Here is a 56,783-nt window from a genome sequence, read left to right as displayed (position 1 = left end):
GGCCGTCCGGCCACTCCCCCTGCCATGGACCGACGCCGGCCGTCGGGCTCTCGGCCTGATCGGGGCCGGCGACCGGGTCGTCCGGGTGGAGCGGGGTCTCTGGCACCAGCCAACCCTACCCGCGCCGTGCCACACTGGAGGTCCGGGCCCGACGCCGCGCCACCCCCGCGGCGCAGCGCTCGCGCAGCCCGCACGGAGCACCTGGAGGAACGCATGTCACGACGCGACGAGGTCGAATGCTGGCTCACCGACATGGACGGCGTGCTCGTCCATGAGAACCACGCCCTCCCGGGTGCCGCCGCGCTCCTGCAGCAGTGGCAGGACCAGCGGACGCACTTCCTGGTGCTCACCAACAACTCGATCTTCACCCCGCGCGACCTGAGCGCCCGACTGCGCGCGTCCGGGCTCGACGTGCCCGAGGAGTTCATCTGGACCTCCGCGCTCGCGACGGCCGCCTTCCTGGCCGAGCAGGAGCCGGGCGGCTCGGCGTTCGTCATCGGGGAGGCCGGGATCACCACGGCCATCCACGAGGCCGGCTTCACCATGACGGAGACGAACCCCGACTACGTGGTCGTCGGCGAGACCCGCAACTACTCGTTCGAGGCCATCACCAAGGCGATCCGCCTCATCGCCGGCGGCGCGCGCTTCATCGTGACGAACCCGGACGCGACCGGACCGAGCAAGGACGGTCCGCTTCCGGCGACCGGTGCCATCGCGGCGCTCATCACGAAGGCCACCGGCATGGAGCCCTACGTCGTCGGCAAGCCGAACCCGATGATGTTCCGATCGGCGCTCAACAAGATCGGCGCGCACTCGGAGAACACCGGCATGATCGGCGACCGCATGGACACCGACATCGTCGCGGGCATCGAGGCCGGTCTCCACACCATCCTCGTGCTCACGGGCATCAGTGACGAGGCCGAGATCAACCGCTACCCGTTCCGTCCGAACGAGATCCTGAGCGGCGTCATCGACCTCGTGACGGAGCCCGTCGAGGTCGAGATCTAGGCCGTTCGGCCACCACCAGTCCACCGTTCCGTTCCCGCCCCGCCACGCACCGAGGACTTCCATGCGCGCCGTCGTCTACGACCAGTTCACCGCCGAGCCCGAGGTCCGCGACGTGCCGGATCCGGTGCCGTCCGACGCCGGCGTCGTCGTGCGCGTGGAGACCACGGGTCTCTGCCGGAGCGATGCGCACGGCTGGCTCGGGCACGACGACGGCATCGCCCTCCCCCACGTGCCCGGCCACGAACTCGTCGGGCGCATCCATGCGGTCGGCCCCGCCGTCGAGCGGTTCCGCGTGGGCGACCGCGTCACGGTGCCCTTCGTGTGCGCGTGCGGACGCTGCGCCCAGTGCCTCGCCGGGAACGGGCAGGTCTGCCCGAACCAGACGCAGCCAGGCTTCACCCACTGGGGTTCCTACGCCGAGCTCGTCGCCCTGCACGACGCGGACGTGAACCTCATCCCGGTGCCGGAGTCCCTCGACGCCGGTGCCGCCGCCCTCCTCGGGTGCCGGTTCGCGACGGCCTTCCGCGGGCTCGTCCACCGTGCCGGGCTCCGCAGCGGGGAGCGCCTGCTCGTCGTCGGCTGCGGCGGCGTGGGGCTGAGTGCGGCCATGATCGGCGTCGCGCTCGGTGCCGAGGTCATCGCCGTCGACATCGACGCCTCGGCCCTGGCGCGCGCGGCGTCGATCGGCGTCACGCACACGATCGACTCGAGCGGTCTCGACGAGGCCGCCGTCCTCGCGCGCATCGCCGAAGCCGCACCCATGGGCGTGCAGGTGTCGGTCGAAGCCCTCGGACGTGAGTCCACGATGCGCCTCAGCCTCCTCGCGCTGGCTCCGATGGGCCGTCAGGTGCAGATCGGCCTGTTCTCGAGCGAACCGACACTCCCGCTGCCGCGCATCATCTCGCAGGAGCTGTCACTGCACGGCAGTCACGGCATGCCGGCTTCCGACTACTCGGAACTGCTCGACCTCGTCTCGAGCGGTGCGCTGCGTCCGCAGGATCTCATCGAACACCGCATCGGCCTCGACGAGGCGCCGGCAGCACTCGTCGCCCTGGCGTCCGGCGATCGCTCGACGGGTGTGACCGTCATCGACGTCGCCTGACCCGCCGCTGACGACAGCGCCCAGTTCTACTGACTAACGAACGGCTGAGCCTCCTCTGGAGGGAGCGATCTGCCGCGTCCCCCAAAGCACGGACAGCAAAAAAACATTTCACATATTAGATTTTCTCTCTGAGCACTAAACCTTGTTGACCGCCCGGCCGACAAGGAGATCGATCGGAGGGTGAAATGATGAGACGGCGAAATGTACTCAGCATGTGGACGATTGTGGCGCTGGCCGTAACGACAGCAGCGTCGCCCGCATCGGCCGCGGTGGCCTCGAAGCCGCATGACCCACCGTCCACCGACAGCACCACGACGTACTCCACAGCATCCGGACTGGCATTTGACCTCAACGAGGCACTACAAGGAGTCGTCTTTCTACACGGGCCCGTCGCAGAGGCTCTCGAGATCAGTAAACCCTATTCCGACTCCATCACGGCGGACGAGATCGGCACTGTCATCGCAGTGGAGAGTCGGCTCATCGAATCCATGACTGCAGCCGACTCTCCTGAACTCGACGCCGCCGTGCACCAGATCATGTCTGGTGATCCGTATGTCGTCGAAGAAGGGTTGGGCGTCATCGCCAAGTCCTTCACGGCGGCGCTCGACAGAGAGTACCCGGGTGTCAGCGCCACACCCATCCGGTCGATCCAGTGCGGCGCAGTGGCAGTATGCGCGGCGGTTTCTGTCGCGGCCATTGCACTTGGTGCAGCAATCGCGGTCGTCATGTTTAATGTCGCAGGCAATGTCAACATGGTTTACAACCAGAATGGCCTTTGGGACCAGAATGGAGTCTTCAACGGCAAAGTGGCCCCTCGCGCATCAGACCCGACTCAAATCGTTCAGGACTACCCATCGCTTGCGGCGAGTGAGCAAGTTCGCAGGACCACGCTCGGGCTTCGCAGCTGGTGAGCCGTAGTAGATCTGCCACCAGTGCAGTCATGTACTTCGTCGTGTCCACTTTGTGCATGAGCACACTCGCTGTCACGTCCATTATCGGCAACAAGCTCCCGTCGAACGTTCTTACACCGTCTGGCCCCGAGGGACCGGTCAAACTCATATCGAACCTCTTCACCCAGGGATGGGGTTTCTTTACGCGGGACGCTCGGGAGGATCAAGTGAAAATTGCCGTTTTGCCACCAACGAGCGACCGATGGACCGTGATTGATCAAGATGGAATCATGCAAGCAAAGTATGCGTTTGGGCTCTCTCGGATGTCCCGCGCCGAATCGATCGATATCAATATCCTCTTCGGGGCAACCGATGAAAATACACCATGGACCGAATGTCCACCGGCAACTCTCTCGAGCTGTCTCGAAGCCCTCTCCCCGGAGACCAAGGTGCGTGTGTCACCTGTAATCTACGAGCCCATTTGCTCCAGCGAAGTCGTCTTGATCCGAGAAACACCGATACCGTTCGCCTACCGCGATCTCACCCGATCAAAGCAGACCTTCGCAACAATGCTTGCTGTGCAGTGTCCCGGTGAACATGAAAACTGAGACGTTCGGCAACTGGGTGCTCCGTCGGTTTGGTCGAGACCCGTTCGGTATTCAGCTGCAGCTCGGTCGGTCCGCGCTTGCGCTGGGGACGTTCATCACGCTCCTTGCCAACCCTGCTCATGTACTCTTCCATTCAGGCGAGTATGGAGGGGCACTCAGCGTGAACTGCGAGGGCCTTAGCGCGATTGGTGCGTTCTGCCGCCTGGATGTTGACGCAGATGTCATTCGCCTCGCACTCGCGGTCATGTGCCTTCCTGCCATGGTCGGACTCTTGCCGGCATTCTGCGGTTGGCTCCATGCATACGCGGCGTTTAGTTTGTCGAACAACGCCATCGGCATCGAAGGCGGAGACCAGCTCACCGTGACTCTCGCTATATTGCTCGCATTAGCCAGCGCGACGGACCGCCGGTGGTCAGGCTTCGCCGAGGCGCGTCGTGGGGTCGAACGAGCCTCCTTAATCCCTTCAAACGTTCTGCTCGCCGCGATTGTCGTTCAAGTGGCGTATGTATACGTTGAGGCCGCACTGGTGAAGCTGGGACACCCGATCTGGGCTGAAGGTTCGGCGCTGTGGTACTGGGTGCAGAACTCTGGATTTGGCGTCGCTCCAGCGACCGAGCGAGTTCTTCTTGATCTCCTGGCGAATCCACTCGTGAGCGCAAGCGTGTCTTGGGGCACAATCGTACTTGAACTACTCCTTGCCGCCGGTCTGCTGCTGGCCGGCCGCAGTCCTCGAGTCAGATTCATTGTACTTCTCGTCGGTATTGGCTTCCACGTCTTAATAGCGGCAGTAATGGGGCTGGTGACCTTTGCGATTGCAATGACTGGCGCACTACTTTTGTCCAGTTGGCGGGCGCGAGATGGCTATCCGCTGTGGTTGTTTCGATGGTGTCGAAATGTCGGCCGCCGGAGTCCACGGCGATCCTCACAAACATTGAACGGGCCTGCCTATGGAAACTAGGTTGATGCTAGCTCTCCTCACTTCCGCGATCCCGGTGATCACCTACGCAGGCACCCTCATAGCACTACAGCTTGGACCAAACCCGTTCATCGGGTTCCGGATATCGAAGGAGCTCGATGACCCAGCGCGTTGGCGCGATCTCCACACCGCGCTGCTCCCGCTGCTCCGCCGCCAACTCTGGCTCTGCCTATCCTTGATCCCGCTCACGACTGCGGTTCTGTTGCCGCCGGGAGTGTACGCGACCACACTGCTTATCTGCATAGGAGTAATGCTGGCAGCCGTAGCGAACTCGATTCGCTACGGCTTCGACATGCTCCGACGTCAATGAGTGGGCACGCCGTGGCGGTCCGGAGGACAGCCGCCATTACCGCCCTGGCGACTCCGATCGCATCGGTCCTGGGATCCGCGCTCGTCTGGCATGGAGAACTCCCGCAGGTAATTGGTACGCACTGGTCACAGCCGGGGCCGGCGGACCGCTCGACTCCGACTGCCGCGTTCTTCGCGACCTGGTGCTCCGTGAGCGCCGGCGCCACCGTCCTCGGGGCGACCCTCGCCCTGGTCCTCCGGAAGACAGTATCAGCGGCGTCGACCGCGCTACTCGTCTCAGGCGGAGTCTCAGCTTCATCGGCGGCGCAGTGGCTCATCTCGACCGGACTCACGCTGCAGGCCGGTGACGCTCGGCGCGCGGTGTTGGGGGCGTGGATACTGGTTCATCTCGCGGCATGGTCATACGGCGTCATCCCGATGCTGATCTGGCCACGCCCGCAGCGAGACGGGTGACGCCGGGGCACGCTCCCCACGACTTCAGACGGTGTGCGTCGTTCCAGCCGACGACCAGCTGGCCGACGTGTTCGGCTGCACCGGGTCTCCGGCCGCGCCAGCCGCGTTCGCGGCACCGACGAGCGTTCCGAAGTAGAACGCGAGCAGGAGCAGGACCGCGGCCCCCAGGCCGACGACCGCCCAGAGCAGCGCCTTCGGGATGCCCTGATCCGCGTGCTCTCCGCGGTATTCAGGGAGATCGCGGTCGGGCGCGGACTGCGTGGCCTGCGGTGGCAAGGTGGCGCCGACGATACCCGCAGCCGCGGCCGGGGTCGTGAGCGCGCTCGCGCCGTCGAGTTCCGGGAACGCGACCGTCTCGCCCGGGAGCGCGGCCGGCGCCGTCTGCGGCACGTTCGCGATCGGCCCCTGCGACGGGACTGCCGCGGCGTGTGCGCCGAAGACGGACACCGAGGCGGGGGTCACTGGTGTGGGCGCGGTGTCCGAGGCGACATCCGGCTCAGCCGTCGGGGAGGTGTGTGAAGCGCTGTCGTCGTCTCCGGCGGCGTGGGCCCCGTTCCGCCGGGACCCGCCGGTGTCGTCGTCGGGATCCGTGCCGTCGACATCGGTGCCGTCGGCGGCGACGAGGCCCGGGATGGGGGCGAGCGGGAGATCGGGGTCGGCGATCGCGTCGGCCTGGAGCGACCAGCCACCCTCGGCGGCGAAGGCGTCGGCGAGCGACCGTGCTGAGGCCGCCTCCGCCGTGGCGGCGGTGGTGGCGTCGGGCTGATCGGACGGATCGGCAGGGGCGACCGTGGCAGAGTCCTCGGCCTGCTCGGTGTCGGCGAGCGGCGTGGCAGCCGGCTCACCGTCGGTCGCGGCGCCTTCGACCGAGGCGACCTGGACCGCATCCGTCTCCGGTCCGAGGTCGAACAGCGACTCGAGCCGCAGCTCCTCGCTGACCGGCTCGGGCTCGCCGACCGGCTCAGGGTCGATCGAGTCTTGGTCAGCGATTGGGGCATCCGACGCGGCGGCACCCGTGGTGGGATCGGTCGCACCGCCGGCGACGGCCCCGTCCGGCACGAACGACGGAAGCGGCGTGACGCCCGCCGCAGGAAGTGGGACGGCGTCGAACTCGACGATCTCCTCGTCAAACTCGTCGTCGAGCTCCTCCGGGTCGACGGCGAACGCCGGGGTCTCGGAAGCTGGGGTCCCGGTGACCGGGGTCGGCGCCGTCTCGCGAGCGGAATCGGCGTCGGCCGAGGTCTCCGTGGCGTCGGTGTCGTCGCCCGAGCCGAGGCCGGAAGCGGCACCGGCAGCGGTTGCGGCCCCTGCGGCGGCGAGGCCACCGGCCGCCACTGCTGCGTCGAACCCACCGAGCGACAGCGTCGGGAAGAGGTCCACCGTGTCGTTCGCGGCGGGGACGATCGGTGCGGCATCCGGCGCGGAGCTGTCGGTCTCGGTCGCGTCGTCGGTCCAGCTGGCGAACTCGTCACCGGGTCCGTCGACGAGCGGGCGACCGAGCGTGACGGCGGCGAGGCCCGGAGCGAAGGGCTGGACGTCGCCGGCGATGAACGCGGCATCGGGCACCTCGCCCTCGAGCGCGAGCTCCGACGGGGACTCCGCGCTCACGGCTGACGACTCGGCGCCCTCCCACTCCACCGGCGGGACCGGGATGGGCTGGGTCGTGGGAGCCGCGTGCACGAGCGGGTCGAGGGCGTCGTTCGGAGCGAGGTCCCACACGAACGGTGCGGTGCCGAAGGGGCTGACCGTGGGCTCGGGTTGCACGCCGTCGAGGGAGATGAGCTCCGTGATGGAACGCTCGGCCTTCGGGGTCGGCGGGCCGAAGGCCGGAGGGACGTCGGCGGTGTCCGTCGCGTCGTCGTCGACCGGCGCATCGTCACGGCCGGACTCGGCATCGGTGTCGGTATCGGGTGTCGGCACCGAGGCAGCGGCTGCTGCCGCGGCTGCCGCGCCCGCGAGGGCCGAGAAGCCCGGACCTCCGAGGCTGTCGAACGGCCGCGTCTCATCGAGCGGTTCGGCGTCGACGTCGGGGACCGTCTCGGGCCACGGGACCTCGGCGGGCGAGGTCGGCTCCGCAGCACTCGTCGGCGACGCCGCTGCGACCGTGTCCCAGCGGAACGGTGCCGCGGGGGTGATCGGCTCGGAGGCGACGATGCCGTCGGACGCGGGCTCGGGATCCGAATCGGCGGTCGGCTGGACCGACTCGCTCGAGGACGGGGACGTCGTCCCCTCGGTGATGGTGCCGACGACGGACTCGTCTGCGGTGTCGAGTGGCTGGGGCGCTTCGTCGACCGGTTCCGCCTGTGCTTCCTCGGACGGCTGCTCGTCCGGTGCCGCGGGCGCGGCGCCGAACGTCTCACCGAACGGTTCCGTCAACCAGGCCAAAGGGTCCGTCCGAGGTGTGGAAGCCTCGGCAGGCGCCGGCTCGGCTGTCCAGACGTCGTCGGCAGCTGGTCCATCGGCCGGGGCCTCGTCGGGGCGTGCGGCGACGGGCGCCGAAGCGTCGATCGTCGTGTCACGGACCTCGACGGTCTCTCCGCCGAGGACGTCGTCGCCGAACGTCTCGGAGAGGCTCCAAGAGCCCTCCGGCAGATCGTCGTCCTGCACCTCGGCGTCGGGTGTCGTTACGGAGCCGGACGGCACATCGCGGTCTGCGGCGGTCGGCGTCGGCGTCGCCGGCGGGGCGGCGGGCGGCAGCGGTGCGGCGGGAGTGCCACCGTCGGGCGTCGAGGTGGCGGTGGTCGCGCCGATCTCCTCCGCCTCGACCGCGGCCCAGGCCGCCGGGTCGTCGGCCGCGAGTGCTCGGGCCGTGGGCAGGACGGCCGTCGAGACGTCCTCGGGGGCTGCTGGGGCGGCATCGGTGTCGATGTCGTCGCTGCCGCCGAGGCTCCAGGGCTCGTCGGCGACGGGTGGCAGGACGACCGGGTTCGTCGGCGCGGGCCGGAAGGTGCCGGCGGGCGCGTGCTGGAGGACGGAGTCGGTGTCGACCGTCAGCTCGTTGCGAGCGGGCGGGACCGGCGATGCCGGGGCAGGGGTCGGCGGGACGACCGGGAGCTCGAGGGCGTTCGGGTGACGCAGACCCTCCGATCGGACGGCAGCTTCCTCGGGCATGGCGCCGGCCGGGGCTGCAGGCGTGGCGGGTGCGGCGGGCTCCGCGCTGGTTGCATCCGGCGCCGGCGGTGCGGGGGCCGGTGTCGTGTCGTCGGCCGGGTTCGGCACCTGGTTCTGCCACCAGGCGAGGAGTTCGGCCTCGCTCGCGAACGCACCTGGAGCGGTGGCCGGGGCGGCGGAGGTCGGCTCGGCGGCAGCGGTCGTCTGCTCGACGGGAGCGGGCGACGGTTCGACCGGAGCAGGCGTCGGTTCAGCGTGCGTCTGAGCCGCCGGCGCATCCGGCACGGAGGGCGCGGACCACTGGAGCTCGGCCGGGACCGGCGCAGCCACCGACGAAGCAGCGGCCTGGGCATCGGTGTCGCCGACGACCGGCAGGACTCGGGTCCGGTCGTCGTCAGCGGGCGCCGGAGCGACGGCTGCCGAGGGGTGCTCGTCGACCGCGTCGGTGTCGGGCTGCGTCTCGATCGCCTCCGTGTCGTCGGCGTCGAGCTGCGAGAGCAGCCAGTCGGTTCCGTCCGCGGGTTCCTCCGGCAGCCCGGCCCCGCCGCGTCCGGTTCCGTCGCCGGACATCAGACGAGTCCCAGGTCTTCCAGGCCGATCGCGGCCAGGTACTGGTAGCCCGCGGCCTCGATGATCTCGCGGGCGCCGGTCGCGCGGTCGACGACGACGGCGACGGCGACCACCTCGGCTCCGACCTTCTCGAGCGCTTCGGCCGCCTTGAGCGGTGATCCACCGGTGGTCGAGGTGTCCTCGAGCACGATCACGCGCTTGCCCTGGAGGTCGGGGCCCTCGACCTGCTTGCCGCGGCCGTGGTCCTTCGGCTCCTTGCGGACGACGAAGGCGTCGTAGGTGAGTCCGCGCGCGGCACCCTGGTGCAGGATCGCGGCGGCGACGGGGTCGGCACCCATGGTGAGGCCACCGACCGCGAAGACGTCGGGGACGTCGGCGATGAGGTCGATCATGACCTGCCCGATGAGGGGCGCGACGCGGTGATCGAGGCTCACCTTGCGGAGGTCGACGTAGTACGTCGCTTTCTTGCCGCTCGTCAGGGTGAAGTCACCGTGGAACACGGCTTCCGCCGAGATGTGGTCAATGAGCTGAGCTCGTGCGTCCGTCACGTCGGAGAGTCTACAAGCTGTGACCCCCATCGCCGCAGTCGCCCGGATGGGGGCGGTCCGCATCCCCGACGCGCGAGAGCCCCGGCGTGTCGGTACGACTCGCCGGGGCTCGAGGACGCCACGCCGCCACCGTCCTGCGTCGGGGCGGCTGCGTCCGGGGGTCAACGCGCCGTGCCGGAACCCGGGTCCTCGGGGCGGTCGACTGCGAGCAGTTCCGCCTCGGTCGCTCCGCCGTAGCCCTCGGTCTCCGGGTCGCCGTGCAGGCCGCCCGAGACCGCGTACTCCTCCTCCGGTGACATGACGAGCCGGTGGCGACCCCAGACCGCGAAGGCGACCAGCATGACGACATAGACGACGACGATCGCGATGATCGCCGGGAGGAACGTCGGGTTGAGCAGGAAGCCCACGAAGATGAGCGCGGCGATGACGGCCGCGATGACCGCCCCCGGGACACCCCACGGGCTCAGGTAGGGCCGCTTGGCGTTCGGGAACTTCTTGCGCAGCAGCAGGAACGCGATCATCTGCATGAGGTACGCGAGCACCGCGCCCCAGACCGCGATGTTGAGCACGATCGCCCCGGCGACACCGCCCGATCCGCCGGCCGCGTCGACGATGAGCAACGCGACGAACCCGATGATCGCCCCGGCCACAAGGGCCACCCACGGCGTCTGCCGCTTGCCGGTGAGGGAGAGGAACCGCGGGTAGTACCCGGCGCGGGACAGCGAGTACATGTTGCGACCGTAGGCGAACATGATGCCCTGCAGCGAGGCGAGGAGCCCGATGAGGGCGAAGAGCGCGAGGACCGCCGCCGCACCGTCACCGACGATGGCTCGGAAGCCGTCGAGCAAGGGCTCCCCTGCCGTCCCGGTCGCCTCGGCACCGATGACGCCGGTGTTGAGGAAGAGGACGAGGAGGCCGGTCACGATGAGCGTGCCACGAGCCCAGAACCCGGCCTTCGGGATGTCGCGCACCGGGTTGTGGGACTCCTCCGCCGCGAGCGGCAGCTCCTCGATGCCGAGGAAGAACCACATCGCGAAGGGCAGGGCGAACAGGATCGGGAGGACGCCGTGCGGCAGGAACTCGGTCTGGCCCGCGTCGGGAGCGATGTCGAACAGGTTGGCCCAGGCGAACTGGCCGGAGAAGACCGCCATCGCGGAGAAGACGAGCAGGATGCCGATGGAGATGATCGAGACGACGATGGCGAAGCGGAAGGAGATGCTCGCACCGGCGGAGTTCAGTGCGATGAACGCGACGTACAGGATCGCCCACCACACGGGCGACGGCATGGAGAAGCCGAGCAGCTCGCTCGTGATGGCGTCGGCGTAGGAGGCCGAGAAGTACACGATCACGGCCGTGGTCGCGACGTACTCGATGGTCTCCGCGAGGCCGGTCACGAACCCGCCCAGCGGTCCCATCGCCGCTCTCGCGAAGGAGTAGGCCCCGCCGGTGTGCGGCATCGCTGCGGCCATCTCCCCGATCGAGAAGATCATGCCGTAGTACATCGCGACGAGGATGACGAAGGCGATGAGCATGCCGCCGAACCCGGCGAAGTCGATGCCGAAGTTCCAGCCGGAGAAGTCGCCGGAGATGACCGCCGCGACGGCGAGGCCCCAGAGTCCCCACACCCCGGCCGACCGCTTCAGGCTGCGTTTCTCGAAGTACCCCTCGCCGGCCGCGGTGTAGGTCACCCCGGAGATCTTGCGCGTGTCGTCAGCCATCGATGCGTCCTGTCGCTCGGGTTGCGCGCTCGTCGGGCTCGCACAACGTCCTCAGATTCGGTTGGCCTGACTCTAGGGCCCGCAATGGTCGCATGTACATACCTTTGTGAGGAAATCCCTCTCGCAAATGCATCGATCCGCTGGAGGCGTTGTGATGTAATGGTCGGGTTCGCGACCTTTCAGTTCTCCATCGAGGTAGAACGCCGACGACGGGTCCCCCGATCAACGAGGAGCTGCCATGCACCCACGCTCAGGAAACCTGACGCTCGAGGAGCTCACGACGGCCGTCGCCGCGCGCGAGATCGACACCGTGATCCTCGCGTTCACCGACATGCAGGGCCGACTCGTCGGCAAGCGCGTCTCGGCACGCCTCTTCGTCGAGGACGTCGCCGAGCACGGGGCGGAGTGTTGCAACTACCTGCTCGCGGTCGACGTCGAGATGAACACGGTCGACGGCTACGCGATGTCGAGTTGGGAACGCGGCTACGGCGACATGGCGATGATCCCCGACTTCTCGACCCTCCGCCGCGCGCCCTGGCTGCCGGGCACGGCCCTCGTCACCGCCGACCTCCAGTGGCTCGACGACGCCCCGGTGGTCGCTTCACCCCGTCAGATCCTCATCGCCCAGCTCGAACGGCTCGCGGAACGCGGCCTCGTCCCGTTCGTCGGCACGGAGCTCGAGTTCCTCGTCTTCGACGACACCTTCCGGGAGGCCTGGGCGAAGGACTACACGAAGCTGACCCCCGCCACCGACTACAACATCGACTACGCGATCCTCGCCTCGACCCGCATGGAGCCGTTGCTGCGCGACATCCGCAACGCCATGGACGGCGCCGGCATGTACTGCGAGGGCGTGAAGGGCGAATGCAACCTCGGGCAGCAGGAGATCGCGTTCCGCTACGACCACGCCCTCGTCACCTGCGACAACCACTCGATCTACAAGAACGGGGCGAAGGAGATCGCCGACGCCCACGGCAAGAGCCTCACGTTCATGGCGAAGTTCGACGAGCGCGAAGGCAACAGCTGCCACATCCACATCAGCCTCCGCGGCGAAGACGGTTCGGCCGTGTTCGCGGACCCCGACGCGCCCGACGGCATGTCGAAGCTCTTCCGGCACTTCCTGGCCGGGCAGCTCGCCGCGATGCGCGAGCTGACGATGTTCTTCGCGCCGAACATCAACTCCTACAAGCGCTACGTCGACGGCAGCTTCGCCCCGACGGCCGTCGCCTGGGGACACGACAACCGCACCTGCTCGCTCCGGGTCGTCGGCCGGGCGCTCGGCATGCGCGTCGAGAACCGGGTGCCGGGTGGCGACGTGAACCAGTATCTCGCCGTCGCCGCCCTCATCGCCGCCGGACTGCACGGCATCGAGAACGAACTGGAACTGGAGGACCCGACCGGCGGCAACGCCTACACGGGCGGTGCGCCCCGCGTCCCGACCTCGCTCCGGGAGGCGGCCGAGCTCTTCTCGCGGTCGACGATCGCCCGCGAGGCCTTCGGCGACGAGGTCGTCGACCACTACCTGAACTTCGCGAAGGTGGAACTCGCCGCCTTCGACGCCGCGGTGACGGACTGGGAGCGGGTGCGCGGCTTTGAACGCCTCTGACCCGGACGTCCCAGCGACCGACCCGCCCGTCTCGAGCGCTCCGCTCATCGGTGTCACGACCTACCTCGAACAGGCCCAGACCGGTGTGTGGGACGTCCCGGCGTCCTTCCTGCCGAAGGTGTACCTCGACGCCGTGACGGATGCGGGTGGGATCGCGGTCCTCCTCCCACCCCAGCCGGTCACCCGTGCCGTGGCCGCGTCCGTGCTGGCGCGGCTCGACGGCCTCATCGTCTCGGGTGGCGCCGACGTCGACCCCGGCCTGTACGGGCAGGCCGCCCACCCGCGCACGGGTCGACCACGGACCGACCGGGACGCCTGGGAGGAGGCGCTGCTCACGGCGGCGATCGACGCCGAGCTGCCGTTCCTCGGCATCTGTCGTGGCGCACAACTGTTGAACGTCGCGCTCGGCGGGACGCTGATCCAACACCTCCCCGACCTCGTCGGCGACGACTCCTTCCAGCCCGGCGAGGGCGTCTTCGGGCCGAAGACCGTCGCGATCGAAGCCGACTCGCGGCTGGCCGCGCTGCTCCGGCAGGACGACGACGAGCTCGACGTGCACGTCTACCACCACCAGTCGATCGACCGCGTCGCCGACGGACTCGTCGTCACCGCCCGCACCGAGGAGGGCGTCATCGAGGCGGTCGAGCTGCCGACGGTCCCCTTCGGTCTCGCCGTGCAGTGGCACCCCGAGGAGGAGACGGCCGACCGGCGTCTCTTCGCCGGGCTCGTGGACGCCGCGCGTCGACACCGCGACGCCGGGACCACCGCAGGACTCAGCACCAGCACCACACCCGGCACCGAGAGCAGGAGCACCACACCGTGAGCTACACGATCCTCAATCCGGCGAACGAGCACGTCGTCACGACGGTCGAGCACCTCGACCTCGCCGAGACGGACGCCGCCATCGCCCGCGCCGCCGTCGCCCAGCGGTCCTGGGCGGCCGTCAGCCCCGCCGACCGCGCCCAGGCGCTCCGCCGGTTCGCCGCATCGGTCGACGCCGACCGCGAGCACCTCGCGAGCCTCGAGGTCGTCAACTCCGGCCACCCCATCACCCAGGCGCGGTGGGAGGCCGGTCACGTCCGCGACGTGCTCGAGTACTACTCGGCGTCACCCGAACGGCTCTTCGGTCAGCAGATCCCCGTCGCCGGCGGCATCGACCTCACCTTCCACGAACCGCTCGGCGTCGTCGGCATCATCACCCCGTGGAACTTCCCGATGACGATCGCTGCCTGGGGGTTCGCACCGGCGCTCGCGGCGGGGAACGCGGTGGTCCTGAAGCCCGCGGAATGGACGCCACTGACGAGCATCCGCCTCGGTGAACTCGCCCTCGAGTCCGGTCTGCCCGAGGGCCTGTTCCAGGTGTTGCCGGGCCGCGGGTCGGTCGTCGGCGAGCGCTTCGTCACGAACGAGACCGTCCGGAAGGTCGTCTTCACCGGGTCGACCGCCGTCGGCAAGCGCATCATGGCCGGCGCGGCGGAGCAGGTGAAGCGCGTCACCCTCGAACTCGGCGGCAAGAGCGCCAACATCGTGTTCGCGGACGCCGACCTCGAACGCGCGGCCGCGGCCGCCCCCTACGGCGTCTTCGAGAACGCGGGCCAGGACTGCTGCGCCCGGAGCCGGATCCTCGTCCAACGGAGCGTCTACGAGCGGTTCATGGAGCTGCTGGAGCCGGCCGTGCAGGGTGTGGTCGTCGGCGATCCGAACGACGAGGCCACCGAGATGGGACCGCTCGTCTCCGCTCCGCATCTGGCCGCCGTGCGCTCGTACGTGCCCGAGGGTGCGCCGATCGCCTTCACCGGGAGCGCCCCGGACGGCCCGGGGTACTGGTTCGCGCCGACCGTCCTGACGCCCGGCCGCGACGACCGCACCGTCCGGGAGGAGATCTTCGGTCCCGTCGTCGCCGTCCTGCCCTTCGAGGACGAGGCCGACGCTCTCACCCTCGCGAACGACACGGAGTACGGCCTCTCCGGCTCGATCTGGACCCGCGACGTCGGTCGCGCGATACGGGCCGCTCGAGCGGTGGAGTCGGGCAACCTGTCCGTCAACTCCCACTCCTCCGTCCGCTACTCCACCCCCTTCGGCGGGTTCAAGCAGTCGGGTCTCGGGCGCGAGCTCGGTCCCGACGCCCCGCTCGCCTTCACGGAGACGAAGAACGTCTTCCTCGCCGTCGACTGAACGACCCGCACCACCCGGCCCCTGAGCACCATCCCCGGTCCCTGAGCCTGTCGAAGGGCGGGGCAGAGAGAAAGAGCACCACATGACCATCACCCCCATCGACCTCACCCAGCGGCTCGCCGGAAAGGTCGCCGTGATCACCGGCGGCGCGAGCGGCATCGGCCTCGCCACGGCGAAGCGCTTCGCCGCGGAGGGCGCCACCGTCGTCATCGGCGACCTCGACCCGACGACCGGCCAGGCGGCGGCCGAGCTCGTCGGTGGGCTCTTCGTCCAGGTGGACGTGACCGACCAGGCGCAGGTCGACCACCTGTTCGACACGGCGGCCGAGACCTACGGCTCGGTCGACATCGCCTTCAACAACGCCGGCATCTCCCCGCCCGACGACGACTCGATCGAGACGACCGAACTCCCGGCCTGGGAGCGCGTGCAGGACGTGAACCTCAAGTCGGTCTACCTGTGCTCGCGCGCCGCCATCCGTCACATGGTGCGGCAGGGGAAGGGCTCGATCATCAACACGGCGTCGTTCGTCGCCGTCCTGGGTTCGGCCACCTCGCAGATCTCGTACACGGCGTCCAAGGGCGGAGTGCTCGCGATGAGCCGCGAGCTCGGCGTGCAGTTCGCCCGGCAGGGCATCCGCGTCAACGCCCTGTGTCCCGGTCCCGTCAACACCGCGCTGCTGCAGGAGCTCTTCGCGAAGGACCCGGTACGCGCGCAGCGGCGACTCGTGCACATCCCCCTCGGTCGGTTCGCGGAGCCTGAAGAGTTGGCCGCGTCCGTCGCCTTCCTCGCGAGCGACGACTCCTCCTTCATCACCGGGTCGACGTTCCTCGTCGACGGCGGCATCTCCTCCGCCTACGTGACGCCGGAATGAGCTGACGACATGCCCGGGCGGGGGACGCGACCCCGGCGAAATAGACTGATCCGATGAGCGAGACGCGGAAGGGCGACGAGGCGACCGAGGTGCTCAGCGCCGAGCTCCTCCTGCGTCCGGGCCGCGCCGGGAACGCGTTCGAGGAGACCGTCCAGCGGCTCCTGCAGTCCATCCGTCTCGGGCTCATCGAGCCGGGCGGTCGCCTGCCGGCCGAGCGCGAACTCGCGACGATGCAGGGGGTCAGCCGGGACACCGTGCGGGATGCCATCGCCGCGCTCACCGAGGCCGGTTACCTGACCTCGCGGCGAGGACGCTACGGCGGGACGTTCGTCATGGACGAGCTGCCCGACGACGAGGCGATCACCGGGGCCCACTCCCCCGAGGCCGGCCGGGTCTCGATCTCGGCGGCGGAGATCGAGGACACGCTCACGCTCCGCAGCATCCTCGAGGTCGGTGCTGCGCGCGAGGCGGCGCAGTGCAAGCTGTCCGGCGCCGACCGCGAACGCCTGTGGCAGGCGCTCGGAGACTGCCGGGATGCGGCGCCCGCCGACTACCGCCGCCACGACTCCCGCCTCCACCTGCTCATCGCGGAGCTCGTGGGAGCGCCCAGCCTGCTGCCGCTCGTCGCCGAGTCGCGCATGCGGGTCAACGAACTCCTCAACGGCATCCCACTGCTGGCGGTGAACATCGCCCACTCCGACGAGCAGCACGAGCGCATCGTCAAGGCGATCCTGCGCGGTCACCCCGAGGAGGCGGCGCAGGCGATGGCCGAGCACGTCGCCGGCTCCGAGGCGCTCCTGCGAGGCTTCCTCGCCTGAGCGCCTGTCGCGGCGCGGACATGGAACGACCTCCCGGCGACGAGTCGCGAGGAGGTCGGATGCGCCGGTCGTGCCGGCGGGTGCGAGGTCCTAGAAGGACTTCGGGTAGGTGCGGGCCGGGATGGCACGGTAGCCGTCGCGCTTGACGACGACGACCGATCCAACGGCCGCACTCGCAGCGAGGAGGGCGATGATGCCGAGATAGATGGTCATAGTTCTATAAAACGCCTGTCTGGCATGAAGGACAAGCGAACAATACTGACGCTATTCGGTAGCATCGCTACATGGACGTCCGCCGACTCGACCTGCTCCGCGAACTCGCCGAGCGCGGCACCGTGCACGCCGTCGCCGAGGCCACACACCGCACCCCGTCCGCGGTCTCCCAACAGCTCAAGGTCCTCGAGCGCGAGGCCGGCCTGCCGCTCACCGAACGGCGTGGTCGCGGCCTCGTCCTCACCGACGCCGGCCGGGCACTCGCGGCCAGCGCCACAGACGTCGCCGTCGCGATCGAGCGGGCGACGAGCGTGTGGGACGAGTACCGCAACCGTCCGATCGGCACCGTCACGGTCGCGACCTTCCCCACCTTCGGGCAGATGGTCGTCCCCGCCGTGCTCCGCAGCCTCGAGGCGGTACCCGGCCTGCGGGTCGTCGTGAGCGACCGCGACCCCGACCTCGAGGACTTCCCCGATCTGGCGGCCGACTTCGACATCGTCATCGCGCAGGCGATCAGCGGCGAGCGCAACTGGGTCCGTCGCGGTCTCCGCATCACGCAGCTGCTCTCCGAGCCGCTCGACGTCGTACTGCCGGTCGGGCATCGCTTGAGCGGCCAGACCGTCCTGACCCCGGCGGACCTCGCGGACGAGTCCTGGATCGGCGTGCCGGTCGGCTATCCGCTCGACCGCCTGCTCCGCAGCATCGAGGCCGAATCGGGCGGCGAGCTCCGAGTGGTGCAGCGGGTGAGCGACAACCGCATCGCGGAGGCGATGGTCGCGGCGGGCCTCGGCATCGGGCTCCTCCCGCGGTACACGGCGAGCGGCCCGGAGCGCGGCATCGTCCTCCGTCCGCTCGCGGGGCTCGACGCGACCCGTCGGATCGTCGCACTGTCGCGTCCCGACCGCGCCGAACGCCTGGCGGTGCGGACCGTCCTCGACGCGATCCGTGTGGAGGCACAGTCGGTCGCCGCCTCGCACACCGCGCCGGAGCCCGAGGAACTCACCACGCCCCGCTGGGTGTGAGCTGGACCGTTCTCAGGAGTCCGTCGGTGCGCCGGTGGCGGCGACCGCGGATACCCCGCTCGAGTCCTGAGAACGGTCCCGGCGATGACGGTCAGCCCTCGGCCCGACCGACGCCGCTGCGCTCCCGGCGGTACCGCTGCACGCCGCGCCAGACCGCGACGCCGACGGCGATCACGACGCCCGCGATGACCACCTTCTGAAGGATGCCCGCGTACTCCTCGACGATGTGCCACTGCTCGCCGAGGAAGAAGCCGGCGAGGACGAAGATGGTGTTCCAGATGGCACTGCCCGCGAAGGTGAGCAGGGTGAACCGCAGGACCGGCATCCGTTCCACGCCGGCGGGGACGGAGATGAGACTCCGGAAGATCGGCAGCATCCGACCGAAGAACACCGCCTTCGAACCGTGCTTCTGGAACCAGGCCTCCACGCGGTCGACGTCCTCGACGTGCACGAGCGGCACGCGATCGGCGAGCCGTCGCATCCGGTCGCGTCCGAGCACCGCCCCGATCGCGTAGAGGGCCAGCGCACCGATCACGGAACCGGCCGTCGTCCAGATGAGGACCTCGACGAGACCGAGCTTGCCCTGACTGGCGGCGAATCCGGCGAGCGGCAGGATGATCTCGCTCGGCAACGGCGGGAAGAGGTTCTCGAGGGCGATGGCGAGGCCGGCTCCCGGACCACCCAACGTCTCCATGAGGTCGACCGCCCAGTCGGCGACCCCTCCGAGGGCGCTGTCCCCTCCGGTCGAGGCGGCGGACAGGCTGGACGTGGCGGCGGTGGACGTCGTCATACCCTCGACGCTACGCGACACCCGCTCGCCATCCCTGGGAACCTCCGCTCAATCCCCCACCCGTCGGTTCCACCGAACCGGCCCGTTCTCAGGACCGCTTCGGCGTGGCGAGCCTCACTCGGGGCGACACGCCGGAGGTCTCCTGAGAACGGAAACCGATAGCGTTGGGGCATGCGCATCGCCACCTGGAACGTCAACTCGATCCGTACCCGCGTCGGCCGCGTGGTCGACTGGCTCGTCCGTGAGGACGTCGACGTCCTCGCCATGCAGGAGCTCAAGTGCAAGCCCGAGCAGTTCCCGATGGAGGCCTTCACGAAGGCCGGCTACCAGGTGGAGCTCCACGGTCTCAGCCAGTGGAACGGCGTCGGCATCGCCAGCCGCCTCCCGATAGAGGACGTGCAGATCGGCTTCCCCGACATGCCGGGCTTCGGCAAGCCGCCGGCGAGCCTCGCGCTGGACGGTCCCGGATTCGACGCCGACGGCCTGCCGCTCGAAGCACGAGCCATCGGCGCGACGGTCGACGGCGTCCGCCTCTGGAGCCTGTACGTCCCGAACGGCCGCGCCGTCGGCGACCCGCACTACGACTACAAGCTCCGCTGGCTCGCCGCGCTCGAGGCAGACACCCGCTCCTGGCTCGCCGAGAACCCCGAACTGCCGCTCGCGCTCATGGGCGACTGGAACGTCGCCCCGCTCGACTCCGACGTCGGCGACCCGAGCTTCGGCCCTGGCTCGACCCACATCTCCGCGCCGGAGCGCGCCGCCCTCGCCGCCTTCGTCGACGCGGGACTGCAGGACACCGTCCGCCCGTTCGTCCCCGAGGGCTACACCTTCTGGGACTACAAGCAGCTCCGGTTCCCCCGCAACGAGGGCCTCCGCATCGACTTCATCTACGGCTCGCAGGCGTTCGCGGACCACGTCGTCGAGGCGTCGATCCACCGCAACGAGCGCAAAGGCGACAGTCCGAGCGACCACGTTCCCGTCGTCGTCGACCTCGACTTCACCCTGTCGGACGAAGAGGACGACGACTCACCGATGATCTTCGGCTGACACCGCTCCGCACCGCCCACAACTCCTGCTGTCGGAGCACGCCAGCGCTCAGCTGGGACCCCAGGCGCCAAGAACGAGCACTCAGCAGGAGTTGTGAACACGGCAGACGGCCTCGCCCGCGGACAGGCACCCGCTGGCCCCGCCTCACCCAACCGTCCGGCGCTCGACCGCCCGACCGTCCGAACCGTGTTCACAACTCCTGCAGGTCATGCCTCGGCGGCCCTGTCCGAGACCGGAGGCGGTAGCCGCCCCGATCGAGCAGGAGTTGTGAACGTCCCCCGATCAGGACGCGGGCGAGGAGACCCGGCGGCGGGAGAGGACCAGCGCGAGGGCACCGAGGGCGATCGCGCCACCACCCAGCCATGCGGGAGCGAGCGACGAGACGCCGGTGTCGGGCAGCCTGGCCGCAGCACCGGCCACCGGTTCGGCCATGACGACGCCGTCGGCACCGACGGTCACCTGACGCTGCAGGCTGTTCACACCGGTCTCCGCGTCCCAGGTGCCGACGTTCGCCGTCTGGACGGCGTAAAGCGGATTCGTCGCGACCGACTCGTGCGTGGCGGGCAGCGACAGCGCGGTGTCGTAACGACCGGCCGGGACGTCGGCGAGTGACGCCTGGAGCGTGACGGTCTCCCCCGCGCCCCAGGTGCGGGCGTCCGAGCCGAACGGGACGAGCACCGTGCGCTCGGCGTTCGACAGGACCAGGTAGGCGGGCCGGCTGTTGTACGGAGCCGCCCACCCGTCGTTCCGGACCGTCAGCGAGAGCGTGCCGTCCACGACCGAACTCTCGGTCATCACGAAGCGGTAGCCGAGTCGCTTCGCGGTGGTGTCGAGGTTCTCCTGGCCCCAGGACTGCAGGACGTCCTGCAGGTAGTCCCAGTTGAGGTAGCTGAAGTTGTAGCGTTCCATCTCGGCCGAGGCCGTCGCCCACTCCGAGCGCGGCGGGTTCACGTTGCAGGTCTCACCGCCCACCGGCACCCAGTCGCCCTCCTGTGCGAGGTAGTCCTGATCGAGCGAGATCGGGTCGGACAGGTACGTGCCCCAGTCGTCGGGCGCCGCGAGGAAGCAGTCGTTGTGGTGGCCGATGCGCGAGATGGCGCTGCCGTCGAACGCCTGCGCCTCGGTGATGGCCCCGGCGGTTCCGGACGGCACCCCGAGGATGTTCTGCTTCATGTTCATGGTCCGCACCTGGATGGAGCGGTCGGCGGGAACCGCCTCGAGGAGCGCCTCGACGACTGCGCGACGCTTCGCCCAGTCCTCGTCCGTGAGGACACCGGGGTTCGCCGGGTCCGCGGCGAAGTGGTCCGTGTAGTAGCCCTCGCCCCAGAGGCCGACGAAGCCGGCCTGCACGACCGAGATGACGTCGGCGTTGTCCTGGAAGATCGGTGTGAGCTGCTCGATGTGGGTGAGCACGATGTCGAGCGGTGCGTCGCCGTAGGGCGGTGTATAGGGCCAGTCACCGCCCGCCAGGTACGCGAAGCGGGGGATGATCGAGATGCCGGCGGCGCGAGCCGCGTCGAAGTCCGCCTGGACGAGCGCGAGCCAGGCGGGGTCGAGGGTCGGCTCGGCCACGAACCGTTCCATGTAGAAGACGCGGACGAGCTCGGTGATGCCCTCCTCGCGGTAGGCCGCCAGGGTGGCCACGTCGAGCGGCGTGTACCCCGGCCCGCCTTCGGTCCCCTCGGGGTAGTAGTGCGTGTTGTTCGTGTGGTCGAAGCCGCGCTCGGGATTCGCGATGATCGCATCGCTCGCCTCGTAGGCGACCGTGTCGGCCGGTGTCGGGGCAGGTGCCTGCGCCGCGGCGCTCAGCGGGGTGGCGACGACGATGCCGCACGCGGCGAGCACGGCGACGAGACGGAGACGACGGTTCACGGGAACTCCAACGGGGTCCGGTGGTGCACGGAAGAGGTTGCCCACATCCTGCTGAACCGACACCCGAGGTGCAAGGGAATGCTCGAAACCTGGTCGAAGTGATCACTATCGCTTAGCGATTCACCTCGGAACGCCGATCAGGTCGCCGCCCCCGCTCCCGCCTAAGACTTCGGTGCGCCCCCGCGCTTCCGCTTGTTCGCATCGATGGCGGGACGCTCCGCGACCACCGGCCAGGTGCCCGTGTGCCCCTCCCGTGCGGCCGCGGCTGCCAGGATTCGAGGCTTCGCCGCGAACCATCCGACGATGAGCAGCGGGATGAGGACGACGAGGGAGGCGAGGACCCAGCGGCCGGTCTCCGAGAAGCCCATGGTCACGAGGACGAAGGCGAGGAACGCCAAGGTCAGATACGACGTGAACGGCGCCCCGAACAGGCGGAACGACGGCCGCTCGACCTTGCCCTGCTTGGCCCAGCGCTGCAGCTGGATCTGGCAGAGGATGATCGTCGCCCACCCGCCGATGATGCCGATCGCCGAGATCTCGAGCACGATCTCGAATGCCTTCGACGGGACGAGCGCGTTGAGGCCGACACCCAGCAGGGTGAGTGCCGCCGTGAGCAGGATGCCGCCGAAGGGGACGCCGTTCTTGCTCATCTTGCCGGTGAAGGCGGGAGCCGAGCCGTTGACCGCCATGGAGCGCAGGATGCGGCCCGTCGAGTACAGACCGGCGTTGAGGCTCGACAGCGCTGCCGTCAGGACCACGAAGTTCATGACCGACGCCGAGATCGCCCCGGCCTGCTCCGACCCGATGTGCGAGAAGAAGGTGACGAACGGGCTCTCGCCGGCCTCGTAGGCCGTGTACGGCAGCAGGAGCGACAGCAGCAGCACCGAGCCGACGTAGAAGATCGCGATGCGGAAGATGACCGTGTTGACGGCCTTCGGCATGATCTTCTTCGGCTCCGCCGTCTCACCGGCAGCCGTACCTACGAGCTCGATGGCTGCGTAAGCGAAGACCACACCGGAGATCGCGATCATCGGGGCGAAGGCCCCGACCGGGAACAGCCCGCCGTTGTCGCCTATGACCGAGAATCCGACGGCGCCGATGTCGGTACGTCCGCCGAAGACGATGAAGCAGACGCCGACGATGAGGAAGATCACGAGCGCCGACACCTTGATGAGCGCGAACCAGAACTCCATCTCCCCGAACAGCTTGACGGAGACGAGGTTGAGCGCCAGCACGATGACGAGGGCACCGAGTGCGAAGACCCACTGCGGGAAGTCCTCGAGTTCCTTCCAACCGAACAGCTTGCCGAAGGTCTTGATGTAGAGCGCGGCCGCGGTGACGTCGACGATCGAGGTCATCGCCCAGTTGAGGAAGTACAACCACCCCGCGCCGAACGCCATCTTCTCGCCGTAGAACTCACGCGCGTAGGAGATGAACGAGCCCGAGGACGGGCGGTGGAGGACGAGTTCGCCCAGAGCGCGGAGGATGAGGAACGCGAAGAACCCGCAGAGCGCGTACACGAGGATGAGCGCCGGGCCGGAGCTGTTCAGACGCCCGCCCGCACCGAGGAAGAGCCCCGTGCCGATCGCGCCGCCGATCGCGATCATCTGGATCTGCCGCGGCTTGAGGGTCTTGTGGTATCCCTCCTCCTCACCGGAGAAGTCCTGCACGGCGAGCATCTCGTCGCCGACGGTCTCGCGGGATTCGGCCCAGTCTCCGGAGCGTACGTGTCGTGGGTTCGTGCCTTCGGTCATGTCGTCCCATCGGGTCGTGTCCGGTGGTGCTCCACCGGACTGGACGGTGGTATATCTCAGTCGCGCCCGCCCAAGAGTAGTCGCGAACGTTCGACTTTTCCGGCCATCGCTGTCCATTCTTCGGAGGACAGAGCTGTTCCGGATGGACCGGTTCCGGAGGTCAGGCGAGCAGGGCTGCGACGACGACGAGGACCGGTACGGAGAGGATCGTCGTCAGCAGGACGGTGTCGCGGGCGAGCGTGACGCCCTGCTCGTAGCGGCTGGCGAAGTTGTAGACGTTCTGGGCCGCCGGGAGGGCGGCGAGGACGACCGAGGCGAACAACGGCGTGCCACTCAGCCCGAACCCGAAGTGGGCGATGAGGTAGGCGAACCCGGGCATCACGACCGATTTGATCGCGGTCGCCACGAAGATCTCCCGACGTCCGCTGCCGGCCTGCAACGGCCGCATGCCGTGCATCGACATCCCGAACGCCATCAGGATGAGCGGCACCGCCGCGCCCCCGAGGAGTTCGAACGGGGCCATGACCGGCTCGGGCAGTGGGACGCCGAACAGGTTGAGCACGACGCCGACGATCGACGCAACGATCATCGGATTGCGGAAGGGTTGCGTCACGACACCGAGGAAGGAGACGGAGCCGCGCTGTCTGACATCGAGGATGGTGAGGGCGATCGGAGCGAAGACGAGCAGCTGCAGCAGGATGACCGGGGCGACGTAGCCGGCCTCACCGAGGACGTAGACCGCCACCGGGATGCCGATGTTGTTGGCGTTGACGTAACCCGAGCCGAGTGCGCCGATCGTCGCGACGGAGAGGTCCTTGCGCAGCCACACGGCGTTCAGCAGCACGAAGAGTGCGGCGGCCGACAGGGCACTCGCGAGGGCGACCCAGATGAAACTGCTGAACACCTCGTGCAGGTCGGCCGTGGCGAGCACGGTGAACAGCAGCGCCGGGTTGGTGACGAAGAACGCCACCCGGTTGAGCACATGCCCGGTCGTCGGGCCCCCGACCTCGAGACGCCCGGCGAGGTAGCCGACGAGGATGACGGTGCCGATGATCGCGAACCCCGTCAGCACTCCACCCATGCCGTCCAGCCTAGGTGCAGCCCGTCCACCGGCCCGGTCGAGCCGACGGTTGTGGAGCGGGCGGCCGGCGTGGAGAATCTGGGGAGGAGAGCCGGGCACCACCATCGCCCCGCGATCCGCTCCCACCAGGAGCCCGCACCAATCACCCACGAGGAGATCCGACGATGACGTCATTCGACCCGGTCGCGTCCAGCGACGCGATGCACAGCACCACCCTCCCCCACGAACGCCTGTCCATCAGCCGCGGCCCGCGCTCCGGGCTGACCATCAGCGTCGCCCTGCACTCCACCGCCCTGGGACCGGCCCTCGGCGGCGCGCGACTCTGGCGGTACGGGTCCTGGCTCGAGGCCGTCGACGACTCCCTCCGCCTCGCCGCGGGGATGACGATGAAGAACGCGGCCGCCGGTCTCGCGCACGGCGGCGGCAAGTCCGTCATCCACCTGCCCGTCGGGACGACCCTCGACCCCGCGGAGCGCCGCGACGCGATGCTCGACCTCGGCGACGCGGTCGAAGCACTCGGCGGCGCGTACCGCACCGCGGAGGACGTCGGCACGACCGCCGACGACATGGCCGTCGTCGCCGAGCGGACCGACCACGTCAGCGGGCTGCCGGCGGACCGCGGAGGTGTCGGCGAACCGAGCGAGGCTACGGCGGCCGGCGTGTACGCGGCCATCACCGCGACGCTCGAGACGGTCTTCGGCACACCGCTCGTCGCGGGCCACCGGGCGACGGTCTCCGGACTCGGCCAGGTCGGCGGCCGACTCGCCCGGCGCCTCGCGGCCGAGGGGGCACGCCTCATCGTCACCGACGTCGACCCACGCAAGCGCGCCCTCGCCGAGGAGATCGGCGCCAGCTGGATCGAAGCGGGCGACGAACACCTCGTCGAGACGGACCTCTTCGTGCCGTGCGGTGTCGGCGGTGCCCTGAACGCCCGGGTGATCGGCCAGCTGCGGTGTCGCGCCGTGGTCGGGGCGGCGAACAACCAGCTCGCCACCCGCGCCGACGCAGTGACCCTTGAGGAGCGCGGCATCCTGTGGGCGCCGGACTTCGTCGCGAACGCCGGCGGCGTGATCTACCTCGCCATGGCGTCCGAACCGGGCGCCGATGCCGCGGCCATCGAGCAGCGGGTGTCGGCGATCGGGCGGACCGTGCAGTCGATCTACCGGGACGCCGCTGCGGAGGGCGTCACGACGCTCGTCGCCGCCGAACGCCTCGCGATGGCCCGCATCGATGCGGCGGGCGGGGTCCTCACAGCGGTCTGAGGACGGCGAACGGCCCGTCCACCCGGAGCGGGTGGACGGGCCGTCGGTCGCCAGTGTCAGGCGACGTCGAGGGATCGCGTCAGAGCTTGACGACCATCTTCCCGGTGTTGGCACCGCGCATGAGGGCGAGGAACGCGTCGAGCGTGTGGTCGAGGCCCTCGTAGACGGTCTCGTCGAAGACGACGTCGCCGTTCTGCAACCACGCACCCATCTCACCGGAGAACGGCGGGAAGTGCTGCGTGTAGTTACCGACGGTGAAACCCGTGAGGGTGAGCCCCCGGGTCACGATGTTCGACAGGTTGCGCGGGCCCTCGGCACGCTCGGTGTCGTTGATCTGCGAGATGACGCCGCAGAGCGCTGCACGTCCGCCGTCGTTGAAGGCGTCGATCGCCGCTTCGAGGTGCTCGCCCCCGACGTTGTCGAAGTACACGTCGATGCCGTCGGGTGCCGCGGCCGCGAGCTGCTCGGTGACGGGGCCGTCCTTGTAGTTGAACGCGGCGTCGTAGCCGTACTTCTCCGTCAGCAGGGCGACCTTCTCGGCCGATCCGGCCGAACCGATGACGCGCTTCGCGCCCTTGAGACGGGCGATCTGGCCGACCATCGTGCCGACGGCACCTGCCGCACCGGAGACGAACACCGTGTCGCCCTCTCGGAACTTGGCGACCTCGAGCAGACCGACGTACGCGGTGAGGGCCGTCATGCCGAGGACGCCGAGGTAGGCGGACAGCGGGACGCCGGGGAGCTCGGGGACGACGCGGAACCCGCCGGCGTCCTCCTGGACGAGGTCGCGCCAGCCGAACTGGTGCAGGACGACGTCGCCGACGGAGAAGCCCTCGCCGGCCGACTCGACGACCCGGCCGATGGCTCCGCCGGTCATCGTCTCTCCGAGCTGGTACGGCGCGACGTAGGAGCGGGCGTCGTTCATACGACCGCGCATGTAGGGGTCGACCGAGAGGAAGAGGTTCTGGACCCGGAGCTGGCCGGGCGCGAGCTCCGGGAGCTCGACGGAGACGGTCCGGAAGTCGGACTCGGTCGGCCAACCGACCGGTCGCGAGACGAGCTGGATCTGGGTGCTGAGCGCGGGGGTGTTCATGTGGTGCCTTTCCTTGGTGCGGTGATTCGATGCATCGGTGGGTGGGCGCAGCACGTCGTCGGGTTGCGGACGGGGTGACGCCGGGGCGTCGGGATGGGAGGTGTCAGACGACCAGCGCGATGATGAGCGCGACGAGTCCGAGCAGCGGGGTGGTCCCCTGGACGATCGCGGCGCGTGCCTTCGTGCGGTCCGAGGTGATGAGGACGAGCGAGGCCAGGAGCATTGAGCCGGCCGAGGCGAAGACGAGGGCCGCGCCGATACCGGTCGAGCCGGTGATCAGGAAGACGATGCCGACGATCGTGCCGATCGCGAGGAACAGGTTGTAGAAGCCCTGGTTGTACGCCATCCCTCGGGTGGTCTCGGCCTCGAGCTCCGAGGTGCCGAAGGTCTTGCGGGTGGCCGGCTCGGTCCAGCGCAGCGACTCGAGCACGAAGATGTAGACGTGCAGGAGGGCGGCGATGCCGACGAGGACGAGACTGACGACGAGCATGGGACGGGCCTTCCGGGAGATCGGTGTCGAGTCGTCCGGGCGGAGCGACATTCTGTACCGATGGGTCTACTATAATAGTAGAACGCTCGGTACACAACCCACCCGTCCGGAGGGCCGGCCGAGCCAGGAGGAGGCACTCATGGGGCGCACGCAGGAGTTCGACACCGTCGCCGTCGTCCAGGCGGCGCGCGACGTCTTCTGGGACCGCGGGTACGAGGCGACCTCGCTCGCCGACCTCGAAGCGGCCACCGGTCTGCGACGGTCGAGCCTCTACCACGCCTTCGACAGCAAGCGCGGGCTGTTCGACGCCGCCGTGCAGGACTACCTCGACACCGTCATCCGACCGCGCCTCTCGGTCCTCGCGCGGGCGACGGACGGCAGAGCCGGGCTCACCACCTACTTCTCCGGCGTGCAGACGGTCATCGCGACCCTGCCCGACGACTCCCCCCGCCGCGGCTGCCTCCTCCTCAACAGCGCGGCCGGCCTCGCGGCCCATGACGATGCACTGCGCGAGGTCGTCGACGGCTACCGGGCCGAGCTCACCACCGCGGTCTCGGACGCCCTCGCCCTCGCCCGCCCCGAGGCGGACGCGGACGAACTCGCCGCGGCCGCCCGGCAGCTCACCTCGTTGTCGGTCAGCGCGCTGCTGCTCGCCCGGGTCAACCGGGAGGAGGCCGTCGCCATCCTCGACGTCGCCCTCGCGCAGGTCGGCAGCTGGTAGCGGACGCATAACACCGGAACCCTCCGGCTGTCACCGGCGGACGCCAATGTGACGCTCTGTTTCGGCGACCGGGAGTGACCCGTCACCCTCGCGTAGCATGGCGGGCACCCCACCCCTGGAGCCCGAGACCCATGACGAACGCCGCCCCAAGCCCGCTCGCCGCGAGCTCGCCCGTCACCCGCGACGCCGTCCACGGCGGCTCAGTGGATCGTGCCTCCACGGTCGCGTTCGCCGGGGTCGGCCGCACCTTCGCGAGCGGCGTCGGCAAACGTGCCGACGCCCCACGGCCCGTGCTGCGCGATGTCACGATCACCGCCGAGGCCGGTGAGGTCGTGGCGATCCTCGGCACAAGCGGCTGCGGCAAGTCCACCCTGCTGCGGATCGCGGCCGGTCTCGACCACCCGTCCGCCGGCTCCGTGCTCATCGACGGCACGCCCGTCGACGGCATCGACCCGCGCACGGCCTTCGGTTTCCAAGAGCCTCGACTCCTCCCCTGGCGCACCATCGCGGCGAACGTCGCGCTCGGTCTTCCCAAGCGGACACCCGCAGCCGAAGGACGTGCCCGCGTCGCCGAGCTGCTCGAACTCGTCGGGCTCGCGGACTTCGCCGAGCACCGCCCGCGGGAGGTCTCCGGCGGCATGGCGCAACGCGCCTCACTCGCCAGGGCCCTCGCTCGCCGGCCGGGCGTCCTGCTCCTGGACGAGCCGTTCGGCGCCCTCGACGCCCTCACCCGGCTGAAGATGCAGGACCTGCTGCTCGCCATCCACCTCGCCGCGCCCACGACCATCCTGCTCGTGACGCACGACGTCGACGAGGCCCTCCAGCTCGCCGACCGGGTCATCCTCCTGGGTCGCGAGGAGGGACAGCCCGGTTCGACCATCGCGCAGACCGTGACCGTCCCCGGCGACCGCCCGCGCGACCGCGGGTCGGCAGAGCTCGCCGAACTTCGCGGCCGTCTCCTCGACGGACTCGGCATCGACCGCCACGGTCTCGCCCGCGGCGACCAACGACTGCCGTCCATCCCGCACTTCCCGTACTGAGCCACCCACCACCTCCGCCGTCATCCCGCACCGATCCACAGCAAGGACCAACGCATGACCTCACGACGCCGCTTCACCATCTCCCGCGCCGGGCGCGCGGCCCTCGTCGCCGCGACCGCCGCCGCAGCACTCCTCCTCAGCGGCTGCGTGGCGGGCGAGAACGCTCCTGCAGCCGGCGGCGACAGCACCGCCGGTACCACCGAGGGCGGCACGCTCGACATCGACTTCGCGACCTACAACCCGCTCTCCCTCATCATCAAGGACCAGGGCTGGCTCGAGGACGCCCTCGACGACCAGGACATCACCGTCAACTGGGTCCAGTCGGCCGGCTCCAACAAGGCCAACGAGGCACTGCGGGCCGACGCGATCGACGTCGGGTCCACCGCTGGGTCCGCCGCGCTCCTGAACCGGGCGAACGGGTCGGCCATCCAGGCGATCGACGTCTTCTCGCAGCCCGAGTGGTCGGCGATCGTCGTCGGCCAGGGCTCGACGATCACCGACGTCGCCGAGCTCAAGGGCAAGAAGGTCGCCGCGACGAAGGGCACCGACCCCTACTTCTTCCTCCTGCAGGCGCTGGAGGAGGCCGGCCTGTCCGCCTCAGACGTCACGATCGAGAACCTCCAGCACGCCGACGGCTGGGCGGCCCTGCAGAACGGCTCCGTCGACGCCTGGGCCGGTCTCGACCCGATCATGGCCGGCGCCGAGGAGGCAGGCGCGAAGCTCATCTACCGCAACGTCGACTTCAACAGCTACGGCATCCTGGCCGCGACCGAGTCCTTCATCGACGAGCGTCCGGACGTCGCGCAGACCGTCGTGAACGCCTACGAGCACGCTCGTGAATGGGCCGCGTCGAACCCCGACGAGACGGCGCAGATCCTCGCGGACGCCGCGGGCCTCGACCTCGCCGTGGCGACGAAGGTGATCACGGAGCGCTCGAACCTCGACGTCGACCCGGCCCCGGGCGAGGCGCAGGAGCAGGTCCTGTCGATCATCGGCCCGATCTTCGTGGAGTCCGGCGACGTGGCCTCGCAGGACAAGGTCGACGACGCCCTGGCCGACCTCTTCAACCCGAGCTTCGTGGACGACGCGGACCCGTCCGCCATCGGCGCGAAGTAGTCCGGCCCCTGAACCGTCCCGAGAGGAAAGCATGACCGAGTTCGCCGGTCTCGGCACCACCGCAGCCGCGGGTGCCCAGGCGACCCAGTCCGGCCGCGAAGCACGCGCGGTCCTCGGGTCCCGCAGGATCGTCGTCGTCCTCGGCGGCTTCATCGTCCCCGTCGTCATCCTCGGAGCCTGGCAGCTCGTCACCGCGCTCGGCCTCGTGCCGGCCTCGCAACTCCCGGCACCCGCCGAGGTCTGGGCGGCCGGCGTGGACCTCGCGCAGCGCGGCTGGCTGCAGCAGGACGTCGCCATCTCGGTGCAGCGGGTCCTCATCGGCTTCCTCATCGGTGCGGTCCTCGGCCTCGTCCTCGGCGCGGTCGTGGGGCTCTCGCGCCTCGGCGACATCCTACTGTCGACGATCTTCGCGGCCATACGCGCCGTCCCGTCGCTCGCGTGGGTCCCGCTGCTCATCCTCTGGTTGAAGATCGGTGAGGAGTCGAAGATCACGCTCATCGCGATCGGCGCGTTCTTCCCGGTGTACACGACGGTCTCCGCCGCCCTCCGCCACGTGGACAAGCACCTGGTCGAGGCCGGCCGCGCCTTCGGCCTGAACGGTGTCGCGTTGTTCCGGACGGTGCAGCTGCCCGCCGTGACGCCCTCGGTCGTCTCCGGCCTCCGACTCGCGCTCGCGCAGTCGTGGCTGTTCCTCGTGGCGGCGGAGCTCATCGCCTCGTCCATGGGACTCGGATTCCGCCTGGTGGACTCGCAGAACAACGGCCGGGTCGACCGCATCTTCTTCGTCATCATCGTGCTCGCGCTGCTCGGCGCGATCACCGATGCGCTCGTCGGTGTCCTCGACCGCTGGATTAAGCGCCGCTGGGGATAGCGGTATGCCGCGGTCGGCCGTGCAGTTCCCCGGCGTGAACGGCCGAATGTTGCAGCGAAGTCGCTCCTGACGCAAGAAATCCGCACCCCCTCCGCCCCTACGCTCGAAGGAATCGTCACCCACCCCGGGCGACGCCTGCGCACGCGGAAGGAGGTTCACCATGTCGAACGTCGCCACCACCCACACGAAGAGCATCGTCGGAGAGCCGGAGGTCGTCGAAGACGCCGCCGCACTCGTCGGGCACCCGGCCTGGACGGACCTCAAGGCCGCCGCGACCGCGCTGCAGGCCGTCCAGGTGAAGGACGGCTCGATCCCCGAGGCGGGCGACCACGAGTCGGCGGCAGGGCACGTCGCCACGATCGTCGCGAGTGTCCGCACCCTCGCTCCGAACTTCCCGCACGACGCCGAGTACCTCGACGCCCTCGTCGCCGACTTCGACCGCTGGGAGCGCGACGGCTTCGGCGTCCCGGACTTCCTCGACTCGCTCGTCGCCTTCCACCCCGAGCGGCACCGCGAGGACGGCCTGGCACACCTCGTCGTGTTCCCGATGGTCACGCAGAACGGTTCGACCGACCGCCACATTGAGGCCGTGCTCGTCGAGGTCATCTGGCCCGAGTTCATCGCCGCGCTCGAGGCCGGCGACTACACGAACGCGCTCTTCGTGCCGATCCGCTTCCTCGACTTCACGCCGGGGTACGACACGAACTCCGCGGTCCTCTTCCCCGAAACGGTCGCGATGCGCGCGATCCCGGCGTTCACCTGGGGCGCGATCTTCCAGGACCGCGAGGCGGCCCGGTACCGTCGGGTCGTCCGAGCCGCGGCCGAGATCACCAAGCTCGACCTCCCCGCCGACGCCGCGTCCCTCCTGGACGACCAGCAGCTGGCCGAGGAGACCTTCGTCATGTGGGACCTCATCCACGACCGCACGCACATGCGCGGTGACCTCCCGTTCGACCCGTTCATGATCAAGCAGCGGATGCCGTTCTTCCTGTACTCCCTCGAGGAGCTGCGCTGCGACCTCACGGCGTTCCGCGAGTCGGTGCGGCTGGAGCGCACACTGACGACCCGCGCGGAGACCGAGACCCTCGACGCGGCGGACGTGGCGATCCTCGAGCACGCGAAGCTCGTCCAGTACGCGATCATCTTCGACCGCATCTTCCGGTTCGCCATCACCGGCTCGCGCGTCCGGAACTACGACGGCGTCGGCGGCCAGCTGCTGTTCGCGTGGATGCACCAGCACGGCGTGCTGCACTGGACCGACACGAGGCTCACGATCGACTGGGACGAGGTCCCCGACGTGGTCGTGCGGCTCGGCGAGAGCATCGACGAGCTGTACTGGCGATCGATCGACCGTCCGAAGACCGCGCACTGGCTCGCCGCGTACGAGCTCGTCCGGACGACGCTGACGCCGCACCCCGCGTCGCAGTGGGCGCGTGGGCTGTCCGACGAGATCCTCAGCGGACCGCCGCGCGGACTCACCGACGCGGTCCTCGACGACGAGTTCCCCCTGTCGATGTTCTACGAGGCGCTCGGCAAGAAGATGGCGGACGTCATCACGTCGACCGCCGGGATCACGGGGCGATCCGCGGCCTGACCCGACCGTGCCGCGGAGGAGCCCGGAGCAGCACTCTCCCGAGTGCCGCTCCGGGCTCTTGTTCGAGCCCGGAGCGGCGCCCTCCGTCGCTCGACGGATGTCCTCGGCGGGGCGTCGCGCTAGCGTGGACGGCATGAGCGAGCCCGCCGTCGACCAGCAGGAGGACCGCCCGGTCGACCCCTACGACGCCGAGTGGCGACGTCCTGCCGCGACGCCGTCGGAACAGCGATCGGACGTCATCCTCGCCATCGCCCTCGGCGTCGGCACCCTCCTCAGCCTGACGCTGTACACGATCGCCGGGTTCTACCCCGAGCCCGCACCGATGTGGGCGTCCGTCCTCTGGGCGATCGGCATCACCGCGCCGCTCGCGTTCCGTCGCCGCTTCCCGTGCTCCGTCTCGATCGTCGTCGCCGTCATGTTCATCGTGGGCGGCACGGTGCTCGTACCCGAGGTCCTCTTCACGAACATCGCCCTGTTCCTCGCGATCTACACGGTCGGTGCATGGGTCCCGAACCGACGTCGCGCCGCACTCGTCCGCGTGCTCATCATCGTCGCCATGTTCGTCTGGCTGCTCGTCTCCATGTTCATCCAGGCGACCGACCCCGACGCGCTGCCCAGCCTCTCCCGGGTGGGGCTCTTCTCACCCCTCGTGGCGTTCATCCTCATCCAGATCCTGACGAACATCCTCTACTTCGGGGCCGCGTACTTCTTCGGCGAGCGCGTGTACCAGTCCTCCCGGGAGCGGGCGGCGCTCGAGCAGCGCACGGCCGAGCTCGAGGCGGAGCGCGCCCGTTCCGCCCGGCAGGCGGTTGCCCTCGAGCGGGTGCGGATCGCGCGCGAGCTGCACGACGTCGTCGCCCACCACGTCTCGGTGATGGGGGTCCAGGCCGGCGCCGCGCGCACCGTGCTCGATGCCGACCCGGCGGCCGCGCGGGATGCACTCACGAACGTCGAGCTCGGCGCACGGAGCGCGATCGACGAGCTGCGCAAGATGCTCGGCACCCTCCGCGCGCACAGCGAACCGACCGACGAGGAGAGCAGCCCGTCAACCGTCGGCGTCGGCCAGCTGGGCCGGCTCGCCGACGAGTCGACGGCGAACGGGCTGCCGACGAGGTTCGAACTCGTGGGCACACCGGTCGCGATCCCGGCCGTCGTCTCGTTCAACCTGTACCGGATCGCGCAGGAGGCGCTCACGAACGCCCGCAAGTACGGTGGCACCACGGCGACGGCCGAACTCAGGCTCCGCTATCTGGACGACGCGGTCGAGCTCGAGGTCACGAACACGGGGACCGTCCCGACGGTGGCCCGCCGCGGTGGGCTCGGGCTCATCGGGATGCGGGAGCGCGTGGCGTCGTCGGGCGGCGTCCTCGAGGTCGGGGCACGCGCCCGCGGCGGCTTCCTCGTCCGGGCCGCCATCCCGCTCGGCCGGCCGGGCGACCAGGCGATGGAGCCCGTCGCCGCGTCCATCGCCGACGCCCGCTTCGCCTCCGCCGCCGCAGGACGACCCCAGACCGCCACCACGAAGGACCAGGCATGACCGAGCAGCCCACCCGTATCCTCCTCGTCGACGACCAGGAGCTGCTGCGTGCGGGCTTCCGCATCATCCTGGGCTCACAGCCCGGGATCGAGATCGTCGGCGAGGCGTCGGACGGCGCCGAGGCCGTCGCGCTCGCGACGACGCTCGCGCCGGACGTGATCTGCATGGACGTCCAGATGCCGGGCATGGATGGCCTCGAGGCCACCCGTCGGATCGTCGCGGATCCCGAGGTGCACGCCGCGGTCCTCATCCTCACCACCTTCGACCGCGACGACTACCTGGCCGAGGCGCTCCGGGCCGGTGCGAGCGGGTTCCTCCTGAAGAACTCCTCGCCGGAGGAACTCGTCGCAGCGGTCTCGGTGATCGCGGGCGGGGAAGCGCTCCTCTCGCCGGCGGTCACCCGCCGGGTCATCGAGGGGTTCACCCGGCAGAACCCCGCCGTCGAGGACGCCGTGGAGGATCACACCGCCCCGGCCGGGCCGACGACCGGCGCAGACTACGACCAGCTGACGGAGCGCGAACGCGAGGTCCTGCAACTGGTCGCCCAGGGCCTGTCCAACCAGGAGATCGCGACCACGCTCTTCGTCGGCGAGGCGACCGTGAAGTCGCACGTCTCGAAGGTGCTGCAGAAGCTCGCCCTCCGCGATCGCATCCAGGCGGTCATCTACACCTACGAGCACGGGCTGGCGTCACCGCGCAGCTGAGGGTTCGCTCCGTCTCCGCGCAACCCCGTCGGTCGGTCGGATGCGAGGAGTAGCGTGACGACCATGGAATTTCGATACCTCGGCAACAGCGGACTCAAGATCTCAGAGATCATCTTCGGCAACTGGCTGACCCACGCCTCGCAGGTGGAGAACGACGTCGCCACGGCGAGCGTTCGCGCCGCCCTCGACGCCGGCATCACCACCTTCGACACGGCCGACGCCTACGCCAACACGGCGGCTGAGCAGGTGCTCGGCGACGCCCTCAAGGACGAACGACGCGCGAGCCTGGAGATCTTCACGAAGGTCTACTGGCCCACCGGCCCGAAGGGGCACAACGACGTCGGGCTGTCGCGCAAGCACATCATGGAGTCGATCGACGGTTCGCTCACGCGTCTCGGCACCGACTACGTCGACCTCTACCAGGCCCACCGCTACGACAGCGAGACGCCCCTCGAGGAGACGATGCAGGCCTTCGCCGACGTCGTCCGGGCGGGCAAGGCGCTCTACATCGGTGTGAGCGAGTGGAACGCCGAGCAGCTGCGCGCCGGCCACGCCCTGTCCAAGGAGCTGGGCTTCCAGCTCATCTCGAACCAGCCGCAGTACTCGATGCTGTGGCGGGTCATCGAGGAGGAGGTCGTCCCCACCTCGCGCGAACTCGGCATCTCCCAGATCGTCTGGTCGCCGGTGGCGCAGGGCGTCCTCAGCGGCAAGTACCTGCCGGGTGCAGAGCTCCCGCAGGGCAGCCGGGCCACCGACGAGAAGGGCGGCGCCGACACCATCAAGCGCTTCCTCGACGACGAGGTGCTCACGGCCGTCCAGCAGCTGAAGCCCATCGCCGACGAGCTCGACCTCACCATGGCGCAGCTGGCGCTCGCCTGGGTGCTGCACAACGACAACATCGCCGGTGCGATCGTCGGGGCCTCGCGTCCCGAGCAGGTCACTGCGAACGCCGCCGCGGCCGGTGTGAAGCTCGACGACGCGGTCATCGCCCGCATCGACGAGGCCATCGGCTCCGTCGCCGAGACCGACCCCTCGAAGACGGTCTCCCCGGAGTCCCGCCCCGCCTGATCCAGCGCTCGGCTGGTCCACGACGCCCGGTATCCCCCACTCGACGGAGAAGGGGACCGGGCGTTGTCGCGTCAACCCGTCCTGCGGCGGATGCCGGTGGCACACTGCGCCGCGTAGCGTGATCGCCATACCGGGAGAACCCGACGCAGGACACTCGGTCCAGCACGCAGATCACAGGAGGCGGCCGATGCTCGAACTCAGCCACATCGACAAGTCGTACGGCGAGCGGAAGGTGCTCGACGACGTCAGCTTCCAGGTCGCCCCCGGCCGCATGACGGGGTTCGTCGGCGGGAACGGCGCCGGCAAGACGACGACGATGCGCATCCTGCTCGGTGTCCTCGCCGCGAACGCAGGAACCGTCACGCTCGACGGCACCCCGCTCACCCCGGAGGACCGCCGCCGGTTCGGCTACATGCCGGAGGAGCGCGGCCTGTACCCGAAGATGCGGGTCGAGGAACAGCTCGTCTACCTGGCCCGTCTCCACGGGTTCACGACCCACGCCGCCAAGCGCAACGCCGGCGAACTGCTCGAGCGCCTCGGCCTCGGCGAGCGCCGGAACGACGCCCTCGAGAGCCTGTCGCTCGGCAACCAGCAGCGGGCGCAGATCGCCGCGGCGCTCGTCCACCACCCCGACGTCCTCGTCCTCGACGAGCCGTTCTCCGGCCTCGACCCGATGGCGGTCGACGTGGTCGTCGGTGTGCTCAGCGAGTTCGCCGCAGACGGCTCCCCCGTCCTGTTCTCCAGTCACCAGCTCGACATCGTTGAGCGCCTCTGCGACGACCTCGTGATCATCGCCGGTGGCAGGATCCGCGCCTCCGGCTCGCGCGAGTCACTCCGCGAAGCCCATGCCGGCAACCGCTACGAGCTGCTCACCGCGGCAGACACCGGGTGGCTGCGTGAGCGCCCGGGGATCTCCGTCGTCGACTTCGACGGCGGCTACGCCCTCTTCGACGCCGACGACGCCCAGGCGGCGCAGGCCGTGCTCCGTGAGGCGCTGACCCAGGGCGACGTCACGAGCTTCGCCCCCCTCCGACCCACCCTCGCCCAGATCTTCAAGGAGGTCATCCAGTGACCACGGCAACCGAGTCCCCGATCCAGCCCGCCGGTCGTCGTCGCTCCGGCCCGGCCTCCCCCAGCCTCGTGCAGAGCATCGGTCTCGTCGCCGAGCGCGAGGTCAGGATGCGCCTGCGCAGCAAGACGTTCCTCATCTCGACGGGCATCCTCCTCCTCGTGATCCTCGCCGGCATCGTCGTCGGCGGGTTCCTCGCGAAGAACACCGCCTCGGAGACCACGAAGGTCGCGGTCGTGGGGAACGCGGGTGCGGGACTGGTCGACGAAAAGACCTTCGACGTGACCGAGGCGGCCGACGTCGCCGCCGCTGAAGCCCTCGTGAAGTCGGGCGACGTCGAGGCGGCGATCGCACCGGCCACCGACGACAACCCCACCGGCGTCCAGGTCATCTTCGACTCCGAGGCCTCCAACACGCTCATCATGCAGCTGAGCGCGCAGCCGCAGGTCACCATCCTCGATCCCGACGCCGACGGCTCCGCCGGCTTCCTGCTGTACATCGTGTCGCTCGGGTTCGGTCTCGTGTTCTTCGTCTCCGCCACCACCTTCGGGGCGTCGATCGCGCAGAGCGTCGTCGAGGAGAAGCAGACCCGCGTCGTCGAGATCCTCATGTCCGCCATCCCCGTGAAGGCGCTCCTCGCCGGCAAGGTGCTCGGCAACAGCATCCTGGCGTTCGGGCAGATCCTGGCGATCGCTGCGCTGTCGGTGATCGGGCTGACGGTGACGGGCCAGACGGAGCTGCTCGGAGGCCTCGGGACCCCGGTCGTCTGGTTCGTGGTGTTCTTCGTGCTCGGCTTCATCCTGCTGGCCGCACTCTTCGCCGCCGCCGGCTCCCTGGTCTCACGTCAAGAGGACATCGGTTCGACGACGACCCCGATTACGATGCTGATCATGATCCCGTACTTCGCCGTCATCTTCTTCAACGACAACCCGGTGGTGATGACGATCATGTCCTACGTGCCGTTCTCGGCAGCCGTGGGCATGCCCGTCCGTCTCTTCGTCGGCTCGGCGCAGTGGTGGGAGCCGATCCTGTCCCTGCTGATCCTCGCGATCACGGCGGCGCTCGTCATCCTCGTCGGCTCGCGGATCTACGAGAACTCGCTGCTCAAGATGGGCGGCCGGGTCAAACTGTCGGAAGCGCTCAAGGCATGAGCGGGCTCGGCGGGATCGACGAGGTCTTCAACCCGGGTGCCTTCGAGGCCAAGCAGTTCCTCGACGCCGAGCAGCGCCTCCCCGCGCCGGCCCCGCTCGCGGGCGACCCGGCGGGCGACATCTACGGCGACGACCCCATCGTGCTCGACCTCGTCGATGAGGACGAGGAGGACCAGGACGCCCGGCTGACGCCCGAACAGGCCGCCGCGCTCGCGGCCGAGCAGCCGGCTCAGCCCTCCGCCGAGGACGAGCAGCAGGCCGCCGTCGCCTCCTCGATCGCCGTGCACGCGCTCGCCTACGAGCACGCGCTGGCGCAGGAGACCCCGGACGCGGAGCCGGAGCCCGGTGCGCACGCCGACATCGACGCCGCGATCGACGCCGTGCCCGAGGAGAGCGTCCCCTCCTCCGACGGCCCGCGTCACGCCGCCGACTGACCTCGTTTCCCAGTCCCCTAACTCAGGAGTGTCCCGGCGTGTCGGCCGCGCGCACCGGCCGCCACGCCGAGACACTCCTGAGGTGGGGAGACCGACGACACCGGGTCGGACGCGCAGGAAGTCGGCCCGCGATGCACGGAAGCTGCGTGTGGCATGCGCGAGGATGGATCAGTGACCGATTCTCTGCATGACACCAGCATCCGCGGCTTCGCCTCCGACAACTACTCCGGCGTCCACCCCGAGATCCTCGACGCCCTCGCGGCGGCCAACGGCGGCCACCAGATCGCCTACGGCGAGGACGACTACACCCGTCGGCTGCACGAGGTCTTCGCTGATCACTTCGGCCGCGACGTCGCCGTGTTCCCCGTCTTCAACGGCACCGGCGCGAACGTCGTCGGCCTGCAGTCCATGCTCCCGCGCTGGGGTGCCGTCATCTCGGCGTCGACCGCGCACATCAACTCCGACGAGGGCGGCGCGCCGGAGCGGGTCGGTGGCATCAAGCTCCTGACGGTCGACGCCCCCGACGGCAAGCTCACGCCCGACCTCATCGACCGCGAGGCGTGGGGCTGGGGCGACGAGCACCGTGCACAGCCGCTCGTCGTCTCGATCACGCAGACCACCGAGCTCGGCACCCTGTACACGCCCGAGGAGATCCGCGCGATCGCCGACCACGCGCACGGTCACGGCATGAAGCTGCACCTCGACGGAGCCCGCATCGCCAACGCCGCAGCAGCCCTCGGCGTCCCGCTGCGCGCGTTCACCGCCGATGCCGGCGTCGACGTGCTGTCCTTCGGCGGGACGAAGAACGGACTCATGTTCGGCGAGGCCATCGTCGTCCTCGAACCGTCGGCATCGGAGGGCCTCGTCTACCTCCGGAAGCTCAACATGCAGCTGGCGTCGAAGATGCGCTTCGGTGCGGCGCAGCTCATCGCCCTGCTCGAGCCGGCGGCCGACGGTGGCGACGGGCTCTGGCTCCGCTCCGCGACCCACGCCAACGCGATGGCCGCGCGCCTCCGCAGCTCCCTCGAAGCGCTCATCGCGGCCGGCGAGGCACCGGGACTCGGCTTCAGCCAGCCGACCCAGGCCAACGCCGTGTTCGCGACCCTTCCCGCGGGCGTCCCCGACCGCTTGCGGGAACGCTTCCGCTTCTACGACTGGGACGCGGCGAAGGGCGAGGTCCGCTGGATGTGCTCGTTCGACACCACCGAGGACGACATCGACGCGTTCGTCGCCGCGATCCGCAAGGAACTCGCCCGCGCGTAGCGGCCGGTCACGATGCCGGCGGGCCTCTGCGCGTCGACCCCCGATATGGCAAGGTTGGAGATCGGGCTTCCAACCGGATGAGAGAGACGGTCATGCACTATCAGTCGACGCGGGGCCACGATCTGCCCCAGCACTTCTCGGACATCCTCCTCGGCGGGCTCGCCCCGGACGGCGGCCTGTACCTCCCGGCCGAGTACCCGCAGCTGACCGCTGAGGAGCTCGAGTCGTGGCGCGAGCTGTCCTATGCCGACCTCGCGTTCGCCGTGCTGTCGAAGTTCGCCGACGACATCCCCGCCGCCGACCTCCAGGACATCACCCGTCGCACCTACACCGCCGAGGTGTACTCGAACGGCCGCGCCGGCGACGACGCCTCGCTCATCACCCCGCTGCGCACCCTCGGTGAGGAGGGCGGCACCGAGCTACAGCTCCTCGGCCTCTCGAACGGCCCGACGCTCGCCTTCAAGGACATGGCGATGCAGCTGCTCGGCAACCTCTTCGAGTACACACTCGCGAAGAGCGGCGACGAGCTCAACATCCTCGGCGCGACCTCCGGCGACACCGGGAGCGCGGCCGAGCACGCCATGCGCGGCAAGACGGGGATCCGCGTCGTCATGCTGAGCCCGCACGGCCGCATGAGCAGCTTCCAGCGCGCGCAGATGTTCAGTCTCCAGGACGACAACATCGTGAACCTCGCCGTCGAGGGCAACTTCGACGACTGCCAGGACATCGTGAAGGCCGTCTCGAAGGACGCTCCGTTCAAGGCGCTCCACGCCGTCGGTACGGTCAACTCGATCAACTGGGCCCGCGTCGTCGCGCAGGTCGTGTACTACGTGCACGGCTGGCTCCTCGCGACCGACGGTCCGGGCCAGAAGGTGTCGTTCTCGGTGCCGTCCGGGAACTTCGGCAACGTCTGCGCCGGGCACATCGCCCGCTCCATGGGGCTGCCGATCGACCAGCTCGTCGTCGCGACGAACGAGAACGACGTCCTCGACGAGTTCTTCCGAACGGGCGTGTACCGCCCGCGCTCGGCGGCCGAGACGCACCACACGTCGAGTCCGAGCATGGACATCTCGAAGGCGTCCAACTTCGAGCGTTTCCTCTACGACCTCGTCGGTCAGGACGCGACCCGCCTCGGTGAGCTGTTCCGGTCCCTCGACGAGGAGGGCGGGTTCGACCTCTCCGGGACGCCCGAGTTCGAGCGGATCAGCGAGTTCGGCTTCGTCTCTGGCCGCAGCACCCACGCCGACCGCGTCGCCACCATCCGCGACGTGCACGAGCGTTACGGCGTCACGATCGACCCGCACACCGCCGACGGCGTCACGGTCGCCCGTCGCCACCTGCGCGAGGGCGTCCCGATGCTCGTGCTCGAGACCGCGCTGCCGGCGAAGTTCGCCGAGATCGTCCGCGAGGCGCTCGGCGAGGAGCCGGAGCGTCCCGAGGCGTTCGAGGGCATCGAGGGTCTCGAACAGCGATTCGAGATCGTGCCGGCCGACGTCGACCGCATCAAGGCGAGCATCGCGCAGCACACCGGACGCTGACCCACCCCGGTCCCTGAGCCTGTCCCGGCCCCGATCCCTGAGCCGACTCGGTCCGTGAGCCCGCGCCGGTCCCTGAGCCTGTCGAAGGGCACCCGACCGCGCCGTCGACACCGCGTCCGGTCCGGCGGGGAGCGCGGAGGATAAGCGTCCGGCGACCCGGAGCCAAGCCCCCGCGGCGATGCGGCGTCCGCTCTACGCTGCCGTCATGAGCAATCCCATGGATCCAGCAGCAGCAGACGCCCAACGTGAAGCCCTCGCCCACGGCGGCCCAGGTGCCCAGGCACACGTGCCCGGCGAGGACCAGACCGACAGCTCGGTCGGCGGTGTCGTTCCCGACGGCGGTGCGGTCGACCGCTCGGCCGACGACGCGGCCCCCGGCGACGGCGGTCTGAGCAACGCCGGTGACGGCGTCGGTGGTGACGACATCGTCGGCGACGCCGGACTCGACGACGCGGACACCGAGGATGCCGTCGAAGACCTCGACGACCAGGACGACCTCGCCGACCGCGCGCCCGTCGGCGACAGCTTCGGCGAGGGCCCGGAGTAGCGAGGAGTCACGCCCTGGGGGCGCCGCTCCGGTCCCTGAGCCTGTCGAAGGAACCCGGTCGACGCCCCCGGTCCCTGAGCCTGTCGAAGGGCGCTCAGGGGACCAGGATGAGCTTCCCGCTCGGGTGACCCGACTCGCTCTCGCGGTGCGCCTCGGCCGCCTCGGTGAGCGGCCGGACGGTGCCGAGTTCGAAGTGGAACCGTCCCTGCTCGACGAGGGACGCGACCGCCGGGATCGCCTCCGCCCGCCAGGCCTGCTCCTGCTCCGTGAGCGGGAGCGGGTTGCCGCCGGACCACGCCTGGATCCCGAGGTCGGCCGCCTTCGCGCCGACGACGATCGTGCCGATGTGCTGCCGGTCCTCGACGAGCTCGAACGAGGCCTCGAGCGCCTCGTCGGTGCCGACGGCGTCGAGTACGCGGTCGACGCCCTGCGGAGCGGCCTCGCGCACGCGCTCCACGAGCCCGGGACCGTAGGTGACGGGGATCGCCCCCAGCTCCCGCAGACGTGCGTGGTTCCCTTCGCTCGCGGTGGCGACGACGGTCGCTCCCCAAGCCACGGCGAACTGCACGGCGGCGTGCCCCACCGAGCCCGATCCACCGTGGATCAGGAGGGTCGTCCCCTCGGTCACGCCGAGCGAGCGTAGTGCTTGATAGGCCGTGCTCACGGGGATGCCGATCGCCGCGGCCTCCTCGAAGGAGATGGCAGCCGGTTTGCGGATGATCTGGTCGGGTGTGACGACGACGTGGGTCGCGTACGTCCCGGAGGCGTTGACGACGACGACCTCGTCGCCGATGGACCAGCCGTCGACCCCGTCGCCGACCTCGACGACGCCGCCGGCGCCGTCGCTCCCGACGCGTCGGGTGCCCTGCAGCTCGCCGCCGCGGAGGCCGCTGCGGAGCTTCCAGTCGATCGGGTTCACGCCCGCGGCGCGCACCTCGACGACGAGTTCGCCGGGACCCGCCTCAGGCGTCGGGACCTCGACGAGGTCGAGGACGTCGGCCGAGCCGAGCTCCTGGTACTGGATGACGGTCGCCATGTCGTTCCCTTCCCGAGATGCGCCTGCGCACCCCTGATCGACGTCCGCCACGCATCGTGGCGGCCCTCCGAGGCTACTCCCGACGCTCCTCCACAGCCCCTCGGAACCTCCGGACCGTGACGCCCCATGACCCGCGGATGGCACCGGCACCGGACTCCCGCGTAGCGTTGCAGCATGCCTCCCACTGATGGATCGACGTCCGCGGCGCCCGCCGCCACCATCGCGAACCTCCTCGCCGAGACCCGCAGCTACGCCCCGCCGGCCGACCTCGCCCGGACGGCGAACGTCGGCCCGGAGGAGTTGGTCCGCGCGGCCGCCGACCCCGTGGCGTTCTGGGAGGAGCAGGCCCGACGCCTCGACTGGGTCACCCCGTGGCACACGGCGCACACGTGGGACCCGGCCCGACCGGTCGACGGGTCCGACCCGACGGACCCCGAGCCCGAGCTCACCGTCCCCGCCGCCACCTGGTTCGCCGGGGGAACGCTCAACGTGGCGGTCAACTGCGTCGACCGCCACGTCGATGCCGGACGAGGCGACAAGGTCGCCCTCCACTTCGAGGGCGAGCCGGGCGACCGCCGCTCCATCACCTACGCCGAGTTGCAGCGCGAGGTCGCGAAGGCCGCCAACGCCCTGACGGCACTCGGCATCGGGCAGGGCGACCGCGTCGTCATCTACCTGCCGGTCATCCCCGAGACGGTCATCGCCACCCTCGCCGTCGCGCGCATCGGCGCCATCCACTCCCTCGTGTTCGGTGGGTTCTCCGCCGAGGCGCTGCGCTTCCGGGTGGAGGACACCGAGGCGAAGCTGCTCATCACCACCGACGGCCAGTACCGCCGGGGTACCGCTGTGCCCGTCAAGCAGAACGCCGACGCCGCCGTCGACGGTGTGCCGTCCATCGAGCACGTGCTCGTCGTCGCACGCACGGGCGACGAGACGCCGAACGTGCCTTGGACCCCCGGTCGCGACGTCTGGTGGCACGACACCGTGGGTGTCGCCGCCGACACCCACGAGGCGGAGGCGTTCGATGCGGAGAACCCGCTCTTCATCATCTACACGAGCGGCACCACCGGGAAGCCCAAGGGACTCGTCCACACCTCTGGCGGCTATCTCACGCAGGCGTCCTGGACCCACTGGGCGATCTTCGACGCCAAGGACGATGACGTCCACTGGTGCACCGCCGATCTCGCCTGGGTCACCGCACACACCTATGAGATCTACGGTCCGCTCTCGAACGGGCTCACCCAGGTGATCTACGAGGGCACGCCGAACACTCCGCACCAGGCACGGCACTTCGAGATCATCGAGCGCTACGGCGTGACGACGTACTACACGGCACCCACGCTCATCCGGACCCTCATGACGTGGTTCCCCGAGGGGCCGCCCGCCGAGTACGACCTCTCGACCCTCCGGCTCCTCGGCACCGTCGGTGAGGCGATCAACCCCGAGGCCTGGATGTGGTTCCGCGAGCGCATCGGGCGCGGCGAGACCCCGGTCGTCGACACCTGGTGGCAGTCGGAGACGGGGTCGGCCGTCATCGCACCGCTCCCCGGCGCGACCACGATCAAGCCGGGTTCCGGCAGTCGCGCACTCCCCGGCCTGGAGGCGTTGGTCGTCGACGAGGACGGCGAGACGGTGCCGTACGGATCCGGCGGGTACCTGGTCGTCAGCCGCTTCGGGCCCTCGCTCGCACGCACGGTCTGGGGCAACCCGGAGCGCTACCGCGACTCGTACTGGGCGAAGTACTGGAGGCAGGGCTACTTCTTCTCCGGCGACGGCGCGAAGTGGGACGAGGACGGCGACATCTGGGTCCTCGGGCGCGTCGACGACGTCATCAACGTCTCGGGCCACCGCCTGTCGACCATCGAGATCGAATCGGCCCTCGTGTCGCATCCCCACGTGGGCGAGGCCGGCGTCGTCGGCGTGCACGACCCGATCACAGGGAGCGCGATCGCCGCGTTCGTCATCCCGTCCTCGCGGTCCCACGGGCCCGAGGCCGACGGCGAGGCGTACTGGTTGGATCGCTCTGCGGCACTCCGCGAGGCACTGCGCTCCCACGTGGCGAACGAGATCGGCCCGATCGCGAAGCCGCGCGACGTCTTTGTGGTCCCAGACCTGCCGAAGACCCGCTCGGGGAAGATCATGCGGCGTCTGCTCGGCGACATCGTCGACCAGCGGCCCCTCGGCGACACGACGTCGCTGCAGGACGAAGCGGCCCCGCACCGGATCGCCGAGATCGTCACTGCTGCACGGACCCCTCGAACCCGGGAATAGCGCCTCGATCGATGCAGTTGCATCCATCGTCAATGGCGACGCAGCCTCTGTCCACTTCCCTTGTTCCGCTTGGAGACCGCATGTCCATCGTCACCCGTACCGCCCAGACCGACGCCCCCATCCTCGACGTCCTCGCCGACCGGTGGAGCCCCCGCTCTTTCGTGAGCGAACCCGTCGCCGCAGCGAAGATGGCCTCGGCCCTGGAAGCCGCGCGTTGGTCGCCGAGCGCCAACAACGTGCAGCCCTGGCGGTTCATCGTCGGCACCAAGGGGACCGCCACGTTCGACGCGATCGCTGAGCAGCTGGTGGCGTTCAACCGAGGGTGGGCCGCTCAAGCGGGCGCGCTCATCGTCGCCGTCGCCGAGACGGTCGACGACGAGGGGAACGAGCGTCCCTGGGCCATCTACGACCTCGGCCAGGCGATGGCGCACTTGAGCGTCCAGGCCCACAGCGACGGCCTGTTCGCACACCAGATGGCCGGCTTCTCCGCCGACGGCATCCGCGAGGCGTTCTCGCTGCCGGACGGCCTCCTGCCGTTCACCGTCACCGCGCTCGGCGAGCTCGGCGACCCGGAACTCCTGCCCGAGGGCATGCTCCGCGACCGCGAGACCGCTCCGCGCGAGCGTCGTCCGCTCGCCGACCTCGTGATCGTCCAGGAGTAGTCCGCTCGGTTCCTGCACCACCACGCTGCGCAGGCCGGTCCGCCGGACTGCGCAGTCGTGGTTCGTGGGGCTCATCCGTCATCGCTCGAGGTAGGCCGGTGACGACGCAGTCCAACAGCCGACACGATGAACAACGCAGTCAAGGCTGCTCCCACGCATGATCGCAAGATGAGTTCTCCAGTCGCGCCCCAGTGGGCCCCGTAGACGATCATGCTGACCGTCGCGAGACCGGCGAGCAGGGCAGCGAGAGCGCTCATCGAAGGTCGTTCCGTCAGACGCCACCAATCGCGCGACGTATCCGGCTCCGTTGCACCGCGTGACTGGCGTGCTATCGCCCATACGCCGACCCCTTGAAACACCGCGACCACGGAGCCGCCGTCCGCCGTTCCAAACTGAACTGGCGCAGCCAGGAGACCAACGACGAGGCACACTCGTATCAACCGCGAGCGTATCCTCACATGCTCAATCCTCTTGCACATATGAAATATTTAAGTATATCTCGATCAGGCGGTCGACCAACCGGCTCGCGTATCGAGAGGATTTCCTATGACACGACGCATATTGACCACGGTGACGGCCACCGCCGTTCTCGTCATCCCGTTTCTGATGGGTAGCCCCGCCTCAGCTGAATCCTCAACCGTCGAGACTGTCGAGGTGACATCCGAGCACTGCGTAGACCAGATCGATGAGATTCGCCCGACCGGTGGCTCTCGATCCGCGGCCGACTACTCGATTTGTCAAGGACAAGTGACGGTCGAGGAGTCCGCCCCCGTCCGCGCAACGCAGGCGGACATCCAAGAAGCACGAGCGGCGGGGATCATGGCTGGACCCGAGGCCTGGTACCGAAACTGGACACACACCTATCTCGGAGGAGGACTTGCGGAGATCCACCGCGGCCGTACGTTCTGGGATGGCGATGTCGCATGGATCAGGCCCTATGGGGGTATCGGTGGTAGCCACGAGTGTCACACCGAAGGATCGTGGGCGGTCGGATGGGCGGTGAAGAGGGTCTTGTGCGATCAGCCCGCGGCCGACCCATCCGCGGATGCGTTCTACCGGTTCGATGCCAGCATCCTCTTCCAGGGTTCCCCTGTCACACTCGGCATCGGCCTGCACTACTCGACGAATGCTTCCGGGGGAACGACGGCCTGGCAGGTCGGTGGTTGATCATCCCGTTCCACCACGCTGCGCAGTCCGGTCCGCCGGGCTGCGCAGTCCGGTCCGCCGGGCTGCGCAGTCGTCGTTCGCTGGGTCACACGTCATCGTGACCGGTCCCTGAGCACCTCAACTGGTCGCTGCCCTTCGACAGGCTCAGGAACCGCGGGTCGAAGGGTGTATCCGTCGAGCCGCTACAGCCCCGCGACGAGGTTGATGACGGTCGCGAGGATCACGGAGCCGAAGAGGTACGACAGCAGGGTGTGCTTGAGCACCGTGCGGCGCAGCTCACTGGACCGCAGCGTCGTATCGGAGACCTGGTAGGTCATGCCGAGGTCGAACGAGAGGTAGGCGAAGTCGCTGTACTGGGGCGCCTCCTCCTGGTTGAAGTCGATGCCGCCCTCCGGAGCAGCGAAGTACATGCGTGCGTACCGGAGGGTGTAGATCGTGTGGATGAGCGCCCACGACATGGCGACACTCAGCACCGAGAACCCCGCCAGCAGGCCCTGTTCGACGCCGGTCGACGCCCGCGCCTGCAGGATCACGACGCTGAGGGCGACGAGGCTCCCGACGCTCGCCAGCACGATGAGGACCTCGCTCGTCGTCCGTCCGGGTTCCTCCGAGGTCGCATGCTCGCGCGTGCGTGCCGGGTCCATCCGCCAGATACGCGCCCAGAGCGAGACGATGAAGACGACGCACGTGGCTCCCCAGCCGGCCAGGATCGCCCCCGCCCAGAACCAGGTCAGGCCAGTGGCCACCCCGACGCCCAAGCCGATGACGGCGGACAGGATCAGGCGGAGTTTCGCGCCGTGCCGCAGGGCGATCGGTCCGGACGTCGATGAGCTCACGAGCTGATCGTGGCACCGTCCGCGGAGTGCGTGACGCAGACTCGCGGCCGACGCCGCACCTCACACCGCTTCGACGAACAACTCCTCCAACTCGGCGAAGACGCCGACGGCGAGGCGCTCGAACTGCTCGGCGCTCAGCCGGATCGTCTCGCCCGGGACGAGGCCGGTGAACGACGCCCCATCGGCGTACTGCAACACGGTCCCCACCGTGAACACCCGGTCGTGGTCGAGGATCGACGCGACGATGAGTTCGAGCTCGTTGAGGGCCCCGGGACCTTTCCCGAGCACCGAGCGCACCCGGTGGACGAACGGCCGGTCGAGCACGAGGGTGAGGCCGGTGAAGAACTCGGGGTCGACCACGGCCAGCGCTGCCGGGTCCGCGCCGGCCTCGGCCAGCGTCTCGCGTCCGGCGACCAGCGCGGCGATCATCGTCTTCGCCTGGTCGACCTCTCGCTGTTCGAAGGTCTTGCGTCCCAACATGGGTGTCTCCTCGGCGTCGCGGATCAGGTGCGCTTCACGCTACTCCCCGGCATGCCCGGATCCCAGCAGGTCTCGCGCCTCCGGTGGTCAGGCCTGCTTGCGCTCGCGACGCGGAACGTGGAGCGACACGACGCCGGCGTCGCGGTTGATGCGACGGGCCTGTGCCCGCCAGATGAGCGCGAAGGCGACGACGAGCACGATCATGGCCGGGACGACGAGCACTTTGAGCACCGGCATGGCCGGGAACAGCAGCCCCCAGAGCACGGTGTTACCGTCCCACAGGCCGTGCATGACCGCGACGAGCAGGTAGGTCAGGAGCACGCCCACGGTGATCCGGAACCGTCCGTTGCGTGCAGCGGCGAACACCGCGGCGGCGAGCAGCGCCGTCCACAGTGGGTGGCCGACCGGGTCGAAGATCGTCCGGGCGAACGCGGCTCCGGCCGCCTGGAACGCCGGGTGCGTGAGGATGGTGTCGAGGGGTGGTGAGCCGGCGGCGAGCTTCTGTGATGCTTCGACGCCGGCCGCCCATCCCTGTCCGATGTACCAGAGGTTCTCGAGGACGGCGAAGCCGATGCCGACGGCACCGCCGACGAAGAGACCACCCCGGGCGGTCTTCACCGGCAACCGCCATGCCACGATCACGACGGCGATGATCTTCGCCAGTTCTTCGGCGACCCCGGCGAAGAAGAGCCCGATGTCGTGCGGGTTCTCGCCGGCATCGGTCGCGGCGACGCCGATGAGGGAGTCGAAGGTGCTGCCGAGCGTGATGGCGATGAAGCCTCCGACCAGCACCGCCCAGAGGAGCGTCGCCGTCGTGACGCCGTCGCCCGACTGGAGGCGTCGGGCCATGATGAGCAGCAGGGTGGACGCGGCCAGCCCTGAGCCGAGCAGGATCCACGCGGGGACCACTGCCGGGTTGCCGAGGAGCACGTGCGGCACCAACAGCAGGAACAGCCAGAGCGCGAGGCCGCCGAAGAAGAACCAGGCGGGGGCGTGTGCGTGACGCCAGAGGGGCGCGGCGGTGCCGCTGGTCTCGGGCGTCGTGATCGGGGCTGCGTGCGACATCGTGTCCTCTCAGGGCGCGCCGACCGGGCCCACCGCGAGGATCACGCTAGTGCGCGGCATCCGTCGGGCACCAGGGGTTTCCTCCCCCACTCGGGGGTCACTGCCAGCGCGGTGCTGTCGCGTGAGCGCGGGGCAGACGCGTGAGCGCACCCCTCCGGAGGGGCGCGCTCACGTCGATAGGCTGCGCTGGGGTCAGCGCACCGCGCTGGCCGCAAGCAGCCGGGCTAGGCCGGAACCACCGCGCGCTCGACCGTGAGGCCGTCGCCGTCGCTCGCGAGCCCGACGTGGACGGTGTCGCCGTCGCGGATCGAGCCGTCGAGGATCGCCCGCGCGAGGCGGTCGTCGATCTCCCGCTGCATGAGTCGACGCAGCGGACGCGCGCCGTACATGGGGTCGTATCCGCGCTCCGCGAGCCACGCACGCGCATCGGGCGTGACCGCGAGGTGCAGCCGACGCTCGCCCAGTCGACGCTGCAGGCGATCGATGTAGAGCTCGACGATCTGGCCGAGCTCCGCTTCGCTGAGCGGCTGGAACACGACGATGTCGTCGAGACGGTTGATGAACTCCGGTTTGAAGGCCTGGCGCACGAGCTGCTGGACCGCCTCCTCCTTCTGCTCGAGGGAGAGCGAGGCGTCCATCAGGTACTGCGAGCCGAGGTTGGACGTCAGCACGAGGATGACGTTCCGGAAGTCGACGGTGCGCCCCTGGCCGTCGGTCAGCCGGCCGTCGTCGAGCACCTGCAGGAGGATGTCGAACACCTCGGGGTGCGCCTTCTCGACCTCGTCGAGCAGCACGACGGAGTACGGGCGTCGACGGACGGCCTCGGTGAGCTGCCCGCCCTGCTCGTAGCCGACGTACCCCGGAGGTGCACCGACGAGCCGGGAGACCGAGTGCTTCTCGCCGTATTCGGACATGTCGATGCGGACCATGGCCTTCTCGTCGTCGAAGAGGAACTCGGCGAGCGCCTTCGCCAGCTCGGTCTTACCGACGCCGGTGGGGCCGAGGAACATGAAGGAGCCGGTCGGACGGTCGGGATCGGAGATGCCGGCCCGGGTGCGCCGGACGGCGTCGGACACGGCGGCGACCGCACGGTGCTGCCCGATGAGTCGACGGGACAGTTCCTGCTCGAGGTACAGCAGTTTCTCCGTCTCGCCCTGCAACAGGCGACCGACGGGGATGCCGGTCCACGCGGCGATGACGGCGGCGATGTCCTCGGCGGTCACCTGGTCGTTGACCATCCGGGGTTCGCCGTCGGTGTCCTGCTCGGCCGACTCCGCGAGCGCGAGTTCGCGTTCGAGCTGCGGGATGTCGGCGTAGAGCAGCTTGGACGCCTGTTCGAGCTTGCCTTCGCGCTGGGCGCGTTCGGCCTTGCTCCGGGCGGCGTCGAGCTGCTTCTTGAGGTCGCCGACCCGGTTGAGGCTCGCACGCTCGCGCTCCCAGCGCGCCTGCAGTTCACCGAGCGCGGCCTGGCGGGTCGCGAGGTCCTCCCGGAGGCGGGCGAGGCGCTCCTTGGAGGCGTCGTCCTTCTCCTTCTTGAGGGCGAGCTCCTCGAGCTTCAAACGGTCGACGCTGCGTCGGAGCTCGTCGATCTCGACGGGGGCCGAGTCGATCTCCATGCGCAACCGGCTGGCAGCCTCGTCGATGAGGTCGATCGCCTTGTCGGGCAACTGCCGCGACGTGATGTAGCGGTCGGACAGGGCTGCCGCCGCGACGAGCGCGTTGTCGGCGATGGCCACCTTGTGGTGCGCCTCGTACCGCTCCTTGAGGCCGCGGAGGATGGCCACCGTGTCCTCGACGCTCGGCTCCCCCACGAACACCTGCTGGAAGCGACGCTCCATGGCGGCGTCCTTCTCGATGAACTCGCGGTACTCGTCGAGCGTGGTCGCGCCGATCAGCCGCAGCTCGCCGCGGGCGAGCATGGGCTTCAGCATGTTGGCCGCCGCGACGGACCCCTCGCCGCCGCCGGCACCCATGAGGACGTGGAGCTCGTCGATGAAGGTGATGATCTGTCCGTCGGACTCGTCGATCTCCTTGAGCACGGCCTTGAGGCGTTCCTCGAACTGCCCGCGGTACATGGCGCCGGCCACGAGCGCCGAAAGGTCGAGGGAGATGAGCTGCTTGCCCTTGAGGCTCTCGGCGACGTCGCCCGCGACGATGCGCTGGGCGAGGCCTTCGACGACGGCGGTCTTGCCGACGCCGGGCTCGCCGATGAGGACGGGGTTGTTCTTGGTGCGCCGCGTGAGCACCTGGCTCACGCGGCGGATCTCGGCGTCGCGGCCGATGACCGGATCGAGCTTGCCGGAGGCGGCGATCTCGGTCAGGTTGACGCCGTACTGCTCGAGCGCGCTGCGCTGGTCCTCTTGCTGAGGCGTCTGGCCTGCTGGCATGGGTACGGTCTCCTGTTCAAAACTTGAGTGAATCTGACTCAAGTTTACCACCGCCACCCCCCGCCGACAAGGTGCGATCGGCGGGTGACCTTCAGTGCATCGAAGGGTAGGCTTACCTATCGATGCCTCGCCTCAGTGAACAGACCCCCGACTCGATCTTCATCCTCCTCGCAGCCGTCGTCCGGCGCATCGAGCAGGTGAGCCCGAGCTATCGGCGCTTCACGTTCACGGGCCCCGAGGTCCAGCACATCGCGGACAACCGTCACGACCAGCGCATCAAGCTGCTCTTCCCGCTGCCCGAGACCGGTTTCGACGAGCTGCCGATGCACGACGACTGGTACCAGGCCTGGCGGCTGCTGCCCAACGACAAGCGTCACCCGATGCGCACGTACACGATCCGCGAGGTCCGGCCCGAGCTCGCCGAGTTCGACGTCGACATCGCCCTGCACGGCCGCGTCGGCCCCGCGTCCACCTGGGCGATGGACGCGAAGGTCGGCGACGAGCTCGTCGTCAACGTCCCGAACGCCCGGTCGGCCGTCCCGGCCGGCGGCATCGACTGGCATGCGCCGGCCACCGTCGACCAGGTGCTCCTCGCCGGCGATGAGACGGCCCTGCCCGGGATCGCCGGGATCCTCGAGCGCCTGCCGAGCACCGCGCGCGGGATCGCCGTCGTCGAGCTGCCGCACGAGGACGACATCGCCGCCCTGTCCACGAAGCCCGACGGGATCGAGGTCGTCGTCCTCCCCCGCGGCGACCAGCCCGTGGGCACCCTGCTCATCCCCGAGGTCGAGCGCATCGCGAGCCGCCTCGCGCCGAGCGTCGACACCGCCACGATCGCCACGCAGCCGGCACTCGAGGACGTCGACGTCGACACCGAGCTGCTCTGGGAAGCGCCGGTCAACGCGACCGGAGGCCCCGTCCTCGAGAGCGCACCGCTCTACGCGTGGCTCGCCGGAGAGGCGTCGGCCATCAAGACGCTCCGCCGACACCTCGTCTCCGGGTGCGGCGTCGACCGCAAGTCGGTCGCGTTCATGGGCTACTGGCGACACGGCAAGGCCGAAGACAACCGATGAGCCGGTGAGCGCCGACCTCGACAGCCTGCGGCTCCCGACCGCGGCCGCCCGCGCACGAGAGGCGTCGACCGGCATCGCCCGATCGACCGCCTCGCGCTGGCTCCTCCTCGTCGCAGCGCTCGTCGTGCTCGCCACAATCGCCGTCGGCAGCCTCTTCATCGGCTCGGGGACCATCAGTGCCGCCGAGGTGTGGCGGGCACTCTCGCTGGGCGGCGACGACACCAATGCGATCCTCGTCACCGGGTTCCGGGTGCCGCGCATGCTCCTGGCCATCGGCGTCGGAGCGGCGCTCGGCCTCGCCGGAGCGATGATGCAGGCCGTCACGCGGAACCCGCTCGCCGACCCCGGCATCCTCGGCGTCAACGCCGGGGCGTACTTCGCGGTCGTGCTCGCCGTCGCCATCGCCGGCACCGCCGACCTGAGCTCGTACGTGTGGTGGTCCTTCGCCGGCGCCGGCCTCGCCTCCGTCATCGTGTACGTGATCGGCTCCCGGGGCCGCGCCGGGGCGACCCCGGTCCGCCTCGTGCTCGCCGGCGTCGCGCTCTCCGCAGCGCTGCAGGGGGTGACCTTCGCCATCACGATCCGCAACCCCGACATCTTCGACAAGATCCGCTTCTGGCAGGCTGGATCACTGCAGAACCGCCAGATGGACGTGTTCCTCGGGGTGTCGCCGTTCCTCATCGTCGGAGTCGTCCTCGCGCTCGTCGTCTCGCGGTCACTCAACGCCGTCGCCCTCGGAGACGACCTCGCGACCTCCCTCGGCACGAAGGTGCTCCGGACGCGGGTGCTCTCGGTGGTCGCGATCACCCTGTTGTGCGGTTCGGCCACCGCGGCGGCCGGGCCGATCGCCTTCCTCGGACTCATGTCGCCCTACCTCGCCCGCGCCATCGTCGGACCGGACCAGCGCTGGGTGCTCCCGTTCACGATGGTGTTCGCGCCGATCATCTTCCTGCTGTCCGACCTCGTCGGGCGGGTCGCCGTCCCCGGCGAGATGCCGGTGGGGATCGTCACGGCGTTCGTGGGTGCCCCGCTCCTCATCGTGCTCATCCGCCGTTCGAAGGCGCAGGGGCTGTGACCGCGGTCGCCGAACCGGGCCGGCGCACCGTGCGGGTCGGTCGGGTCAGCTGGGTGGTCCACCGGCGCGAGCTGGTCGTCGTCGGCGCCCTGGTCGCCGTCGTCGTCGAGGTCGGCGCCTTCGCGCTCACCCAGGGCGAGTACCGCATCCCGCTCGACAAGCTGCTCGCCGCGTTCACCGGCACGGGCTCGGAGAGCGTTCTCCGCATCGTCTTGGAGTGGCGCCTGCCGCGGGTCGTGATCGCCGTCGTCGGCGGGATCGCGCTCGGGCTCTCCGGCGCGATCTTCCAGTCGATCACCCGGAACCCGCTCGGCAGTCCCGACATCATCGGCTTCAACTCCGGCGCGTTCACCGGCGCGCTCATCGTCACGCTCGTCGTCGGCGGGAACTATGCGGCGACGGTGTCCGGTGCGTTGATCGGCGGGCTCGCGACGGCCCTCGTCGTCTATCTCCTCGCGTGGTCTCGGGGCGTCCAGGGCTTCCGGCTCATCGTGATCGGCATCGCGATCAGTGCCGTCCTCAACGCGTTCAACGACTACCTGCAGCTGCGGGCGGACCTCAACGCCGCCATCGCGGCCGCGAGCTGGAGCATGGGTTCGCTCGCCGACCTCGGGTGGCAGGACGTCGTGCCCATGACGATCGCGGTCGCGGTCCTCGTCCCCCTCCTCGCGCTCATGTCCCGCCGACTCGGCATGCTGGAGTTCGGCGACGACATCGCGAGCGCCCTGGGCATCCCGGTCGAGCGCACGCGGCTGCTGCTGCTCGTGATCGGCGTCGCGCTCACCGCGACCGTCACCGCGGTCGCCGGCCCGATCATCTTCGTCGCCCTCGCCGCACCCCAACTCGCCCGGCGACTGACGAAGTCCGCCGGCATCACCCTCGTCCCCTCGGCCGCCATGGGCGCGGCGTTGCTCCTCGTGAGTGACGTCGTGGCTCAGCGGATCATCGCCCCGGCCGCCCTGCCGGTCGGTGCGGTGACCGTGACCCTCGGTGGCATCTACCTCATCGCCCTGCTCATCACGCAGGCGGGAAAGCGCTGACATGAAGACCGACAGCCCCACCACCAGACTCGCCGGGACAGGCCTCCGCGTCGGCTACGACCAGCGGACCATCATCCACGAGCTGGACATCGCGATCCCCGACGACTCGTTCACGGTCATCGTCGGGCCGAACGCCTGTGGCAAATCGACGCTCCTGCGTGCCCTCGCCCGGCTGCTGAAGCCGACCCAGGGGCACGTCGTGCTCGACGGTCAGGAGATCACGCGCTACCCGTCGAAGGAGGTCGCGAAACGCATCGGGCTGCTGCCGCAGACGTCGATCGCGCCCGACGGCATCTCGGTGATCGATCTCGTGTCGCGCGGCAGGTACCCTCACCAGTCGATCCTCCGACGCTGGTCGGCGGCCGATGAAGCGGCGGTGCTCGCGGCGATGGAGGCGACGAACGTCACCGAGCTGTCCGGTCGCCTCGTCGACGAACTGTCCGGCGGCCAGCGCCAGCGGGTGTGGGTGGCGATGGCCCTTGCTCAGGAGACGCCGTTGCTGCTGCTCGACGAGCCGACGACCTTCCTCGACATCACGCATCAGGTGGAGCTGCTCGACCTCTTCACGCGGCTCAACCAGGAGGGTGGTCGCACCCTCGTCGCGGTCCTGCACGACCTCAACCAGGCGGCGCGGTACGCGACGCACCTGATCGCGATGCGGGACGGACACGTGGTCGCGCAGGGTGCGCCGGCGGACATCGTGACGGCCGAGCTCGTCGAGGAGGTCTTCGGGCTCCGCTGCCGGATTATCAACGACCCCGAGTCGCACACGCCGCTCGTCATCCCGTTGATGGGCGCGCACTGACCCGTGGTGCTGGGAGGCGTCAGCGCGGTGCGCTGGCGTGAGCGCGGGTTTGTTGGCGTGGGCGCGGGTTTGCCGGGCCCGTCAGCGCGGTGCGCTGGCGCGAGCGCGGGTTTGTTGGCGTGGGCGCGCCCCGGTGTCGTGAGCGCGGGCCTCCGGAGGGGTGCACTCACGCCGGTGGGGCGCGCTCACCGTGGTGGGCGCGTGCCGGTGTCAGCAGCCGATGGCGGGTTTGCCGGGTCGGCACGGCTTGTCGACGCCGACGGTCGAGTTGCGGACGATCTGGACCGTGTGGGGTTCTTCGGTCGGGATCGGCAGGGTTCCGATGACGGGGAGCCAGCCACTCTCACCGATGCGGTACTCGGCGGCGTACTCGACCTCGACGGTAATGGTCTTGGTCCCGACCGTCGTGTAGCGGTGACTGGTCGGGGTCTTGGAGAACTCGGCCAGTCCGAGGGCGGCCCAGCTGGATCCACCGGTCCGGACGGTCGCATGCTCGCCGTCGCCGTAGTCGAAGGTGAATCCGACGGGGATGAAGTGCACCTCCGCGACCTGACCGAGGAGGGTGCCGGTTCGGGTGTGTCCGGAGGCACCTGCGATGACGTTGGCGTGGAGCCCGCGGACACCCCAGGCGGCGGGTTCGGTGGTGACGGTCGGTGCGGCGGGGGCGAAGCTGGCGACGTCGCGGATTGTCACGGGGTGCGCGGCGGGTGCTGCCCCGAGGTCGGTGCCGAGGTCGCCGGGCGTGAAGGTGTAACACTCGTCGGGGCGCATGAGGCTGCAGACCGTCCGCTCACCGTTGGGCCCGTCGGTCACGCCGGGCGGCAGCTCGGCCGACCCGCCACCGCC

At 69.5% G+C, this 56,783-nt stretch carries 51 protein-coding genes (1 of these 51 running past the window's edge); 34 read left to right on the top strand and 17 right to left on the bottom strand.

The genetic code is table 11. The annotated features are described in order from the left end of the window. Window positions 1-106, bottom strand: partial view of a TrmH family RNA methyltransferase gene (locus A4X17_RS10135; RefSeq protein WP_064295547.1) — the 5' portion only. The gene continues 563 nt to the left of window position 1, outside the view; the window shows 106 of its 669 coding nt (coding positions 1-106); the start codon lies at window positions 104-106; its stop codon lies off the left edge, out of view. A gap of 107 nt (window positions 107-213) precedes the next feature. Between A4X17_RS10135 and A4X17_RS10130 the strand changes: the two genes are divergently transcribed. From A4X17_RS10130 to A4X17_RS19245, 5 genes are all read left to right on the top strand, one after another. Beyond that, a complete protein-coding gene (locus A4X17_RS10130) occupies window positions 214-1,008 on the top strand; it encodes an HAD-IIA family hydrolase (RefSeq protein WP_064295546.1) in 795 nt (264 codons plus the stop codon). A gap of 61 nt (window positions 1,009-1,069) precedes the next feature. Then, entirely contained in the window at window positions 1,070-2,110 is a 1,041-nt protein-coding gene (locus A4X17_RS10125; RefSeq protein ID WP_064295545.1) for a zinc-dependent alcohol dehydrogenase family protein, read from the top strand. Window positions 2,111-2,322: 212 nt separating this feature from the next. Next, a complete protein-coding gene (locus A4X17_RS10120; RefSeq protein ID WP_064295544.1) occupies window positions 2,323-3,021 on the top strand; it encodes a hypothetical protein in 699 nt (232 codons plus the stop codon). A 56-nt stretch (window positions 3,022-3,077) separates the two neighbouring features. Then, entirely contained in the window at window positions 3,078-3,608 is a 531-nt protein-coding gene (locus A4X17_RS18925) for an SdpA family antimicrobial peptide system protein (protein WP_197479052.1), read from the top strand. Then, the gene (locus tag A4X17_RS19245) at window positions 3,598-4,566 is read left to right on the top strand and encodes an HTTM domain-containing protein (RefSeq protein WP_231884353.1); all 969 of its coding nucleotides are present in this window, start codon (window positions 3,598-3,600) and stop codon (window positions 4,564-4,566) included. Before A4X17_RS18925 ends, A4X17_RS19245 begins: the two co-directional genes overlap by 11 nt. 804 nt (window positions 4,567-5,370) lie before the next feature. Here A4X17_RS19245 and A4X17_RS10105 read toward each other — a convergent pair. The 3 genes from A4X17_RS10105 to A4X17_RS10095 form a co-directional block, all read right to left on the bottom strand. Beyond that, a complete protein-coding gene (locus A4X17_RS10105; protein ID WP_064295541.1) occupies window positions 5,371-9,027 on the bottom strand; it encodes a hypothetical protein in 3,657 nt (1,218 codons plus the stop codon). Beyond that, a complete protein-coding gene (pyrE, locus tag A4X17_RS10100; protein WP_175116436.1) occupies window positions 9,027-9,575 on the bottom strand; it encodes an orotate phosphoribosyltransferase in 549 nt (182 codons plus the stop codon). The genes A4X17_RS10105 and pyrE overlap by 1 nt, the downstream gene beginning before the upstream one ends. 161 nt (window positions 9,576-9,736) lie before the next feature. Then, the gene (locus tag A4X17_RS10095; protein ID WP_064295539.1) at window positions 9,737-11,293 is read right to left on the bottom strand and encodes an amino acid permease; all 1,557 of its coding nucleotides are present in this window, start codon (window positions 11,291-11,293) and stop codon (window positions 9,737-9,739) included. A 238-nt stretch (window positions 11,294-11,531) separates the two neighbouring features. On the opposite strand from A4X17_RS10095, the gene A4X17_RS10090 reads away from it, so the two are divergent. The 5 genes from A4X17_RS10090 to A4X17_RS10070 all read left to right on the top strand — a co-directional run bounded on the left by A4X17_RS10090 (window position 11,532) and on the right by A4X17_RS10070 (window position 16,763). Further along, window positions 11,532-12,899 (top strand): glutamine synthetase family protein, encoded by a 1,368-nt coding sequence (locus tag A4X17_RS10090; RefSeq protein WP_064295538.1) that lies wholly within the window; start codon window positions 11,532-11,534, stop codon window positions 12,897-12,899. After that, window positions 12,886-13,722, top strand: coding sequence for a gamma-glutamyl-gamma-aminobutyrate hydrolase family protein (locus A4X17_RS10085; protein ID WP_064295537.1), 837 nt, complete (start codon window positions 12,886-12,888; stop codon window positions 13,720-13,722). Before A4X17_RS10090 ends, A4X17_RS10085 begins: the two co-directional genes overlap by 14 nt. Then, window positions 13,719-15,074, top strand: a complete 1,356-nt coding sequence (locus A4X17_RS10080; RefSeq protein ID WP_064295536.1) for an aldehyde dehydrogenase — start codon at window positions 13,719-13,721, stop codon at window positions 15,072-15,074. Before A4X17_RS10085 ends, A4X17_RS10080 begins: the two co-directional genes overlap by 4 nt. An 82-nt stretch (window positions 15,075-15,156) precedes the next feature. After that, the gene (locus A4X17_RS10075) at window positions 15,157-15,945 is read left to right on the top strand and encodes a 3-oxoacyl-ACP reductase (protein ID WP_194718745.1); all 789 of its coding nucleotides are present in this window, start codon (window positions 15,157-15,159) and stop codon (window positions 15,943-15,945) included. A gap of 53 nt (window positions 15,946-15,998) precedes the next feature. Beyond that, window positions 15,999-16,763: a FadR/GntR family transcriptional regulator gene (locus A4X17_RS10070; protein WP_064295535.1), complete on the top strand. Its 765-nt coding sequence runs from the start codon at window positions 15,999-16,001 to the stop codon at window positions 16,761-16,763. A 90-nt stretch (window positions 16,764-16,853) separates the two neighbouring features. Here the strand turns inward: A4X17_RS10070 and A4X17_RS19760 are convergent, their stop codons facing one another. Then, window positions 16,854-16,976: a hypothetical protein gene (locus A4X17_RS19760; protein WP_255376692.1), complete on the bottom strand. Its 123-nt coding sequence runs from the start codon at window positions 16,974-16,976 to the stop codon at window positions 16,854-16,856. A 71-nt stretch (window positions 16,977-17,047) separates the two neighbouring features. Between A4X17_RS19760 and A4X17_RS10065 the strand changes: the two genes are divergently transcribed. After that, on the top strand, window positions 17,048-17,998 hold the full coding sequence (locus A4X17_RS10065) for a LysR family transcriptional regulator (RefSeq protein WP_064295534.1): 951 nt from the start codon (window positions 17,048-17,050) through the stop codon (window positions 17,996-17,998). A gap of 91 nt (window positions 17,999-18,089) precedes the next feature. On the opposite strand, the gene A4X17_RS10060 is transcribed toward A4X17_RS10065, so the two are convergent. Continuing rightward, window positions 18,090-18,788, bottom strand: coding sequence for a DedA family protein (locus A4X17_RS10060; protein ID WP_064295533.1), 699 nt, complete (start codon window positions 18,786-18,788; stop codon window positions 18,090-18,092). A gap of 171 nt (window positions 18,789-18,959) precedes the next feature. Here A4X17_RS10060 and A4X17_RS10055 point away from each other — a divergent pair, with 171 nt between their 5' ends. Further along, complete coding sequence (locus A4X17_RS10055) at window positions 18,960-19,835, top strand: exodeoxyribonuclease III (protein WP_064295532.1); 876 nt, start codon at window positions 18,960-18,962, stop codon at window positions 19,833-19,835. A 282-nt stretch (window positions 19,836-20,117) separates the two neighbouring features. On the opposite strand, the gene A4X17_RS10050 is transcribed toward A4X17_RS10055, so the two are convergent. From A4X17_RS10050 to A4X17_RS10040, 3 genes are all read right to left on the bottom strand, one after another. Continuing rightward, window positions 20,118-21,707 carry a DUF4832 domain-containing protein gene (locus tag A4X17_RS10050; RefSeq protein ID WP_064295531.1) on the bottom strand — a complete coding sequence of 530 codons (1,590 nt, stop codon included), beginning with the start codon at window positions 21,705-21,707 and terminating at the stop codon, window positions 20,118-20,120. A 161-nt stretch (window positions 21,708-21,868) separates the two neighbouring features. Further along, a complete protein-coding gene (locus A4X17_RS10045) occupies window positions 21,869-23,461 on the bottom strand; it encodes an amino acid permease (protein ID WP_064295530.1) in 1,593 nt (530 codons plus the stop codon). 160 nt (window positions 23,462-23,621) lie between these two features. After that, window positions 23,622-24,542 (bottom strand): AEC family transporter, encoded by a 921-nt coding sequence (locus A4X17_RS10040; RefSeq protein ID WP_064295529.1) that lies wholly within the window; start codon window positions 24,540-24,542, stop codon window positions 23,622-23,624. A 164-nt stretch (window positions 24,543-24,706) separates the two neighbouring features. On the opposite strand from A4X17_RS10040, the gene A4X17_RS10035 reads away from it, so the two are divergent. Further along, complete coding sequence (locus A4X17_RS10035; protein ID WP_082916080.1) at window positions 24,707-25,804, top strand: Glu/Leu/Phe/Val dehydrogenase family protein; 1,098 nt, start codon at window positions 24,707-24,709, stop codon at window positions 25,802-25,804. A gap of 79 nt (window positions 25,805-25,883) precedes the next feature. Here the strand turns inward: A4X17_RS10035 and A4X17_RS10030 are convergent, their stop codons facing one another. Together A4X17_RS10030 and A4X17_RS10025 are read right to left on the bottom strand one after the other, a co-directional pair. Continuing rightward, window positions 25,884-26,897, bottom strand: coding sequence for an NADP-dependent oxidoreductase (locus A4X17_RS10030; protein ID WP_064295528.1), 1,014 nt, complete (start codon window positions 26,895-26,897; stop codon window positions 25,884-25,886). A 103-nt stretch (window positions 26,898-27,000) separates the two neighbouring features. Further along, window positions 27,001-27,387: a DUF1304 domain-containing protein gene (locus A4X17_RS10025; RefSeq protein ID WP_064295565.1), complete on the bottom strand. Its 387-nt coding sequence runs from the start codon at window positions 27,385-27,387 to the stop codon at window positions 27,001-27,003. On the opposite strand from A4X17_RS10025, the gene A4X17_RS10020 reads away from it, so the two are divergent. The 14 genes from A4X17_RS10020 (at window position 27,386) to A4X17_RS09955 (ending at window position 42,040) form a co-directional block, all read left to right on the top strand. Further along, window positions 27,386-28,108: a TetR/AcrR family transcriptional regulator gene (locus A4X17_RS10020; protein WP_231884352.1), complete on the top strand. Its 723-nt coding sequence runs from the start codon at window positions 27,386-27,388 to the stop codon at window positions 28,106-28,108. The genes A4X17_RS10025 and A4X17_RS10020 overlap by 2 nt on opposite strands. A 131-nt stretch (window positions 28,109-28,239) precedes the next feature. Next, window positions 28,240-29,148: an ABC transporter ATP-binding protein gene (locus tag A4X17_RS10015; RefSeq protein WP_082916079.1), complete on the top strand. Its 909-nt coding sequence runs from the start codon at window positions 28,240-28,242 to the stop codon at window positions 29,146-29,148. A 54-nt stretch (window positions 29,149-29,202) separates the two neighbouring features. Continuing rightward, complete coding sequence (locus A4X17_RS10010; RefSeq protein ID WP_064295526.1) at window positions 29,203-30,264, top strand: aliphatic sulfonate ABC transporter substrate-binding protein; 1,062 nt, start codon at window positions 29,203-29,205, stop codon at window positions 30,262-30,264. A gap of 31 nt (window positions 30,265-30,295) precedes the next feature. Then, the gene (locus A4X17_RS10005) at window positions 30,296-31,135 is read left to right on the top strand and encodes an ABC transporter permease (protein WP_082916078.1); all 840 of its coding nucleotides are present in this window, start codon (window positions 30,296-30,298) and stop codon (window positions 31,133-31,135) included. A 160-nt stretch (window positions 31,136-31,295) separates the two neighbouring features. Further along, on the top strand, window positions 31,296-32,729 hold the full coding sequence (locus A4X17_RS10000) for a DUF6421 family protein (RefSeq protein ID WP_064295525.1): 1,434 nt from the start codon (window positions 31,296-31,298) through the stop codon (window positions 32,727-32,729). Between the two features lie 133 nt (window positions 32,730-32,862). Continuing rightward, window positions 32,863-34,266, top strand: a complete 1,404-nt coding sequence (locus tag A4X17_RS09995; RefSeq protein WP_082916083.1) for a sensor histidine kinase — start codon at window positions 32,863-32,865, stop codon at window positions 34,264-34,266. Then, a complete protein-coding gene (locus tag A4X17_RS09990) occupies window positions 34,263-34,970 on the top strand; it encodes a response regulator transcription factor (protein WP_064295524.1) in 708 nt (235 codons plus the stop codon). Before A4X17_RS09995 ends, A4X17_RS09990 begins: the two co-directional genes overlap by 4 nt. 63 nt (window positions 34,971-35,033) lie before the next feature. Continuing rightward, window positions 35,034-36,038, top strand: coding sequence for an aldo/keto reductase family protein (locus A4X17_RS09985; protein WP_064295523.1), 1,005 nt, complete (start codon window positions 35,034-35,036; stop codon window positions 36,036-36,038). 187 nt (window positions 36,039-36,225) lie between these two features. Continuing rightward, the gene (locus A4X17_RS09980) at window positions 36,226-37,110 is read left to right on the top strand and encodes an ABC transporter ATP-binding protein (RefSeq protein ID WP_064295522.1); all 885 of its coding nucleotides are present in this window, start codon (window positions 36,226-36,228) and stop codon (window positions 37,108-37,110) included. After that, window positions 37,107-38,258, top strand: a complete 1,152-nt coding sequence (locus A4X17_RS09975; protein ID WP_231884351.1) for an ABC transporter permease — start codon at window positions 37,107-37,109, stop codon at window positions 38,256-38,258. The genes A4X17_RS09980 and A4X17_RS09975 overlap by 4 nt, the downstream gene beginning before the upstream one ends. Continuing rightward, on the top strand, window positions 38,255-38,692 hold the full coding sequence (locus tag A4X17_RS09970) for a hypothetical protein (RefSeq protein WP_064295521.1): 438 nt from the start codon (window positions 38,255-38,257) through the stop codon (window positions 38,690-38,692). Before A4X17_RS09975 ends, A4X17_RS09970 begins: the two co-directional genes overlap by 4 nt. 153 nt (window positions 38,693-38,845) lie before the next feature. Next, entirely contained in the window at window positions 38,846-39,955 is a 1,110-nt protein-coding gene (locus A4X17_RS09965) for a low specificity L-threonine aldolase (RefSeq protein WP_175484424.1), read from the top strand. 92 nt (window positions 39,956-40,047) lie between these two features. Then, on the top strand, window positions 40,048-41,493 hold the full coding sequence (gene thrC, locus A4X17_RS09960) for a threonine synthase (RefSeq protein WP_064295519.1): 1,446 nt from the start codon (window positions 40,048-40,050) through the stop codon (window positions 41,491-41,493). A gap of 205 nt (window positions 41,494-41,698) precedes the next feature. After that, window positions 41,699-42,040 (top strand): hypothetical protein, encoded by a 342-nt coding sequence (locus tag A4X17_RS09955; protein WP_139205484.1) that lies wholly within the window; start codon window positions 41,699-41,701, stop codon window positions 42,038-42,040. 94 nt (window positions 42,041-42,134) lie between these two features. Here A4X17_RS09955 and A4X17_RS09950 read toward each other — a convergent pair whose 3' ends face one another. After that, window positions 42,135-43,076, bottom strand: coding sequence for an NADP-dependent oxidoreductase (locus A4X17_RS09950; RefSeq protein WP_064295517.1), 942 nt, complete (start codon window positions 43,074-43,076; stop codon window positions 42,135-42,137). A gap of 174 nt (window positions 43,077-43,250) precedes the next feature. On the opposite strand from A4X17_RS09950, the gene acs reads away from it, so the two are divergent. The 3 genes from acs (at window position 43,251) to A4X17_RS09935 (ending at window position 47,176) form a co-directional block, all read left to right on the top strand. Then, complete coding sequence (gene acs / locus A4X17_RS09945; protein ID WP_064295516.1) at window positions 43,251-45,347, top strand: acetate--CoA ligase; 2,097 nt, start codon at window positions 43,251-43,253, stop codon at window positions 45,345-45,347. Between the two features lie 80 nt (window positions 45,348-45,427). Continuing rightward, window positions 45,428-46,009, top strand: coding sequence for a nitroreductase family protein (locus tag A4X17_RS09940; RefSeq protein ID WP_064295515.1), 582 nt, complete (start codon window positions 45,428-45,430; stop codon window positions 46,007-46,009). Window positions 46,010-46,579: 570 nt separating this feature from the next. Then, on the top strand, window positions 46,580-47,176 hold the full coding sequence (locus A4X17_RS09935) for a hypothetical protein (RefSeq protein WP_157583438.1): 597 nt from the start codon (window positions 46,580-46,582) through the stop codon (window positions 47,174-47,176). Window positions 47,177-47,358: 182 nt separating this feature from the next. On the opposite strand, the gene A4X17_RS09930 is transcribed toward A4X17_RS09935, so the two are convergent. From A4X17_RS09930 to A4X17_RS09915, 4 genes are all read right to left on the bottom strand, one after another. Further along, entirely contained in the window at window positions 47,359-48,012 is a 654-nt protein-coding gene (locus A4X17_RS09930; RefSeq protein ID WP_231884350.1) for a DUF1345 domain-containing protein, read from the bottom strand. A gap of 60 nt (window positions 48,013-48,072) precedes the next feature. Beyond that, window positions 48,073-48,492, bottom strand: a complete 420-nt coding sequence (locus tag A4X17_RS09925) for a hypothetical protein (RefSeq protein WP_064295513.1) — start codon at window positions 48,490-48,492, stop codon at window positions 48,073-48,075. A gap of 87 nt (window positions 48,493-48,579) precedes the next feature. After that, window positions 48,580-49,557, bottom strand: coding sequence for a PrsW family glutamic-type intramembrane protease (locus tag A4X17_RS09920; RefSeq protein WP_064295512.1), 978 nt, complete (start codon window positions 49,555-49,557; stop codon window positions 48,580-48,582). Window positions 49,558-49,781: 224 nt separating this feature from the next. Continuing rightward, window positions 49,782-51,944 carry an ATP-dependent Clp protease ATP-binding subunit gene (locus A4X17_RS09915; protein ID WP_082916077.1) on the bottom strand — a complete coding sequence of 721 codons (2,163 nt, stop codon included), beginning with the start codon at window positions 51,942-51,944 and terminating at the stop codon, window positions 49,782-49,784. Between the two features lie 122 nt (window positions 51,945-52,066). On the opposite strand from A4X17_RS09915, the gene A4X17_RS09910 reads away from it, so the two are divergent. From A4X17_RS09910 to A4X17_RS09895, 4 genes are read left to right on the top strand one after another with little or no spacing between them, the layout of a single operon-like run. Further along, complete coding sequence (locus A4X17_RS09910) at window positions 52,067-53,017, top strand: siderophore-interacting protein (protein WP_082916076.1); 951 nt, start codon at window positions 52,067-52,069, stop codon at window positions 53,015-53,017. Between the two features lie 4 nt (window positions 53,018-53,021). After that, window positions 53,022-54,092: an iron chelate uptake ABC transporter family permease subunit gene (locus A4X17_RS09905; protein ID WP_082916075.1), complete on the top strand. Its 1,071-nt coding sequence runs from the start codon at window positions 53,022-53,024 to the stop codon at window positions 54,090-54,092. Continuing rightward, complete coding sequence (locus tag A4X17_RS09900; protein WP_064295511.1) at window positions 54,089-55,132, top strand: iron chelate uptake ABC transporter family permease subunit; 1,044 nt, start codon at window positions 54,089-54,091, stop codon at window positions 55,130-55,132. Before A4X17_RS09905 ends, A4X17_RS09900 begins: the two co-directional genes overlap by 4 nt. Window position 55,133: 1 nt before the next feature. After that, a complete protein-coding gene (locus tag A4X17_RS09895; protein ID WP_064295510.1) occupies window positions 55,134-55,937 on the top strand; it encodes an ABC transporter ATP-binding protein in 804 nt (267 codons plus the stop codon). 210 nt (window positions 55,938-56,147) lie between these two features. Here the strand turns inward: A4X17_RS09895 and A4X17_RS19470 are convergent. Next, window positions 56,148-56,783 (bottom strand): hypothetical protein (locus A4X17_RS19470; RefSeq protein ID WP_064295509.1); only part of this gene is annotated, 636 nt, incomplete at its 5' end.

It is taken from the genome of Plantibacter sp. H53 (genome assembly GCF_001650455.1).
Taxonomy (GTDB): Bacteria; Actinomycetota; Actinomycetes; order Actinomycetales; family Microbacteriaceae; genus Plantibacter; species Plantibacter flavus_A.
Note: the sequence above shows the minus strand (reverse complement) of the source record. Positions and strands in the feature narration are given on the sequence as shown.

What these genes read in the sequence shown, in the direction of transcription:
- A4X17_RS09950 (WP_064295517.1), bottom strand. Translation starts at nt 43,076, where the DNA reads ATGGCGACCGTCATCCAGTACCAGGAGCTCGGCTCGGCCGACGTCCTC.
- A4X17_RS10025 (WP_064295565.1), bottom strand. Translation starts at nt 27,387, where the DNA reads ATGCTCGTCGTCAGTCTCGTCCTCGTCGGCATCGCCGCCCTCCTGCAC.
- A4X17_RS09940 (WP_064295515.1), top strand. Translation starts at nt 45,428, where the DNA reads ATGTCCATCGTCACCCGTACCGCCCAGACCGACGCCCCCATCCTCGAC.
- A4X17_RS10005 (WP_082916078.1), top strand. Translation starts at nt 30,296, where the DNA reads ATGACCGAGTTCGCCGGTCTCGGCACCACCGCAGCCGCGGGTGCCCAG.
- A4X17_RS10105 (WP_064295541.1), bottom strand. Translation starts at nt 9,027, where the DNA reads ATGTCCGGCGACGGAACCGGACGCGGCGGGGCCGGGCTGCCGGAGGAA.
- A4X17_RS09970 (WP_064295521.1), top strand. Translation starts at nt 38,255, where the DNA reads ATGAGCGGGCTCGGCGGGATCGACGAGGTCTTCAACCCGGGTGCCTTC.
- A4X17_RS10075 (WP_194718745.1), top strand. Translation starts at nt 15,157, where the DNA reads ATGACCATCACCCCCATCGACCTCACCCAGCGGCTCGCCGGAAAGGTC.
- A4X17_RS10040 (WP_064295529.1), bottom strand. Translation starts at nt 24,542, where the DNA reads ATGGGTGGAGTGCTGACGGGGTTCGCGATCATCGGCACCGTCATCCTC.
- A4X17_RS09925 (WP_064295513.1), bottom strand. Translation starts at nt 48,492, where the DNA reads ATGTTGGGACGCAAGACCTTCGAACAGCGAGAGGTCGACCAGGCGAAG.
- A4X17_RS10035 (WP_082916080.1), top strand. Translation starts at nt 24,707, where the DNA reads ATGACGTCATTCGACCCGGTCGCGTCCAGCGACGCGATGCACAGCACC.
- A4X17_RS10090 (WP_064295538.1), top strand. Translation starts at nt 11,532, where the DNA reads ATGCACCCACGCTCAGGAAACCTGACGCTCGAGGAGCTCACGACGGCC.
- A4X17_RS10020 (WP_231884352.1), top strand. Translation starts at nt 27,386, where the DNA reads ATGGGACGGGCCTTCCGGGAGATCGGTGTCGAGTCGTCCGGGCGGAGC.
- A4X17_RS19760 (WP_255376692.1), bottom strand. Translation starts at nt 16,976, where the DNA reads ATGACCATCTATCTCGGCATCATCGCCCTCCTCGCTGCGAGTGCGGCC.
- A4X17_RS10000 (WP_064295525.1), top strand. Translation starts at nt 31,296, where the DNA reads ATGTCGAACGTCGCCACCACCCACACGAAGAGCATCGTCGGAGAGCCG.
- A4X17_RS09920 (WP_064295512.1), bottom strand. Translation starts at nt 49,557, where the DNA reads ATGTCGCACGCAGCCCCGATCACGACGCCCGAGACCAGCGGCACCGCC.
- A4X17_RS09915 (WP_082916077.1), bottom strand. Translation starts at nt 51,944, where the DNA reads ATGCCAGCAGGCCAGACGCCTCAGCAAGAGGACCAGCGCAGCGCGCTC.
- A4X17_RS10120 (WP_064295544.1), top strand. Translation starts at nt 2,323, where the DNA reads ATGTGGACGATTGTGGCGCTGGCCGTAACGACAGCAGCGTCGCCCGCA.
- A4X17_RS09985 (WP_064295523.1), top strand. Translation starts at nt 35,034, where the DNA reads ATGGAATTTCGATACCTCGGCAACAGCGGACTCAAGATCTCAGAGATC.
- A4X17_RS10095 (WP_064295539.1), bottom strand. Translation starts at nt 11,293, where the DNA reads ATGGCTGACGACACGCGCAAGATCTCCGGGGTGACCTACACCGCGGCC.
- acs (WP_064295516.1), top strand. Translation starts at nt 43,251, where the DNA reads ATGCCTCCCACTGATGGATCGACGTCCGCGGCGCCCGCCGCCACCATC.
- A4X17_RS10015 (WP_082916079.1), top strand. Translation starts at nt 28,240, where the DNA reads ATGACGAACGCCGCCCCAAGCCCGCTCGCCGCGAGCTCGCCCGTCACC.
- A4X17_RS09965 (WP_175484424.1), top strand. Translation starts at nt 38,846, where the DNA reads ATGCGCGAGGATGGATCAGTGACCGATTCTCTGCATGACACCAGCATC.
- A4X17_RS09955 (WP_139205484.1), top strand. Translation starts at nt 41,699, where the DNA reads ATGAGCAATCCCATGGATCCAGCAGCAGCAGACGCCCAACGTGAAGCC.
- A4X17_RS10030 (WP_064295528.1), bottom strand. Translation starts at nt 26,897, where the DNA reads ATGAACACCCCCGCGCTCAGCACCCAGATCCAGCTCGTCTCGCGACCG.
- A4X17_RS10130 (WP_064295546.1), top strand. Translation starts at nt 214, where the DNA reads ATGTCACGACGCGACGAGGTCGAATGCTGGCTCACCGACATGGACGGC.
- A4X17_RS10065 (WP_064295534.1), top strand. Translation starts at nt 17,048, where the DNA reads ATGGACGTCCGCCGACTCGACCTGCTCCGCGAACTCGCCGAGCGCGGC.
- A4X17_RS09995 (WP_082916083.1), top strand. Translation starts at nt 32,863, where the DNA reads ATGAGCGAGCCCGCCGTCGACCAGCAGGAGGACCGCCCGGTCGACCCC.
- A4X17_RS10055 (WP_064295532.1), top strand. Translation starts at nt 18,960, where the DNA reads ATGCGCATCGCCACCTGGAACGTCAACTCGATCCGTACCCGCGTCGGC.
- A4X17_RS09990 (WP_064295524.1), top strand. Translation starts at nt 34,263, where the DNA reads ATGACCGAGCAGCCCACCCGTATCCTCCTCGTCGACGACCAGGAGCTG.
- A4X17_RS19245 (WP_231884353.1), top strand. Translation starts at nt 3,598, where the DNA reads ATGAAAACTGAGACGTTCGGCAACTGGGTGCTCCGTCGGTTTGGTCGA.
- A4X17_RS10070 (WP_064295535.1), top strand. Translation starts at nt 15,999, where the DNA reads ATGAGCGAGACGCGGAAGGGCGACGAGGCGACCGAGGTGCTCAGCGCC.
- A4X17_RS10010 (WP_064295526.1), top strand. Translation starts at nt 29,203, where the DNA reads ATGACCTCACGACGCCGCTTCACCATCTCCCGCGCCGGGCGCGCGGCC.
- A4X17_RS10125 (WP_064295545.1), top strand. Translation starts at nt 1,070, where the DNA reads ATGCGCGCCGTCGTCTACGACCAGTTCACCGCCGAGCCCGAGGTCCGC.
- A4X17_RS09895 (WP_064295510.1), top strand. Translation starts at nt 55,134, where the DNA reads ATGAAGACCGACAGCCCCACCACCAGACTCGCCGGGACAGGCCTCCGC.
- A4X17_RS18925 (WP_197479052.1), top strand. Translation starts at nt 3,078, where the DNA reads ATGAGCACACTCGCTGTCACGTCCATTATCGGCAACAAGCTCCCGTCG.
- thrC (WP_064295519.1), top strand. Translation starts at nt 40,048, where the DNA reads ATGCACTATCAGTCGACGCGGGGCCACGATCTGCCCCAGCACTTCTCG.
- A4X17_RS10060 (WP_064295533.1), bottom strand. Translation starts at nt 18,788, where the DNA reads ATGACGACGTCCACCGCCGCCACGTCCAGCCTGTCCGCCGCCTCGACC.
- A4X17_RS09980 (WP_064295522.1), top strand. Translation starts at nt 36,226, where the DNA reads ATGCTCGAACTCAGCCACATCGACAAGTCGTACGGCGAGCGGAAGGTG.
- A4X17_RS10045 (WP_064295530.1), bottom strand. Translation starts at nt 23,461, where the DNA reads ATGACCGAAGGCACGAACCCACGACACGTACGCTCCGGAGACTGGGCC.
- A4X17_RS09910 (WP_082916076.1), top strand. Translation starts at nt 52,067, where the DNA reads ATGCCTCGCCTCAGTGAACAGACCCCCGACTCGATCTTCATCCTCCTC.